This window comes from Janthinobacterium sp. GW458P, from assembly GCF_002127585.1.
GTDB lineage: Bacteria > Pseudomonadota > Gammaproteobacteria > Burkholderiales > Burkholderiaceae_D > Janthinobacterium.
The window spans coordinates 1-42,265 of record NZ_NEGZ01000049.1; the positions used below are offsets into that span (position 1 = coordinate 1).

At 63.6% G+C, this 42,265-nt stretch carries 41 protein-coding genes, 1 pseudogene and 1 riboswitch; of the genes and pseudogenes, 16 read left to right on the plus strand and 26 right to left on the minus strand.

The window, feature by feature from the left end; translation table 11 throughout:
- The 11 genes from CBW50_RS21665 to CBW50_RS21715 form a co-directional block, all read right to left on the minus strand.
- On the minus strand, window positions 1-238 hold a 238-nt coding region (locus tag CBW50_RS21665), incomplete at its 3' end, for a sigma-E factor negative regulatory protein (protein ID WP_139842591.1).
- A gap of 72 nt (window positions 239-310) precedes the next feature.
- Window positions 311-913: an RNA polymerase sigma factor RpoE gene (rpoE, locus tag CBW50_RS21670; protein WP_086147494.1), complete on the minus strand. Its 603-nt coding sequence runs from the start codon at window positions 911-913 to the stop codon at window positions 311-313.
- An 87-nt stretch (window positions 914-1,000) separates the two neighbouring features.
- Window positions 1,001-1,519, minus strand: coding sequence for a hypothetical protein (locus CBW50_RS21675; RefSeq protein ID WP_086147471.1), 519 nt, complete (start codon window positions 1,517-1,519; stop codon window positions 1,001-1,003).
- Between the two features lie 120 nt (window positions 1,520-1,639).
- A complete protein-coding gene (fabF, locus tag CBW50_RS21680; protein WP_086147472.1) occupies window positions 1,640-2,890 on the minus strand; it encodes a beta-ketoacyl-ACP synthase II in 1,251 nt (416 codons plus the stop codon).
- A gap of 29 nt (window positions 2,891-2,919) precedes the next feature.
- Window positions 2,920-3,159: an acyl carrier protein gene (gene acpP, locus CBW50_RS21685; protein ID WP_008449912.1), complete on the minus strand. Its 240-nt coding sequence runs from the start codon at window positions 3,157-3,159 to the stop codon at window positions 2,920-2,922.
- Between the two features lie 178 nt (window positions 3,160-3,337).
- Window positions 3,338-4,081, minus strand: a complete 744-nt coding sequence (gene fabG, locus CBW50_RS21690) for a 3-oxoacyl-ACP reductase FabG (protein WP_086147473.1) — start codon at window positions 4,079-4,081, stop codon at window positions 3,338-3,340.
- 53 nt (window positions 4,082-4,134) lie between these two features.
- Window positions 4,135-5,076 carry an ACP S-malonyltransferase gene (gene fabD, locus CBW50_RS21695; protein WP_086147474.1) on the minus strand — a complete coding sequence of 314 codons (942 nt, stop codon included), beginning with the start codon at window positions 5,074-5,076 and terminating at the stop codon, window positions 4,135-4,137.
- A gap of 32 nt (window positions 5,077-5,108) precedes the next feature.
- On the minus strand, window positions 5,109-6,107 hold the full coding sequence (locus CBW50_RS21700; RefSeq protein ID WP_086147475.1) for a beta-ketoacyl-ACP synthase III: 999 nt from the start codon (window positions 6,105-6,107) through the stop codon (window positions 5,109-5,111).
- A 15-nt stretch (window positions 6,108-6,122) separates the two neighbouring features.
- Window positions 6,123-7,190 carry a phosphate acyltransferase PlsX gene (plsX, locus tag CBW50_RS21705; protein ID WP_086147476.1) on the minus strand — a complete coding sequence of 356 codons (1,068 nt, stop codon included), beginning with the start codon at window positions 7,188-7,190 and terminating at the stop codon, window positions 6,123-6,125.
- 210 nt (window positions 7,191-7,400) lie between these two features.
- Window positions 7,401-7,583 carry a 50S ribosomal protein L32 gene (rpmF, locus tag CBW50_RS21710; RefSeq protein WP_034749653.1) on the minus strand — a complete coding sequence of 61 codons (183 nt, stop codon included), beginning with the start codon at window positions 7,581-7,583 and terminating at the stop codon, window positions 7,401-7,403.
- Between the two features lie 312 nt (window positions 7,584-7,895).
- Complete coding sequence (locus CBW50_RS21715; protein WP_086147477.1) at window positions 7,896-8,393, minus strand: DUF177 domain-containing protein; 498 nt, start codon at window positions 8,391-8,393, stop codon at window positions 7,896-7,898.
- A gap of 223 nt (window positions 8,394-8,616) precedes the next feature.
- On the opposite strand from CBW50_RS21715, the gene CBW50_RS21720 reads away from it, so the two are divergent.
- Window positions 8,617-9,225 carry a Maf-like protein gene (locus tag CBW50_RS21720; protein ID WP_086147495.1) on the plus strand — a complete coding sequence of 203 codons (609 nt, stop codon included), beginning with the start codon at window positions 8,617-8,619 and terminating at the stop codon, window positions 9,223-9,225.
- A gap of 94 nt (window positions 9,226-9,319) precedes the next feature.
- Window positions 9,320-10,069, plus strand: a complete 750-nt coding sequence (locus tag CBW50_RS21725; RefSeq protein ID WP_086147478.1) for an SAM-dependent methyltransferase — start codon at window positions 9,320-9,322, stop codon at window positions 10,067-10,069.
- A gap of 81 nt (window positions 10,070-10,150) precedes the next feature.
- Here CBW50_RS21725 and CBW50_RS21730 read toward each other — a convergent pair whose 3' ends face one another.
- Window positions 10,151-11,068 carry a 23S rRNA (adenine(2030)-N(6))-methyltransferase RlmJ gene (locus CBW50_RS21730; RefSeq protein WP_086147479.1) on the minus strand — a complete coding sequence of 306 codons (918 nt, stop codon included), beginning with the start codon at window positions 11,066-11,068 and terminating at the stop codon, window positions 10,151-10,153.
- 278 nt (window positions 11,069-11,346) lie between these two features.
- On the opposite strand from CBW50_RS21730, the gene CBW50_RS21735 reads away from it, so the two are divergent.
- Window positions 11,347-11,775, plus strand: coding sequence for a thioredoxin family protein (locus CBW50_RS21735; protein ID WP_086147480.1), 429 nt, complete (start codon window positions 11,347-11,349; stop codon window positions 11,773-11,775).
- 145 nt (window positions 11,776-11,920) lie between these two features.
- Here the strand turns inward: CBW50_RS21735 and CBW50_RS21740 are convergent, their stop codons facing one another.
- The gene (locus CBW50_RS21740) at window positions 11,921-14,194 is read right to left on the minus strand and encodes a xanthine dehydrogenase family protein molybdopterin-binding subunit (protein ID WP_172404851.1); all 2,274 of its coding nucleotides are present in this window, start codon (window positions 14,192-14,194) and stop codon (window positions 11,921-11,923) included.
- A gap of 18 nt (window positions 14,195-14,212) precedes the next feature.
- Entirely contained in the window at window positions 14,213-17,329 is a 3,117-nt protein-coding gene (locus CBW50_RS21745) for an EAL domain-containing protein (protein ID WP_086147481.1), read from the minus strand.
- Window positions 17,330-17,591: 262 nt separating this feature from the next.
- Here CBW50_RS21745 and CBW50_RS21750 point away from each other — a divergent pair, with 262 nt between their 5' ends.
- Entirely contained in the window at window positions 17,592-18,098 is a 507-nt protein-coding gene (locus tag CBW50_RS21750; protein WP_034779265.1) for a DUF1993 family protein, read from the plus strand.
- A gap of 156 nt (window positions 18,099-18,254) precedes the next feature.
- Here CBW50_RS21750 and CBW50_RS21755 read toward each other — a convergent pair whose 3' ends face one another.
- Together CBW50_RS21755 and CBW50_RS21760 are read right to left on the minus strand one after the other, a co-directional pair.
- Window positions 18,255-18,449 carry a DUF1289 domain-containing protein gene (locus CBW50_RS21755; protein ID WP_077406743.1) on the minus strand — a complete coding sequence of 65 codons (195 nt, stop codon included), beginning with the start codon at window positions 18,447-18,449 and terminating at the stop codon, window positions 18,255-18,257.
- Window positions 18,449-19,021, minus strand: a complete 573-nt coding sequence (locus CBW50_RS21760) for a DUF1415 domain-containing protein (RefSeq protein ID WP_086147482.1) — start codon at window positions 19,019-19,021, stop codon at window positions 18,449-18,451. The genes CBW50_RS21755 and CBW50_RS21760 overlap by 1 nt, the downstream gene beginning before the upstream one ends.
- Window positions 19,022-19,361: 340 nt before the next feature.
- Between CBW50_RS21760 and CBW50_RS21765 the strand changes: the two genes are divergently transcribed.
- The 3 genes from CBW50_RS21765 (at window position 19,362) to CBW50_RS21775 (ending at window position 23,703) form a co-directional block, all read left to right on the plus strand.
- The gene (locus CBW50_RS21765) at window positions 19,362-20,774 is read left to right on the plus strand and encodes a transglycosylase SLT domain-containing protein (RefSeq protein WP_086147483.1); all 1,413 of its coding nucleotides are present in this window, start codon (window positions 19,362-19,364) and stop codon (window positions 20,772-20,774) included.
- A gap of 239 nt (window positions 20,775-21,013) precedes the next feature.
- Window positions 21,014-21,802, plus strand: coding sequence for an enoyl-ACP reductase FabI (gene fabI, locus CBW50_RS21770; protein WP_086147484.1), 789 nt, complete (start codon window positions 21,014-21,016; stop codon window positions 21,800-21,802).
- Between the two features lie 494 nt (window positions 21,803-22,296).
- Complete coding sequence (locus CBW50_RS21775; protein ID WP_071322891.1) at window positions 22,297-23,703, plus strand: DEAD/DEAH box helicase; 1,407 nt, start codon at window positions 22,297-22,299, stop codon at window positions 23,701-23,703.
- Window positions 23,704-23,788: 85 nt separating this feature from the next.
- Here CBW50_RS21775 and CBW50_RS21780 read toward each other — a convergent pair whose 3' ends face one another.
- The 4 genes from CBW50_RS21780 to CBW50_RS29480 form a co-directional block, all read right to left on the minus strand.
- On the minus strand, window positions 23,789-24,247 hold the full coding sequence (locus tag CBW50_RS21780) for an acyl-CoA thioesterase (protein WP_086147498.1): 459 nt from the start codon (window positions 24,245-24,247) through the stop codon (window positions 23,789-23,791).
- Between the two features lie 83 nt (window positions 24,248-24,330).
- Window positions 24,331-24,699 carry a hypothetical protein gene (locus CBW50_RS21785; protein ID WP_086147485.1) on the minus strand — a complete coding sequence of 123 codons (369 nt, stop codon included), beginning with the start codon at window positions 24,697-24,699 and terminating at the stop codon, window positions 24,331-24,333.
- Window positions 24,700-24,828: 129 nt separating this feature from the next.
- Complete coding sequence (locus CBW50_RS29475) at window positions 24,829-24,966, minus strand: hypothetical protein (protein WP_157792289.1); 138 nt, start codon at window positions 24,964-24,966, stop codon at window positions 24,829-24,831.
- Between the two features lie 235 nt (window positions 24,967-25,201).
- Entirely contained in the window at window positions 25,202-25,375 is a 174-nt protein-coding gene (locus tag CBW50_RS29480; protein ID WP_172404852.1) for a hypothetical protein, read from the minus strand.
- A gap of 172 nt (window positions 25,376-25,547) precedes the next feature.
- Between CBW50_RS29480 and CBW50_RS21790 the strand changes: the two genes are divergently transcribed.
- The 3 genes from CBW50_RS21790 (at window position 25,548) to CBW50_RS21800 (ending at window position 29,070) form a co-directional block, all read left to right on the plus strand.
- Entirely contained in the window at window positions 25,548-26,732 is a 1,185-nt protein-coding gene (locus CBW50_RS21790) for a glycosyltransferase (protein ID WP_226935867.1), read from the plus strand.
- A gap of 189 nt (window positions 26,733-26,921) precedes the next feature.
- Window positions 26,922-27,902, plus strand: coding sequence for an EDSAP-1 family PEP-CTERM protein (locus CBW50_RS21795; RefSeq protein WP_086147500.1), 981 nt, complete (start codon window positions 26,922-26,924; stop codon window positions 27,900-27,902).
- 106 nt (window positions 27,903-28,008) lie between these two features.
- Window positions 28,009-29,070, plus strand: coding sequence for an EDSAP-1 family PEP-CTERM protein (locus CBW50_RS21800; protein WP_193068879.1), 1,062 nt, complete (start codon window positions 28,009-28,011; stop codon window positions 29,068-29,070).
- Here the strand turns inward: CBW50_RS21800 and CBW50_RS21805 are convergent.
- The 5 genes from CBW50_RS21805 to CBW50_RS21825 all read right to left on the minus strand — a co-directional run bounded on the left by CBW50_RS21805 (window position 29,032) and on the right by CBW50_RS21825 (window position 35,992).
- Window positions 29,032-30,141, minus strand: a complete 1,110-nt coding sequence (locus CBW50_RS21805) for a nitroreductase family protein (protein ID WP_086147486.1) — start codon at window positions 30,139-30,141, stop codon at window positions 29,032-29,034. The two genes, CBW50_RS21800 and CBW50_RS21805, sit on opposite strands and share 39 nt — an antisense overlap.
- A complete protein-coding gene (locus CBW50_RS21810) occupies window positions 30,142-31,011 on the minus strand; it encodes a ThiF family adenylyltransferase (RefSeq protein WP_086147487.1) in 870 nt (289 codons plus the stop codon).
- A gap of 112 nt (window positions 31,012-31,123) precedes the next feature.
- Window positions 31,124-32,701 carry a methyl-accepting chemotaxis protein gene (locus CBW50_RS21815; RefSeq protein ID WP_086147488.1) on the minus strand — a complete coding sequence of 526 codons (1,578 nt, stop codon included), beginning with the start codon at window positions 32,699-32,701 and terminating at the stop codon, window positions 31,124-31,126.
- A gap of 143 nt (window positions 32,702-32,844) precedes the next feature.
- Window positions 32,845-33,042, minus strand: a complete 198-nt coding sequence (locus tag CBW50_RS21820) for a hypothetical protein (RefSeq protein WP_010399555.1) — start codon at window positions 33,040-33,042, stop codon at window positions 32,845-32,847.
- A 106-nt stretch (window positions 33,043-33,148) separates the two neighbouring features.
- Complete coding sequence (locus CBW50_RS21825) at window positions 33,149-35,992, minus strand: insulinase family protein (RefSeq protein ID WP_086147489.1); 2,844 nt, start codon at window positions 35,990-35,992, stop codon at window positions 33,149-33,151.
- 185 nt (window positions 35,993-36,177) lie between these two features.
- A riboswitch (FMN riboswitch) is annotated at window positions 36,178-36,328 on the plus strand.
- A gap of 94 nt (window positions 36,329-36,422) precedes the next feature.
- Here CBW50_RS21825 and ribB point away from each other — a divergent pair.
- A complete protein-coding gene (gene ribB, locus CBW50_RS21830; RefSeq protein ID WP_086147490.1) occupies window positions 36,423-37,070 on the plus strand; it encodes a 3,4-dihydroxy-2-butanone-4-phosphate synthase in 648 nt (215 codons plus the stop codon).
- Window positions 37,071-37,085: 15 nt separating this feature from the next.
- Here ribB and CBW50_RS21835 read toward each other — a convergent pair whose 3' ends face one another.
- A complete protein-coding gene (locus CBW50_RS21835; RefSeq protein WP_086147491.1) occupies window positions 37,086-38,459 on the minus strand; it encodes an MFS transporter in 1,374 nt (457 codons plus the stop codon).
- A gap of 129 nt (window positions 38,460-38,588) precedes the next feature.
- Between CBW50_RS21835 and CBW50_RS21840 the strand changes: the two genes are divergently transcribed.
- The 5 genes and pseudogenes from CBW50_RS21840 to CBW50_RS21860 form a co-directional block, all read left to right on the plus strand.
- A complete protein-coding gene (locus tag CBW50_RS21840; RefSeq protein ID WP_086147492.1) occupies window positions 38,589-39,461 on the plus strand; it encodes a LysR family transcriptional regulator in 873 nt (290 codons plus the stop codon).
- Between the two features lie 118 nt (window positions 39,462-39,579).
- Window positions 39,580-39,903 carry a hypothetical protein gene (locus tag CBW50_RS21845; RefSeq protein WP_086147493.1) on the plus strand — a complete coding sequence of 108 codons (324 nt, stop codon included), beginning with the start codon at window positions 39,580-39,582 and terminating at the stop codon, window positions 39,901-39,903.
- 51 nt (window positions 39,904-39,954) lie between these two features.
- Window positions 39,955-40,770 carry an ABC transporter permease gene (locus tag CBW50_RS21850; RefSeq protein ID WP_086147501.1) on the plus strand — a complete coding sequence of 272 codons (816 nt, stop codon included), beginning with the start codon at window positions 39,955-39,957 and terminating at the stop codon, window positions 40,768-40,770.
- 52 nt (window positions 40,771-40,822) lie between these two features.
- Window positions 40,823-41,848 (plus strand): MlaD family protein, encoded by a 1,026-nt coding sequence (locus CBW50_RS21855; protein WP_226935865.1) that lies wholly within the window; start codon window positions 40,823-40,825, stop codon window positions 41,846-41,848.
- Window positions 41,845-42,265 (plus strand): annotated as a pseudogene (locus CBW50_RS21860) (hypothetical protein); the annotation flags it as partial. The gene CBW50_RS21855 and the pseudogene CBW50_RS21860, both read left to right, overlap by 4 nt.

A 42,265-nucleotide genomic window follows, 5' to 3' on the forward strand; every position in this document is an offset into this window, starting at 1 on the left:
CGCGCGCGGGCGCCGCCTCGCCGGCCAGCCGGCCCGCCAGGCGCGCCGCGAATTGAGGGCTCAGCTCGTGACCGCACAGGTCCGAACGCAAAACATCGCCGATGCGGCGATACGCTTCCCAGGCCTGGCGGCCCGTTTCCGTGTCGAGGGCGGCAAAGGCCAGTTCGAGTTCGCTGGCCGCCAGCTCGCCATCGGCCAGGGCGGAAATGTTCTCGTGTAATTGGGTGTGCGTGTCCATGATAGGCCCTGCCATTTCAAGAGTAGCTGTGCGGAAACCGAGCGCAGCCATGCCAACTCCATACTCATCACATTACCAGCGCTTGTCAATCGGCATGTCCAACAAAGGCTTCAATTTTTCCGCGATCACTTCGCGCGCGCGGAAAATGCGGCTGCGCACGGTGCCGATGGGACAGGACATGATCTCCGCTATCTCTTCATAGCTGAGCCCCTCGATTTCGCGCAGCACGATGGCCGTGCGCAGCTCGATGGGCAGCACATCCATGGCCGCGTTGACGGTCGCCGCAATCTGCTTGCTGGCCAGCACCGATTCGGGCGTATTGTTGTCGCGCAATTTATTGCCGTCATCGAAGGACTCCGCCTGCTCGGCATCGGTGTCGCTGGACGTGGCCGCACGACGGCCCTGGGTGACAAGGTGATTCTTGGCCGTGTTGATGCCGATGCGGTACAACCATGTATAGAAGGCGGCGTCGCCGCGAAAATGCCGCAGCGCCCGGTACGCCTTGATAAAGGTTTCCTGCACCACATCTTCGGCCTCCGCCGGGTCATGCACGAGGCGCGACACCAGGCGCATCAAGCGACGCTGATACTTCGATACCAGGACGTCAAATGCCCGTTTGTCGCCAGCCTGCACCCGCTCGACCAGTAACTGATCATACTCGCGCTCTGTCCTCACGCCGCGTATCCCCATTGGCATGCAGCGTGGGCGCCTGTATGGATATAGAGTTGGCCCGCTGCAAGAAGTTCAGTGTTCGCCCCACTTTTATTCTTCCCTTTCCCGCGCCGCGATAGCCCGGCACGCCACGGCCAGCTGGCGAAACGCGGGACAAGCACGCCCCCGCTGCGCCAGCACGGCGCTGCGCCTGCCGTCGCCATCGGCCAGGCGCAGCACCAGCAGCGACGGCCACAAGGTGGAGCCCGGCAACAGCCGCCGCGGTGACGCCGCCGCCCTGCCCGGCGCCACCGCCGCGGCGGCATCCGCCGGCGCCGCGCCATGCTCCAGATATACCGCCAGCCGCAACTGGCCGACCGGCGAAATATCAAGCCTGTGCGGCTTTCTGCGCCAGCGCAGGGCAAGCAGTAAAAAACTGCCGCCAAGCGCACTGAGCACGGCACCAGGCCAGCCCAGCGCATAACCGTCCACGAGCACGCCGGGTCCGGACACGCCGCGCCACGCGCCCGACAAGGGCCAGGCAGCCGTCAGCGCAGCCACGCCAAGGGCCGCTTGCAGCCAGCACAAACAGACGGGCGTGCGAATAAGCAGCGATATGGCGATTGACATACAACAAGGGAAAGAAAGGCGCGCCAGCAACATGCCGGGCAAATTCAGGCGCCAACGAACGTTGGCGCCGAATCAGCGCTCACTACGGTTGGACCGCAGCGAGCGCTTGAAAGTTCCTGCTTATTTCGCTTTACCGAAAATCAGCGTGCCATTCGTACCGCCGAAGCCGAACGAATTCTTCACTGCATAATCGATCTTCATATCCCGCGCCGTGTTGGCACAGAAATCGAGATCGCAAGCCGGATCCTGGTTGAAGATGTTGATGGTCGGCGGCGACACCTGATGGTGCAATGCCAGGACCGTAAACACCGCTTCCAGACCGCCCGCGCCGCCCAGCAAATGGCCCGTCATCGACTTGGTCGAGTTGACAACCAGATTCTTGGCATGCTCGCCGAAGGTGCGTTTGATGCCCATCACTTCCGCCACGTCGCCTTGCGGGGTCGACGTGCCGTGCGCGTTCAGGTATTGAATCTGATCCGCGTTCAAGCCGGCGTTGTTGAGGGCCGCGATCACCGATTTGCTGCCGCCGCTGCCATCTTCCAGCGGCGAGGTCATGTGATAAGCATCTGCGCTCATCCCGAAACCATGCACTTCGGCATAGATCTTGGCGCCACGGGCCACCGCGTGCTCGTAGTCTTCCAGCACCATCACGCCAGCGCCCTCGCCCAGCACGAAACCGTCGCGGTCGGCATCCCACGGACGCGATGCCGTTGCCGGATCGTCGTTGCGGGTCGACAAGGCGCGTGCCGAGGCGAAACCGCCCAGGCCCAGCGGCGACACGGTCGACTCGGCGCCGCCGGCGATCATGACGTCGGCATCGCCGTACTCGATCATGCGCGCTGCCGCGCCGATGCTGTGCAGACCGGTGGTACACGCCGTCACGATCGCCAGGTTCGGACCCTTCAGACCATATTTGATCGAAAGGTTGCCAGAAATCATGTTAATGATCGAGGCAGGCACGAAAAATGGCGAGATACGGCGCGGACCGCGCTTTTCGTACTCGGACTTGGTTTCCTCGATCAGCGGCAAGCCGCCGATACCGGAACCGATGATCACGCCGATGCGCTCGGCGTTTTCCTCGGTCACTTCCAGGCCGGAGTCCTGCATCGCCTGGATGCCTGCAGCCATGCCGTAATGGATAAAGGTATCCATATGGCGGGCTTCTTTACCGGAGATGTAATCTTCGATATTGAAGCCTTTGACTTCACCGGCAAAATGCGTGGTGAATGGCTGTGCATCGAATTTGGTAATCGTGGCAATGCCGGATTTACCTTCGACGATTGCGCCCCACGCCTCGGCAATAGTATTGCCGACAGGTGAAACGCAGCCCAGGCCGGTGACAACAACACGACGGTTTTTAGAACGGCTCAAGCGATTCTCCTGAAGTCGGTCAGACAGGCTTAGGCCTTGACGTGTGCAGTGGCGTAGTCGATCGCCTGTTGCACGGTGGTGATTTTTTCAGCTTGTTCGTCAGGGATTTCCATTTCGAATTCGTCTTCCAGGGCCATGACCAGTTCCACGGTGTCCAGGGAATCGGCGCCGAGATCGTCGACGAAGGAGGATTCGATTTTGATGTCTGCTTCTGCAACGCCCAGTTGCTCAGCGACGATTTTCTTAACGCGTTGTTCGATATCCGACATGTTATGGCTCCAAAGTGTGTGTTACGGAAAGTGCGCGCATTTTATCAGGTTTGCGCGTCCGAATACTAATTTCGGTGTCTGCTGCTAATTCGACCGAAGCTGCTGCTAAAAGATGCGATTATAGACAAAAACGACCGTTGAATCATGCCACAAACGCCCGTTCCGTCTACCGTTCACATCAATTCATATACATTCCGCCGTTCACGTGCAGGGTCGTGCCCGTGATATAGGCCGCTTGCGGCGAGGCCAGAAAGGCCACGGCCGCCGCCACATCTTCCGGCTTGCCCAGGCGGGACAGGGGAATTTGCGTCAACAGGGCCGCGTGCTGCTCTTCGCTCAGCGCCTTGGTCATGTCGGTATCGATGAAACCGGGGGCGATGCAGTTCACGGTAATGTTGCGGCTGCCGATCTCACGCGCCAGCGCGCGGCTCATGCCTTCCACGCCGGCCTTGGCCGCCGCGTAATTCATCTGTCCCGGATTGCCCGACGAGGCCACTACGGACGTGATATTAATGATACGCCCAGTTTTGGCTTTCATCATGCCGCGCAGTACGGCGCGCGACAGGCGGCCCACGGCCGACAGATTCGTCGAAATCACGCTGTCCCACTCTTCATCCTTCATGCGCATGGCCAGCTGGTCTTGCGTGATGCCCGCATTGTTGACGAGGATGGACAGGCTGCCGTAGGCTTTCTGCACTTCGTCGACGACGGCCGCGCAACGCGCCGCATCGGTCACGTTCAGGACCAGGCCCTTGCCGGCCACGCCTTCGGCGGCCAGGTAATCGGTGATCGCTTGCGCGCCGCTTTCCGAGGTGGCGGTGCCAACCACGGTGGCGCCCTGCTTGCCCAGTTCGGTGGCGATGGCGCGGCCGATGCCGCGCGAGGCGCCCGTGACCAGCACGACTTGATTTGCTAAATTCATGAGTATCCTTAAAGATGGCTGACGGCAGCCACAGCTGCACTGCCGTTTGCTGTTTATTTGAGCTGCGTCAAAATGCGTTCCAGCGAGGCCTGGTCGACGATGGCGTCGCCCACCAGCACGGGATCGATGCGCTTGGCCAGGCCCATCAGGACCTTGCCCGGACCGCATTCGATCACTTGCGTGATGCCATCCGCGGCGACCTTCTGCATGGTTTCCACCCAGCGCACGGGGCTGGCTGCCTGGCGCACGAGGGCGTCCTTGATGCCGGCGACATCGTTGACGATGGCCACGTCGACGTTGTTGATCAGGGCGATCTGCGGCGCCGAGAAGCTCAAGCCGGCCATGTACTCGCGCAAGCGGTCCGATGCGGGTTTGAGCAGCGACGAGTGGAATGGCGCCGAGACAGGCAGCTTCATGGCGCGCTTGGAGCCCTTGGCCTTGGCCAGTTCGCAGGCGCGCTCGACGGCAGCCGTGTGGCCGGCGATGACGACTTGCGCCGGCGCATTGAAATTGACGGGCTCGACCACCAGGGCCGGGTTTTCCGCCGCCGCTTCCGCACAGGCGGCGCGCACGTCGTCATCCGACAGGCCCAGCACGACAGCCATCGTGCCCTGCCCGACCGGCACGGCTTCCTGCATCGCTTGCGCGCGGAAGCGCACGAGCGGCACGGCATCCTTGAACGAGATCACGCCGGCGGCAACCAGCGCCGAGTATTCGCCGAGACTGTGACCGGCGACGACCGTCGGCACGGGGCCGCCCGCCGCCAGCCAGGCGCGGTAGAAGGCCACGGCCGCCGTCAGCATCACGGGCTGCGTGTTGGTGGTCAGGTCCAGCTCTTCCTTCGGACCTTCGGCGATCAGCTTGCCCAGGTCGCATTGCAGGGCGTCCGACGCTTCGGCGACGGTCTGCGCCACCACGGGGTTGCCGGCAAAGCCGTCGAGCATCGCAATCGCTTGCGAGCCTTGGCCTGGGAAAACAAATGCAAATTGTGTCATGTCGACTCCGTTCTTTTAATAGTGTTGCGGGATTACATGCGCGCCAGCACGGCGCCCCAGGTAAAGCCGCCGCCCACGCCTTCCATCATGACGTTGTCGCCCTTCCTGACGCGGCCATCGCGCACGGCGATGTCGAGCGCCAGCGGGATCGAGGCGGCCGAGGTGTTGCCATGCTGGTCGACGGTGACGACCATCTTGTCCAGCGGCAAGCCGAGCTTCTTGGCCGTGCTGTTCATGATGCGGATATTCGCCTGGTGCGGAATCAGCCAGTCGATCTGGTCCGAGGTCATGTTGGCGTGCTCCAGGGCTTCGTGCGCGACCTTTTCCAGCACGGACACGGCCAGCTTGAAGACGGCCGGGCCATCCATGTACAGGAAGGCGCTGCCGGCCAGCGCGCCGCCGGCCAGGCTGCCCGGCACGCTGAGGATGTCCGAGTGGCGGCCGTCCGCGTGCAGCTTGGTGGCCAGGATGCCCGGCTCTTTCGACGCCGTCATGACGATGGCGCCGGCGCCGTCGCCGAACAGCACGCAGGTGCCGCGGTCGTCGAAATTGAGGATGCGCGAAAACACTTCGGCGCCGATCACCAGCACGTTTTTATGCATGCCCGATTGAATGAAGCTATCGGCAGTTGCCACGGCATAGACAAAGCCGCTGCAGACGGCTTGCACGTCGACGGCGGCGCAGTTGTTCGTGATGCCCAGCTTGTTTTGCACGATGCAGGCGGTGCTGGGGAAGCTGCCGAAGAAATCGGGGGTCGAGCTGGCGACGATGATCAGGTCCAGGTCGTTGCCGTTCAGGCCGGCCATGTCCAGGGCCTTTTTGGCCGCTTCCACGCCCAGGTCCGAGGAATTTTGCGTCGGCGCCGCGTAATGGCGCGCCGAGATGCCGCTGCGCGAGACGATCCATTCATCCGAGGTCTCGATGCCCTTGGCGGCGAGCTGTTCGGTCAGATCCTGGTTGGTGACGCGCTTCTCCGGCAAATAGCTGCCGGTGCCGATAATTTTGCTGTAAGTTTTGCTAAAAACAGTCATGCAAGTACCCGTCCACTAAATGGTAGAGCTTGTTGATGTAGGTTCATCCGGAACTGGCGTGCGCGGCATCAGTTCGGCGATCAGGCTGGCCAGGTGCGCTTGCACGTCATTTTTTGCCGCATCAAAGGCGCGGCGCAAGGCCCATTCAAACGAATAGGCGTCGGCGCTGCCGTGGCTCTTAAAGACGAGGCCACGCAAGCCCAGCAGGCTGGCGCCGTTGTAGCGCGAGGGATTCAGGCGGTTGCCGATGGCTTTCAGGGCGCCGCGGGCGATCAGCGCGCCCAGCATGGTGACCGGATTGCGCTTGAATTCGGACGTGAGCACATCCTTCATCAGGCGCGCCAGGCCTTCGATGGCTTTCAGGGTGACGTTGCCGACAAAACCGTCGCAGACGACGATATCGGTCGTGCCCTTGAAGATATCGTTGCCTTCTACGTTGCCGTAGAAGTTCAGCGCGCCACGTTCGTGGTCGGCCTGCAGCAGCTTCGAAGTCAGCTTCACCACTTCATTGCCCTTGATATCTTCCGTGCCCACGTTCAGCAAGCCGATCGTCGGACGGGCTATGCCTTCCATGGCGGAAACGAGCACGGAACCCATGATGGCGAACTGGTGCAAGTGATGCGGTTCGCAATCGACGTTGGCGCCCAGGTCCAGCATGTAGGTCGGGCCGTTCTTTTGATTCGGCAAGATGCTGCAGATGGCCGGACGGTCGACGCCGGACATGGTTTTCAATACATAGCGCGACACGGCCATCAGGGCTGCCGTATTACCGGCGGAAACGGAGGCTTGCGCCACGCCGCTCTTGACCTGTTCGATGGCCACGCGCATGGAGGAATCCTTCTTGCGGCGCAGCGCCACTTCCAGGGGATCGTCCATGGTAACTTGTTCGGAGGCGTGCAGCACCGACAGGCGCGGATGCGTGTCAGCTTTATGTTTCTTCAGTTCGGCACGGATCACGTCTTCCAATCCAACAAGGATCAGTTCGGCTTCAGGCTCATGTTTTACGAAGGAAATTGCTGCGGGGATAGTGACTGAGGGACCATGATCTCCGCCCATGCAGTCGATAGAAATTTTGATTGTCATTTGTGTTGATTCAGTACCGCTGCGGGCGTGCGGCAAGATGTGAATCGGACTGGAGCATATGCAGGGCGCAACATATCATGCACAGACCTGGACAGCGTGATTCAAAATGACGGGTGTGCAAGATGAATTGCAGCCGATAAAAAAGAAGAAGCGGCGCCACGCCGAATAACCACGCAACACCGCTTTCATCTTACCCAACAAAAACGTCGATTACTCGTCGTTTTTGGTCTTCAACACTTTACGGCCACGATAGAAGCCGTTAGGGCTGATATGGTGACGCATGTGTGTTTCGCCGGTAACTGGCTCGACGCTCAATTGCGGCGCGACCAGGAAGTCGTGCGAACGGTGCATGCCGCGCTTGGAAGGGGTTTTCTTGTTCTGTTGAACTGCCATGATGACTCCTAATACATAAGTTCTAAAATTTTAGCACATTCGATTAGCAAATACATGCGAATCGAGTATCCCAGCGGCAAAGACTACCCGAAAACAGTCCGTACCGACATCGTTTGTTACAATTACATTTCACTACACTTGCCATACTCGATTACTACACGCGTTTGACACGTTCTTTACAGGAAGCATAAAAAACCTGCTGCGCTTCCCGCTATCGCCTCGGCGGCGCTCAGTACATTCGTACGCTTGCGCTACTCAAGACGATATCGGGCCGCTCGCTACGGTTTTTTAAGGCTTCCTTTCTTACACTACTTATTCTGGCTTCAAGTCTTTCAGTGCCGCGAACGGCGACTTCTTTTCAGTCTTGAGAGCATCGAGCTGCGCCGTATCGGGGCAGACGTCGTGTTTGGCTACCTGCGGCAGGGCCAGCAAGGCTTCATCTTCGATCAGGGCCGCGGCATCCATGGTGCGGCTGCCAACGATCACGTCGATCGTTTCATCGTTGATGATTTCTTCGATCTCGTCCGCGTGCTCGTCATCCTTGCCCAGCATCAAAACAGTCGAAGAATCAATCGCATACGCATACGGAGTCAGGCAGCGCTGGCATACCAGCTGAACGGTGCCGTTGACCGACAAGGTCAGTTGCGGGTAGCCCAGCTTGCTGGTGCCGCCGACGATCTTCCAGGCGATGTCGCCGGAAGCATCTGCACAATCCTTGGTCAACCGGGTCATTTCAGCGACAGGAGTTACACCCTCGCGGCTCCCGCTGATACGACAAAAATCAAAGGCGTCGATCACAAAAGCATTCATTGGTAGAAAATTTCCCCGGAAAACCTGCGATAATAACAGGGTTTTAAGCGCCGAGTCAAAGGCCTGCCATCTTTTTTGACGTACTTATTGAATATTCATCAACGCCGCCATGCCGCCTGGAGCCTCATAGACGGACTCCACGCCCCGGGGTTCCGGTGGAAACGCCATGGCACAGACCATTACACATACAATCGCGGCCATGCCGGCCGCCATCCGCTACCGAATGATACCAACTTCCGCCCCATTGCGCTTGATTCTTGCATCGAGTTCAACCTACCGCAAGGAATTGCTGCAACGCCTGCGCCTGCCTTTCGAGGTGGCCGTGCCCGATCTCGATGAAAGCCCCCTGCCAGGCGAAAGCCCCAGCGCCACGGCCCTGCGCCTGGCCCAGGCGAAGGCGCAGGCCGTGCTCGAGCGCCATCCTGGCAGTCTCGTCATCGGCTCCGACCAGGTCGCCACCCTGGACGGCGCGCAGATCGGCAAGCCCGGCAACCATGGCAACGCCCTGCGCCAGCTGCAGGCCATGCGCGGGCGCCAGACCGTGTTCCACACGGCACTGTGCCTGCTCGACGGGCGCAAGTCGCCCGCCGTGGCGCAAGTGGAAGATGTGCAGACTGTCGTCACCGTGCGCGACGTGCCCGATGCCGAACTGGACGCCTACCTGCGCATCGAGCAGCCGTATGACTGCGCCGGCAGCGCCAAGAACGAGGGCCTGGGCATCGCCCTGCTCGAAGGCATCGCCACCACCGACCCGACCGCCCTTACCGGCCTGCCCTTGATCGCCTTGACGGGCATGCTGCGCAAGGCCGGCGTGGCGTTTTTTACATTTTAATCACGCGGGGGACAGTCCCGACGGGGGAGCGTGCTCCAATGGAGCACATTCCGATCGTGGCGGGACCGACCCCGGCCAATACAAAGCTAATAATATGACCGGCACCCTGTACCTGATCCCCAACCACCTCGGCCTGTCCGACGGCGCCATCGACCCGCTGGCCCGCATCATTCCCGAGCAGGTGCGGCACCTCACCTCGCAACTCGATTATTTCGTCGCGGAAAATGCCAAGACGGCGCGCGCTTTTTTGAAATTGATCGGCAACCAGCATCCGCTGGCCAGGCCGCTGCAGGAAATCACGATTTCGGAACTCAACGTCAATACCCCGGCGCAAGCGCTGGCCGGCTTGCTGGCGCCGCTGCTGGCGGGGCGCGATGCGGGCCTGATATCGGAAGCGGGCGTGCCGGCCGTGGCCGACCCCGGCGCCGACCTGGTCCGCCTGGCGCACCAGGTCGGCATCAAGGTGCGCCCGCTGGTGGGGCCGTCGTCGATCTTGCTGGCCGTGATGGCCAGCGGCTTGAACGGCCAGAGCTTCGCCTTCAACGGCTACCTGCCCACGGATGCGGCCCTGCGCGCCAAGCGCCTCAAGGAACTGGAGAGCCGGTCACGCAATGAAAAGCAGACCCAGCTGTTCATCGAGACGCCGTACCGCAACGCCGCCATGCTCGAAGCGCTGGTGGCGCAATGCGCGCCATCGACCCTGATCTGCGTCGCCACCGACCTGAGCCTTGACACGGAAAGCGTGCAGACGTGGAATGGCGGACAGTGGAAGAAACAATTGGCCGCCGGCAAGGCGCCGGACTTCCACAAGAAACCCACCGTGTTCTTGCTGCTGGGACAGTAATTCCTCGCCAGCCAATAAAAAACGCCACGGTCGACTGCACCGTGGCGTTTTTTTATTGCCGCACTACCAAGCCGAGCATGACTACACTCTTCTGGTGCCCGTATTTTTCTGTCCGCCCTTGCCTGTTTCCAACACAAACTTGGCGCCATCGTCGCGGCCCAGCACCTTCACCAGGTAAGGCATGACTTCGCGCAACATCGGCTCCAGCGTGTACGGCGGGTTCAAGATGAACATGCCGCTGCTGTGCAAGCCGAAACCGTCCGGCGACGGGGTGTTGACGGTCAGGGTCACGTGCAACCAGTCCGAGCTGGGCAGTTGCTTGAGCTTGTCGGCGAACTGGCGCGATTCCATGCGCTGCAGCACCGGGTACCAGACGGCGTACATGCCGGACGGGAAGCGCACGAGGGCGTCGGCCAGGGTGTCCTTGACCTTGCGGTAATCCATCTTGTCTTCATACGGCGGATCGATCAGCACCAGCGCGCGGCGCGATGGCGGCGGCAGCAGGGCTTTCAGGCTCTGGAAGCCGTCGGCCTTGGTGATGATGACGCGCTTGCCGCGCACGGTGGGACGCTCGCCCTGGGCCAGCGCATGCGCCTCGACCTTGCGGAAGTTGTCAGCCAGAATCTTGGCGTCGGCAGGATGCAGCTCGAACAGGCGCAAACGGTCTTGCTCGCGGCTGACCTTGTCGGCGCAGTACGGCGAACCCGGGTAGTAGCGCATCTTGCCGCTCGGATTCATTTCCTTGATCAGCTTCATGTACTCGGCCAGCGAAGCGGGCCAGTCCGTGCGGTCCCACAGGGGCGCGATGCCCGTTTCGTACTCGGCATTTTTCGACGCATAACCGCCGTCGAGCGCATACACGCCCGCGCCGGAATGGGTATCGATATAACTATAGGCGGTATCTTTTTGATTCAGGTACTGCAACAACTGAATCTGCACATAATGCTTCAACACATCGGCGTGATTACCCGCGTGAAAGGCGTGGCGGTAACTCAACATAAACTGGCTAATTCCATAATAAAATATAAACAAAGGCGGGAGCGCTGACACCGGGCAGGGCGTGAAAACAGACTGGAGGAGTCAGGCTGCGGGGCCAGGAAGCAGCAGGGACCAGCGTAATCAGCGCGCAATTACCAGCATTATCCACCAGAAAGGTGAGTTACATCAAAAAACACGGTCAAACAAGCTCATGCATTGTCGGGACTGCGCTGGCCGGGCGCGGTAGAATACGCGCATCGGGCGCCCCGCGCCCATCGGCCCTACAGATATGAACAACCATGCACAGCCTGACCCTCACGACCGATAACCGCGCCGATGTCGCGGCAGCCCTGGCCGGGCCCCGCTGGACCGTGGCCTGCCTGTGCGCGCTGTGGTGCGGCACCTGCGGCAGCTACCGCGCCACGTTCGAGGAACTGGCCGCGCGCCACCCGGACACGCTGTTCGTCTGGATCGACATCGAAGACCAGGCCGACGTGGTGGGCGACCTCGACATCGACAACTTCCCCACCCTGCTGATCCAGCGCGACGACAACGTGGCCTTCTTCGGCACCGTGCTGCCCGACGGCGGCCTGGCGCACCGCATGGTGCAGGCGCAGCAGGCGCTCAGCGGGGCCGAACTGGCGGCGCAGGCCGCCAGCACGCAGGAACGGCGCGACTGGCAGCGCGACTGCAATCTGCGCAACCTGCTGGCCGCCACCCTGGCCTAGAACACCCGACAAAACCTACTGCGCGTCGCGGGTCGCGGCCTCCGATGCTCACTGACTCGGCGCTCCCGTGCATCCGCACAGCTCCGCTTCTCAGCCACAACTCACTGCCGCTCGCTACGGTTTTGTTAGGTGTTCTTAATAAACTTTACCCCAGGCGCAGCGGCAGGCTGCGCAGGCGTTTTCCCGTCAGCCTGAAGACGGCGTTGGCCACGGCCGGCGCGATCGGCGGCGTGCCCGGCTCGCCCACGCCTTCCGGGTGTTCCGCGCTGGCGATGACGATGGTTTCCACCTCGGGCGTTTGCCCCATGCGCAGCACGGGATAGTCGTGGAAGTTGCTCTGCTCGACTTTGCCATCCTTGAACGTGATCTCGCCGGCCAGCGCCGCCGACAGGCCGAACAGCACGGCCGACTCCATCTGCTGGGCGATGATGTTCGGATTGACGGCGATGCCGCAATCGATGGCGCACACGACGCGCTGCACGCGGATTTCGCCGTTTTCCACGGACACCTGCGCCACTTGCGCCACGATGCTGCCGAACGACTGGTGCAGGGCCACGCCGTGCGCGTGGCCGGGCGGCGCGCTGCCGGCCCTGGCTACCGCCGCATCGAGCACGGCCAGGTGGCGCGGGTGCTGCGCCAGCATGGCGCGGCGGAAGGCGATGCCGTCCTGCCCCGCCGCGTGGGCCAGCTCATCGATAAAACTTTCCTTGAAGAATGCATTGTGCGAGTGCCCGACCGAGCGCCAGTAACCGACGGGCACGGCACTGTCGGCAATCACGTGGGCGATGCGCTGGTTGGCGATTTCATACGGCATGTCGAATTCGCCTTCGGCCGTGGTCTTGTCCGGCCCCGCGCCGGGCAAGCCGAAATTACGCCGCAAAAACTGGTGCGTGATGGAAGCGCTGACGGATTTGTTGTCCCAGGACGCGATGCGCCCATGCTCGTCGAGGCGGGCCGCGAAGCGGGCCAGCGCGGCCGGGCGGTACATATCGTGCTGCGTGTCCTGCTCGCGCGTCCACACCAGCTGCACGGGCGCGCCATGGCACTGCAGCGCGATGGCCACGGCTTGCGCAATCATGTCCACTTCCAGGCGGCGGCCGAAACCGCCGCCCAGCAGCAGCACCTCGATGGCCACGTCCTGCGCGGCGACGCCGGCGATTTTCGCCGCCACGTCGACGGCGATGCCGGGCGCCTGCGTGGAGACCCACAGCATCACCTTGCCATCTTTTACCTGCGCGGTGCAGTTGACGGGTTCCATGGCCGCGTGGGCGAGGAAAGGCGCGCGGTACTCGGCCTTGACGCTGCGCAAGGCCTGCGCCGCCTTGCCTTCGACCTCGCCGCGGGAATAATAGGCAAAACCGGCGTCGCCATCGAGCAGGCGGGAAAATTCGGCATACACGGCGTCGCTGGACAAGCCCGCCTGCGGTCCCGCCGTCCACTGCACGGCCAGGGCGGCGGCGGCCGTCTTCGCGCGCCAGTACGTGTCGGCCACGACGGCCACGCAGGAGACACCGCGCTGGCCCAGCGCCGGCGTCAGGTCCGCCACCTTCTTCACGCCGGGCAGCGCCAGCACGCTCGCCGCGTCGAACGAAGCAACGGTATCGCCGAGACGCGGCGGCAGCTGCAGGGCCGCGTACAGCATGCCGGGCGGGCGCGCATCGATGCCGAAACGCGCGCTGCCATTCACCTTGGACGGCGTATCGCGGCGCGGCGCCGGCTGGCCGATCAGTTTGAAGTCACCGGGCTGCTTCAGCACGGGCGCGCCGGGATCGATGGCGGCGGCGCGCTGCGCCAGGCTGGCGTAGCTGGCGCGCCGCCCGTCCGGGTGAATGACTTCGCCATTCTGCGTGCGGCATTGCGCGGCCGGCACCTGCCACTGCGCGGCGGCGGCTTGCAGCAGCATGGCGCGCGCGCAGGCGCCCGCCTCGCGCATCGGGCCCCAGCCATCCTTCACGCTCGACGAGCCGCCCGTGACGATCACGCCCAGCTCGCGCGCGGCCTTGGCCACCGTCCACTGCGCCAGCGCCTTGACGCGGCCCTGGTCGTCCGGATGGAAGGGCAGGCTGTCCTTGAGCATGGCGACATTGCCGAAGATCTTGTCCATGGGCGCCTGGATCAGTTTGACGCTGCTCAAAGCCACGTCGAGTTCCTCGGCCACCAGCATGGGCAGGGCCGTGTGCACGCCCTGCCCCATCTCGCTGCGCGGCATGGCCAGCAGCACCGTGCCGTCGGCCTGGATGGCCAGCCAGCCGTTCAGGGCCACGGCGCCGCCGGGCACGGCCAGCGGCGCGCTGCCGTGCAGGCGCTGGCGCGGCGGCAGCACGCCCCAGCCCAGCACCAGGGCACCCACGCCGGCCACGCCGAGACCGAGGCCGCCAAGCAGGAAACGGCGGCGCGACGTGGTTTTCTCTGCGCTCATGGGAACTCCCTTATTTAATTAGTCATCGATCCAGCGCTCCAGCATATCCTGTGCCAGCACCGGACGGCTATAAAAATAACCTTGCGCCAGCTTGCAGCCGTGGCGCAGCAGGAAGGCCGCCTGCTCTTCCGTCTCCACGCCTTCGGCGATGACGGACAATTGCATGCTCTTGCCCAGCTGAATGATGGCAATCGCAATCGCTTCGTCGTTGACGTCCGTCGAGATATCCTTGATGAAGGAGCGGTCGATCTTCAGCGTCTGCACGGGCAGCTGCTTCAAATAGGCCAGCGAGGAATAACCGGTGCCGAAGTCGTCGATGGCCAGGCCCACGCCGATGGCGTGCAAGTCGTTGATGAAACCGAGGGCGTCGCCCGTGTTCATGATCACGGACTCCGTCACTTCCAGCTGCAGCCGCTGCGGCTCCAGGCCCGTCTCCTTCAGAATGTCGGCCACCATGCCGGCGATGCTGCCCCGCTCGAACTGCTTTACCGACAGATTCACGGCCATCTTCGGCACGCGCAAGCCCTGCGCCTGCCAGCGCATCATCTGGCGGCACGCCTCGTCGAGCACCCATTTGCCGAGCTGGTTGATGAAGCCGCTGTCCTCGGCCAGCGGAATGAAGCGGGCCGGCGGGACCAGGCCCAGCTCCGGATGGTTCCAGCGCACCAGCGCCTCGACGCCCACCAGGCGGCCCGTGTCGATCTCCACCTGCGGCTGGTAATTGAGGAACATCTCGTTCTTTTCCAGCGAGCGGCGCAAAAAGGTTTCCAGGCGCAGGCGCTCGACGCCCTCGCCCGTCATCGACGGCGCATAGAAGCGGTAGCCGTTGCGCCCGCGCGCCTTGGCCTGGTACATGGCCACGTCGGCATTGCGGATCAGCATGTTCAAGTCCAGCGCATCGTCCGGATACAGGCTGATGCCCACGCTGCAGGTGACGAACAATTCGTGGCCGGCCACCGTGAACGGCTGGTCGAACATGGTCATCAGCTTTTCCGCCACCTGCGTGGCGCCATACTCGCCGTCTATGCCTTCGAGCAGCACGATGAATTCATCGCCGCCCAGGCGCGCCAGGGTGTCGCCTTCGCGCAGGCGCGCCGCCAGCTGGCCGGCCACCTTTTGCAGCAATTCGTCGCCGACATGGTGGCCCAGGGTGTCGTTGACGTTCTTGAAGCGGTCCAGGTCGATGAACAGCACGGCCAGCTGCTCCTGGTCGCGCGCGGCGCGCAGCAGCGCGTGCTGCAGGCGGTCGTGGAACAGCAGGCGGTTCGGCAGCGCCGTCAGCGGATCGTGATGGGCCATGTGGTCGAGCTTTTCCTGCGACTCCTTGATCAGGGTGATGTCGCTGAACACGCCTACGTAATGGGTGGTGACGGCGCGCGTGTCGCGCACGGCGCTGATGGTCAGCCACTCGAGGTAGATTTCACCGTTCTTGCGCTGGTGCCAGACTTCGCCGCGCCAGAAGCCGCTGGCGATCAGCTCGTCCCACAGCGCCTGGTAGAAGGCCGCGTCGTGGCGCGCCGAGCGGTTCAGCGACGAATGCCGGCCCAGCGCCTCCGCTTCGCTGTAGCCGGTGATCTGCGTAAACGCCGGGTTGACGGTGACGATGATGCCGTTCGCGTCGACCACCATCACGCCGTCGGCGATGTGTTCGAGCACGGTGGCCGACAGGCGCAGCTTTTCCTCCGCTTCCTTGCGCGCCGTGATGTCTGCGTACACCCAGATGCTGCCTTCGTTGGCGCGCTGCGGGTCGAGCGCGCAGCCGCTCACCAGCGCCCAGAACAGGCTGCCGTCGCGGCGCTGGTACTGGCGCTCTTCGCTGAAGTCGCCCCCCAGGCCCAGGGCCGGGTACTGGCGCTCGCCCGCCTCCTCGAAATCATACGAGGAAGTGAAGACGATGGCGGTCGACTTGCCCATCATTTGACCTGGATCATAGCCGAACAGCTCCTCGCAGCGGCGGTTCACGGAAATGATGCGGCGGTGGCGCACGAACATCACGCCGAACATGACATTATCGAGAATCGCGCTCTGCTCGGTCAGCAGCGCCTCGATGCGCATTTCGTGGTGCTTGCGCTGGCTGATGTCGGCGATGATGCCGTCGACCCAGGTCACGCCCTGCTCGCCGGCCTGCGGCTGGCCGTTCTCGGCCACCCAGCGCTCGGTGCCGAAGGCGTCGACGATGCGGTACTCCAGCGCATACGGCTGCACCTCAAGCACGGCCTGCTTGACGGCGCGGCGGTGCGCGCGGCGGTCTTCCGGGCAGATCAGGTCGGCCCACGCATGCGTGGTGCCGCGCATGAACTGGCGCGCCGAATAACCGGCGATCTCCTCGATCGCATCGCTGACGAAGTCGATGGGCCCATCGGGCCGGTAGCGGAAGACGGCGCCCGGCACCTGCGTGACGATGGTGCGGAAGCGCTCCTCGCGCTGGCCCACGTCCTCGAACAGCTGGCGGATAGCCGCGCGCATCTGCTCCAGCTGCGCCGCCAGGCGGCCCAGCTCGTCATTGCTGCCCGAGTCCAGGCGCGTATCGAAGTCGCCGTGCGACAGGCGGTCGGAAAAGCGCATCAGGCGGCGCAGCGGCTTGAGCAGCCGGCGGTTCAGGAACAGCACGATCAGCGCCATCGACACGGCCAGTTGCGCGCCCAGCACGAAAATATAGGCGACCTGCTTTTCGCGCAGCTCCTGCTGGCTGCGCGCATCGTCCATCTCGACCACCACATGGCCGATGCGCTCGCCGCGCACGAGGATGTCGCGGCCGGCGCGGTACAGATTGCCCACGGGCCGCTGCGGCGCCCGCAGGCTGATGAATTCGGTATCGCCCTGCCCCAGCACCCTCACCAGCAGCACGGCGCGGTCGCGCATCACCGACTCGACCAGCGAATGGGCCGATTCCGCATTCATGTTCCACAGCGACTCCTGCATGCCCAGCGCGAGGATGTCGGCATTGCGCTGCAAGGCCTCGTTCAGGCTGGTGCGCGCCGACTGGCGTTCGTGCACGCCCACCAGCAGGTAGCTGCCGATGATGGAGGGAATGACCAGGCCGCCGAATACCACCAGCAGCAGCGCGCCATAGATCGACGAGCCGTACAGGGCGCGCAGGCTGGAGCGCAGGCGTCGGTAGGCAGAATTAGACATGCAGGAACAGGGCAACAGGGATCAGGCGCGCGATCATCGAACTTTACAGGGGAGTCTGGGTGGAAGTGGCGGGATGAAACTTTTTCAAGAGCAATTATGCATGCAAAAAGCCCGAAAAGTCACCAATAAACACATCGTGCGGGCCGCCGCATGCCATATGGACAGGCCGGAAAAACCACAGCTGCGACAGCGCCGCCCGCGGCCGCCAGCAGAAAACCGCGCGACTTGCTATCATCGCGCCACTTCACCTAGAGGAACCATCATGACCTTCTCCATCTATTCCGCATCGATCCCCGTCTTCAAACAGATCCTGGGCAGCCTGGCCGCCATCCTCGACAAGGCGGAAACCCACGCGCAAGACAAGAAAATCGACCCGAACGCCCTGCTGCAGTTCCGTTTGTTCCCGGACATGCTGCCCTTCGTGCGCCAGATCCAGATCGCCACCGACTTCGCCAAGGGCTGCGGCGCGCGCCTGGCCGGCGTTGCCGTGCCGCCATATGAAGACAGCGAACAGAGCTTTGCAGAACTGAAGGCGCGCATCGTGAAAACCATCGCCTTCCTGGAAAGCCTGCCGCAAGCGGACATCGACGGCAGCGAAACGCGCGCCATCACCACCGGCAGCGGCGAAAAGACCAAGCACTTCACGGGCCAGACCTATCTGTTCCACTACGCGCTGCCGCACTTCTTCTTCCACGCGACGACGGCGTATGACATCCTGCGCCACAATGGCATTGAAGTGGGCAAGAAAGACTTTATCGGCAGTTACTGAAACGCATAGGCAAATCTACTGCGCGGCGCGCTTTGCGGCCTGCGATGCTCGCCGTACTTGAGTACGGCTGCGCTTCTTAGCCACAAATCATCGCCGCTCGCTACGATTTGCTTAAGCGTCGACGCAATAGGGGGATACTGCTCTATTGCGTCGCTATTAAGTATTCCGGCGCGGATACCCTTGCGAAAGAATCCGCACCCACACCACTTCCTTCTCTTCATCCGTCATCGACACCCAGTGGGCCACTTCCACGACGCTGCGGCCGCAGCCGCGGCAGATTTCATCGAAGGTCGTCGAGCACACGGCCACGCAGGGCGTGTCTGGACGCAATGGCAATTCCTTGTCAGCCATCAGGAAACCTTCGGCACGCCGAGCTTTTTCCAGCCTTCGATGCCCAGCGCTTCCAGGGTGGCGATATTCTTGTCGAAAATTTCGGACGCTTCCGGGAACGCTTCCACGGCGCGCTCGATGCTGTCTTCGCGCAGCAGGTGCAGGGTCGGATACGGCGAACGGTTGGTGTAGTTGCTGATGTCGTCCTCGAACGTCTCGGCAAACTGGTAATTCGGGTGGAAACTGGCCACTTGCAGCTCGCCGGCCAGGTGCATGTCTTCCACGGCGGCGTCAGCCACGTCGAGAAACTCGTTATAGTCGAGGAAATCGTTCAGCGTGTACGGGTGGATCAGCAGGGTCGTGTCGATCTGCCCGGGGTCCGTGTCGGCCAGCGTTTGCAGCTCGTCCATCAGCATTGCCAGCAAATCTTCGGGATTGCTGGAATCGCACACCACGTAGCGGATCTGCTTCTTGACGTGCACGGCCTTGGCGAACGGGCACAGGTTCAGGCCGATGACGGCCTTTTCCATCCAGTCAACGGTATTGGCGATGATGACGGCGTGGTCGTCGTCGTGGCGCGGCGGGGTGTTCATCATTGATGCTCTCTATCGGTAACATGGCCGGCGCGCGAATGGCCGGCCCAAAGCCAAATTGTACGCACTCTTTGCGCAGTCTCATACCCGGCGTGCGCCAGCCTTGCGCCAGAGACGGCGCCATGTATGCTATAACAGCGGCCGAAACACGCATTGGGCAAATTAAATTTGCAATAATGACAGCATCAGCGCGGGGAAACTCAGCCGTTTCTGATCTATTGCCGCTTATTTCCTGTCATCATGCTGACATAATTCTTGACTCCGGCATGTGGATATACGTACACTCGCTGCTTGATCATGGGTCTGTCCGATGTTTCTCCGACGACAACAATGGAACACTATGCACGAAAACTCCTTTAAATCTACCGTCCTGGCGGCGTTGGCCCTGGCGCTCGCGCCCGCCCTCAGCCAGGCGTACGAAGCCGGTGTTGAGAGCGATAACGCGCCAGTCGCCGCCACAGCACCTGCCCTGATCCCGATGGCCGCCCAGGTCACGGCGAAACTCCCCACCCTCGACAACCGCCTGCAAAAGACCGACCGCCTGCTGAAAAACCTCAGCGACAGTTCCGATCCGCTGCGCGAAGCCGACGTCTGGGGCCGCATCCGCAGCGGCTATGCGATTCCCGACATTAACAACCAGCTCGTCACCAACCACGTCAACTGGTACGCCACCCGCCCCGACTACATCGCCCGCACCACGGCGCGCGCCTCGCGCTACATCTTCCACGTGGTGCAGGAACTGGAAAAGCGCGGCATGCCGACGGAACTGGCCTTGCTGCCCTTCATCGAGTCCGCCTTCAACCCGCAGGCGTTCTCCAGCGCCAATGCGGCCGGCATGTGGCAATTCGTGCCCGCCACGGGGCGCGATTTCAACCTCAAGCAAAACATGTTCAAGGACGAGCGCCGCGGCGTGCTGGCCTCGACCGATGCGGCCCTGACCTATCTGCAGCGCCTGTATGACATGTTTGGCGACTGGCAACTGGCCCTGGCCGCCTACAACTGGGGCGAAGGCTCGGTACAGCGCGCCATCAAGAAAAACCAGGCGCTGGGCAAGCCGACCGACTTTGAAAGCCTGGCCGACCTGATGCCGGCCGAAACGCGCAATTACGTGCCAAAATTGCAAGCCGTCAAGAACATCATCGCCAATCCGGCGCAGTTCGGCCTGACCCTGCCCGTGGTCGACAACCAGCCCTACTTCACGGCCATCGACAAGACCAGCGACATCGACATCACGGTCGCCGCCCAGCTGGCCGAGCTGTCGATGGATGAATTCAAGGCCCTGAACCCGCAATTCAACCGCCCTGTCATCATCGGCGGCGAAAAGACCAAGATTCTGTTGCCGCAGGAAAACGCCGCCAAGTTCACCACCAACCTAGCGCAATGGGGCCATGCCTTGTCGAGCTGGACCACGCACAAGATCACCAACGCGCGCGAACGCATCGAAACCCTGGCGTCGAAATTCGGCACCACGCCCGACGTGCTGCGCCAGGCGAACAACATTCCGCAGCGCACCAGCCTGCGCGCCGGCTCCACCATCCTCGTGCCGAAGACTTCGGCCACGATGAACAAGGACATCACCCAGGAAATCGCCGACAGCGCCACCATGCTGCTGGAAGCGGACCGTCCGGAACGGGCCGCCAAGGCGTTGCGCCGCGCCGCCAAGGGCGGCAAGGCGCAAACGGCGCCAATTTCCCTGGTGAAGCCGCGCATCCAGCGCGGCGGCGGCAACAACCGGGCAAAAGCGCGCCATTGAGTACACCTGACATAAGCTACTGCGCGTCGTGATTTGCAGCCTGCGATGCTCACCGTACTAAAAGTACGGTTGCGCTTCTCAGGCCAACGGGGGCGCCGAGCCTCACTTCCGCTCGCTACGGTTCTGTCAGGCGTTGTTAGGCGTTGCAAACCACCCGACATCTGATTTCCACCGGCCGCCACAGCTTTGCTGTCGCGGCCGGTTGCACATCCGACCTACCCACCCAGACAGGAGTCATCATGGCTTTCTTGCAAGGCAAAAAAATCCTCATCACGGGCTTGCTGTCGAACCGCTCCATCGCCTATGGCATCGCCAAGGCTTGCCACCGCGAAGGCGCGACGCTGGCCTTCACGTATGTGGGCGAACGCTTCAAGGAGCGCATCACGGAATTCGCGGCGGAATTCAACAGCGAACTGGTGTTCGACTGCGACGTCGGCAACGACGAGCAGATCGCGGCCGCCTTCCGCGACCTGGCGCAGCACTGGGAACACCTCGATGGCCTCGTGCACGCCATCGGCTTCGCCCCGCGCGAAGCGATCGCGGGCGACTTCCTTGACGGCCTGTCGCGCGAGAGCTTCCGCATCGCCCACGACATCTCCGCCTACAGCTTTCCCGCCATGACCAAGGCCGCCCTGCCCCTGCTGCGTCCGGGCGCCTCGGTGCTGACCCTGACCTACCTGGGCGCCGTGCGCGCCGTGCCCTATTACAACACCATGGGCCTGGCCAAAGCGTCGCTGGAAGCGTCCGTGCGCTACCTGGCCGAATCGCTGGGCCCGCGCGGCATCCGCGCCAACGGCATCTCGGCCGGCCCCATAAAGACCCTGGCCGCCTCCGGCATCAAGGATTTCAGTAAACTCCTCGGTTTTGTCGCCGAACACGCCCCGCTGCGGCGCAACGTCACCATCGAGGAAGTGGGCAACACGGCCGCCTTCCTGCTGTCGGACCTGGCCTCGGGCATCACGGGCGAGATTACCTACGTCGATGGCGGCTTTTCGCAAGTGATGGCCGTCAATCCCGAAGTGGAATAATGCGGTGACGTGTACCGATCTGGCGGCATGCCAAGGGAAAGTATCAGCTGGAGCCCGGCCTGCACGACAGACGCCGCCGCTGCCCGCCGACATCGTGGCCATGCTCAATTAAGCGCGCAAAATCTACGTATTTCTACTGATTTCACATAGAAAACAGCATCAAAACGTGGTAGGACGCGCGTTTCTTCCCATTTAGGCAGTGCAAAACGGCGGCAAATACGGTATAGTGTCGTTGTGCGCTGCAATATGTTCCCTTGAAGCGATGGCAACACCGCAGTTATATGCACTACAAACTTAGCAGCTTCGCAAGCCTTAGCGCATCCACAGGATGCCGCTTATAAAGCCCTCCCGCCTTGTGTGTCGCACCTGACACCGTCCCGGCGCAAAGCTTTTGTGCCGAAATTTCTTTCTAGTTGAGTCATTTCGTTTTGGTTGGCGTTGCTATTTTGCGTTCTGCTTTTTGCAAGAACGCTGATTTTTACGAAAGAAAAAGAATGACATTTGAATCCTTAGGCCTGCATCCGTCCATCCTCGCCGCTCTGACCGAATCGGGCTACACCGCGCCAACCGCGGTACAGTCGCAAGCGATTCCAGCCGCGATCGAAGGCCGTGACCTGCTGGTCTCGTCGCAGACCGGTTCGGGCAAGACGGCAGCTTTCATGCTGCCATCGCTGCACAAACTGGCCAGCGCCGAACAAAGCGCCGCCGGCAAGACGCCGAACCAGGAAATGCAGGCATCGCGCGCCCGCGGCGAGCGTCCACGCTTCAAGGCTGCCCAGCCAAAAATGCTGGTGCTGACGCCGACGCGCGAGCTGGCCCTGCAAGTGACCACCAATACCGACAAGTACAGCACCGGCATCCGCCGCATCAAGGCTGTGTCGATCCTGGGCGGCATGCCTTACCCTAAACAGATGCAATTGCTGGCCAAGAATCCCGAGATTCTGGTCGCTACCCCAGGCCGTCTGATCGACCACATGGATTCGGGCAAGATCGACTTCTCGCAACTGGAAATCCTGGTGCTGGACGAAGCCGACCGCATGCTGGACATGGGTTTCATCGACGACATCGAAAAGATCGTCGAAGCGACGCCGGAAGGCCGCCAGACCATGCTGTTCTCGGCAACCCTGGACGGTGTCGTCGGCAACATGGCGCGCCGCATCACGAAAAACCCGCTGGTCATCCAGGTGGCGAGTTCGAGCAACAAGCATGAAAACATCACGCAGCGCGTCCACTTCGTCGACGACCTGTCGCACAAGAACCGCCTGCTGGACCACCTGCTGCGCGACGAAACGCTGGACCAGGCTGTTGTGTTTACCGCCACCAAGCGTGACGCCGACACCATCGCCGACCGTCTGAACATCGCCGGCTTCTCGGCTGCCGCCCTGCACGGCGACATGCATCAGGGCGCGCGCAACCGCACCCTGGACGGCATGCGCCGCGGCCAGGTCAAGGTGCTGGTCGCCACCGACGTTGCCGCCCGCGGCATCGACGTGCCGACGATCACCCACGTGTTCAACTACGATCTGCCGAAGTTCCCGGAAGACTACGTCCACCGCATCGGCCGTACCGGCCGCGCTGGCCGCAATGGCCTGGCCATCTCGCTGGTGAACCACGCTGAAGGCATGAACGTCAAGCGCATCGAACGCTTCACCAAGCAATTGATCCCGGTCAATGTCATCGAAGGTTTCGAGCCGAAGAAAACAGCATCGGCGCCACGTTCGAGCGCCCGTCCAGGCGGCTGGAAACCAGGCGACAACCGTGGCGGCGCGAAGCCGGGCCAACGCACGTTCAGCAAGCCGGGCGCACCACGCAAGGACGGCGCGCCGAGCACCGGCGGCGGCTACAAGGGTTCCAACCCGCGCAGCACCGACGGCGCGCGCCGCAGCTACGGCGACCGTTAATCACGGTTTGCCATTGCCTCTAGGCATGCAATAAAAAACGGCCGCCAGATCGCTCTGGCGGCCGTTTTTTTATGTCCGCAACGCTTTATTTCTTCGACACCTTCTGGCGCGACAGCTTGCGCAGCTTGGCCTGCTCGAAGCGCAGCTGCTGCTCCGGCGTTTCCAGCGCCAGCGGCGGCACGGCCACGGGCTTGCGGTTGGCGTCCACGGCCACCATGGTGAAATAGCAGCTGTTGGCGTGGCGCACCAGGCGCTGCTGGATGTTTTCCGTCACCACGCGGATGCCCACCTCCATCGAGGTCGTGCCCGTGTAATTGATCGAGGCGAGGAACGTCACCAGCTCGCCCACGTGGATGGGCTGCAGGAACATCACCTGGTCCACCGACAAGGTCACCACATAGCTGCCCGAATAGCGGCTGGCGCAGGCGTAGGCGACGCTGTCGAGGTATTTCAGGATGGTGCCGCCGTGCACGTTGCCGGAAAAGTTGGCCATATCGGGCGTCATCAGGACCGTCATCGTCAGTTCGTGGGCCGACCAGTTCATCGCGCTGTCCAAAGTATTCTCCAAGGGGAAATAATAGGGGGATGTGAAAACCGGCCCCAGGGGCCGGCGTCAGGGACAGGCTGTTACAGTCCCAGGGTGTCGATGTCGGCCAGCGATTCGCGGCCCTTGTCGGAAATGTCGTGGCCCTCGCCCTCGGCGCGCGCCACGATGTGGGCTTTCTTGCCCAGGAAGTAAGCCACGTCCGTGTCCAGCTTGGTCAGCGGATCGCTTGCCACGGCGCGCAAGCCCATGATGCAGCGGCGCAGGAACAGCAGTTGCTGCGCCTTCTCGGTGATGGACAGACGGCCATCGCGGGCGTAGCTGAGCAGCTTCAGGCCGGACAGGCGCTTGGCATTGCGGGCAACGCAAGCGCTGGGGCGCTCGGTCTTGATGCCGCGTGCAACCTGCTCCAGCGCGTCATATTCATCGGTTGTTAATTTCTCGTTCTTCATTACTTTTCCATAAAAGGCCAGGTGTTCGGCCCCCATGGTACGCGCCCCGCTGCGCATCGGCAACAGGCAACGCAAATCTGGCGCCGCCCGCCGTGCGGCCGGGCGGCTGAAACACGGGCGTGAGCGCCCTTATTTGTAGGTGCGCAGCAGCAGCCATGCCAGGCCGCAGCCTGCCACGGCGCCGGCCAGCGCCAGCGCCACGAGGTGTTTGCTGCTCATCACAGGACGCCGTCCCAGGTAGATTTTGTTATGCAAGGAATTGCCCATGATGGTCTCCTGTACAAGAATTTTTATGATGTCTCATTATAAGAACAGAATCGTGACGGCCGCATGACACACAGCAGTTAGAGCTTGATTTGTATCCACTCGGCAACGTTTATTGGCATTTTTGTTGTTTAATTGGCGTGGCAATCCAGCCGCCCGCGCAATCCATTTCCGACTAGAAATAGGCAGCGCGGCGGCGCATGGCCGGCCGCCCAGGCGGGCGGCGGGAGCCTTGCGGTCAAGCCATCCTAACGGGCGGCGGCGGCGGCGTCGGTTCCTCGACGGGCACGGGGTCCGTATGCGGCGGCTTTTCCGGCGGCGGCTTGAGCGGATCGCCTTCGGGCGGCGGCGGGATATCCGGTTCGGGCGTGCTGTGCGCACGCAGCGTGGCGTGACGGGATAGTGGCTGCATGGTGATCTCCTTTGCCCCCACTGTAGCCGATGGTGCAAATCCCCGTCGCCCGCCTGTGGCAGGCGCCGGGGAACCAAACGGCGCGGCGCCACTCCAACCTTGCACGCATGAGCGTTACCTCGCGGGAAAGCTGGCAAGACGGCAAGCAATGGCGCGCAAAAAAATTCTTTTCATGGCCGAGGCAGTAACCCTGGCCCATGTCGGCCGCCCTCTGAGCCTGGCTCAAGGCCTGGCCGAGGATGACTACGAGGTGCATTTTGCCTGTACCGACGGCTACGACTTCTGCTTCAAGCAGGCGTCCTTCCGGCGCTGGCATATCGACAGCATTTCCTCTCAGCAATTTCTGCAGGCGTTGGCCAGCGGCAAGCCTGTCTACACGGAAAGTACGCTGCTGCGCTACGTGGAAGACGACCTGCGCCTGCTGCAAGCCGTCCAGCCCGACCTCGTGATCGGCGACTTCCGCCTGTCGCTGTCCGTCAGCGCCCGCCAGCAGCATATTCCCTACCTTGCCGTCAGCAACGCCTACTGGAGCCCTTACGTGCGCCAGCATTACACGGTGCCCAGCCTGCCCCTGACGGGCATGCTGCCCATCTGGCTGGCCGATCCCCTGTTCCGCCTGGTACGCCCGCTGGCCTTCGCCTCGCACGCCGTGCCGCTGAACCGCGTGCGGCGGCGCCACGGCCTGCCGTCCCTGGGCGGCGACCTGCGCCGCACCTACACGGATGCGGACCGCACCCTGTATGCGGATATTGCGCAACTGTTCCCGCCCCATGCCATGCCGCCCACGCACGACTACCTGGGCGCCGTCATCTGGGCGCCGCCGCTCGAACTGCCGGACTGGTGGCAGCGCCCTGAACTGAGCAGCGGACGCCCCATCATCTATGTCACCCTGGGCAGTTCCGGCCAGGGCCAGCTGCTGCCGCGCGTGCTGCGCGCGCTGGCGCCCCTGCCCGTCACCGTGCTGGCGGCCACGGCCGGCACCGTCCGCCTCGACGCCGTGCCGCCGAACGCCTTCGTCGCGCCCTTCCTGCCCGGCGACGCGGCCGCCCGGCGCGCCAGCCTGGTCATTTGCAACGGCGGCAGTCCCACCAGCCAGCAGGCGCTGACGGCGGGCGTGCCCGTGATCGGCATCGCCGGCAACCTCGACCAGTTCCTCAACATGCATGGCGTCGCCGGCGCCGGCGCCGGCCTGCTGCTGCGCGCCGACCGCTTCCAGGAAACGGCCCTGCGCCATGCCGCCACGCGCCTGCTCGACGACGCCCCCACCCGGCTGGCCGCGCGGCAACTGGCGAACGCCTTCCGGGCTTGCCTGCCGGGACCGCGCCTGCTCACGCATATGCGAGCGCTGCTGCAGTGACGGCCCGGCGTCGGCTTTTTTTACAGCACGCCTGACAACACCTGCATTACGTCAACAAAAGCACGCCAAGTCCTTGATTTCACACGCACCTCATGCCTTGGCATGGAAGTCGCTTAGGTCTGGCCATGAGCACCTGCCCACAGGACTCAGGCAAGACTTCCAGACTCACTCAACCACGAGGTGAACAAAATGAAATTTTCTAAACTGAAACTGCTCCCGGCCGCGGCGGCACTGGCCATGCTGTGCGCCGCCGGTAGCGCACAGGCGGGCGCCTACGGCTATTCCTACAACAACATCTTCGGCCTGCAGATCGCCGCCGCCACGGGCTCCATCACCGCCCTGAACAGCACCACGATCTCGCGCGCCACGGCCACCCTGAATGGCGTGAGCGTCATCAATGGCGGTCCCGGCCTGCTCGACTCGCCCCGCGCCGCCGTCGGCGCCGTCACCAAAGGGGAAAACAATTTCACGCAACAAGGCCCCACGGGCAACTACTCGCGCGGCGACGCGCAGATCGTCAGCACGCAGTTCCCCTCGTTTCCGCCCGGCTCCACCTCCACGCAGGCCGTGAACGTGGCCGAAGCCCACCTGGACGACCCTGCCGGCACTGCCGACGCCTCCGGCCGCAACGGCTCGACCACGGGCTTCTCGGTCAACTTCGTCGTCGGTTCGCCAACGGCAACGCTGAGCTTTGACTTCTTCTCGTCGCCATTCATGCAAGTCTTCCTGCAAAGCACGGTGGGCCAGCTGTCCACGGCGACAGCCAACCTGGTGGTGACCTTCACCATCACGGACTCGACCGGCGCGACCGTCTTCAACTGGACCCCCGATGGCGTCATCGGTTCCGGCATCTTCGGCGGCACGGAATCGGCCGACGCGGCCAACCTGAACACCAGCCTGGCGACCAACTTCCTGACGCGCGGCAACCTGTTCACGTATGACCCCACCGGCTGCGGCACGCCTGGCGGCACGGGAGTGGGCACGGCTTGCGGCGGCAACTTCAGCGCCGTCAGCAATGCCCTGGCGGCCGGCAACTACACCCTGACCTTGAATGCCGTGGAAAGCGTGGACCTGGTGAAGCAAGCTGCGCCCGAGCCCGGCACCCTGGCCCTGCTGGGCCTGGGCCTGGCAGGCCTGGGCTACGCCAGCCGCCGGAAGATCGCAGCCTGAACCATGTAACCGGGGGGCATTCACAGGCGAGGGAAGTCTCCTCGCCTTTTTTATGCCGCGCACTGTCGGCTTTCCTTACAACGTACGCCAGCACATGAGGATTTTCATGATGACTTTTTTCTGTACACGGCTGCCGGCGGCCGTGCTGACCCTGCTCTTGCTAGGAAGCAGCGGCGCTGCCAGGGCGACGGCGTACGGCTATTCGTATATCAACGCCTATGGCCTGACCATCAGCAACCCCAGCGGCTCCATCAGCCTGGTCAGCAATATCGACTTGTCGCGCACCACGGCCAGCCTCAATGGCAGCGGCGTGATACGGGGCGGCAGCAACGAAATCGATGCGCCGCAGGCGGCGCGCGGCGCCGTCAGCAAGGGCCAGAACGATTTTACGCAGCAAGGCATGGGCAATGCCTCGTACGCGCGCGGCGACGCGCAAATCATCAGCTCGCAGATTCCCCCCTTCCCGCCCGGCTCGACCAGCACGCATACGGTGAATGCGGCGGAAGCCTTCCTGACTGGCGCCGGCACCGCCGATGCATCGGGGCGCAACGGTTCCAGCACCGCCCTGGCCATCAACATCGTTGTCGGCGAGCCCGGCGCGACCCTCGCGTTCAATTTCCAGGCCCAGCCCTACATGCAGCTGTTTCTGGACGCCCAGGCCGGCCTGGGCTCGTCCGCCAGCGCGAACGTGGGGCTGACCTTTACCCTCATCGATGAAAATGGCCAGGTCGCCTTCAACTGGGCGCCCGACGGCACGCTCGGCTCCGGCATACTGGGCGGCACCGAACTGGCCGACAGCGCCAACCTGAATACCGGCTACGCGCAGAGCCCGCTCACCAGCGGCAGCCTGTTCACCTACGATCCCACCGGCTGCGGCGCCCCCACGGGCACGGGCAGCGGCACCGATTGCGGCGGCCTGTTCAGCGCCGTCACCGACAACCTGGCGGCTGGCAGCTACACGCTGGTCTTGAACATGATCAACAGCACTGAACTGGCCTACGTGCCGTCGAGCACGCCCATGCCGTCGCCAGGCACGCTGGCCCTGATGGCGGCGGGATGCGCCGCGCTGGCCAGCATGCGGCCAAGATGGCGCGCGCCATGGCGTCAAGCCGGGCCATCGCCAGACGCCCTATTCGCCCGGGCCCGAGGCCACGATCAGATCCCGTAGCGGCCGGCGCAAGGAACGCGCCTGGGCCGCCGGTCCGGCGCCTATGCGCCCGAGAAACACGGCCCGGTCAAACGCCGCCGGCCCCAGCACGGTCTGGCACTGCACGGCCAGCTCCTGCGCCAGCTCCAGCATGCCCTCGGTGCGCGAAAAGGTGCGCCGTTCGCGCACGTAGCGGGCGAAGATCAGCGGCGTCAGTTCCGGCTGCAATTGCAGGCCCAGCCGCGTGGCCGTCAGCCAGAAGCGCTGCATGGCGCGCCCGGCCGCCACGTAATCGTCCGTGTGGCGCGGCGGCGCGGCGGCCAGCAGGGCGAAATGCGCGGCGCACGAGATGCCAGGCAGCAAGTCCATCTGCAGCCGGGGCGCCAGCGTGCCGGCCAGCCAGGTATTGAAGAAATCCACGCGGCGCCAGCTTTGCATGACCCAGCGCATCAGGCGCGCCGTCATCGGGTCCACGCCCAGCGCCTGGTCGGGGATGCGGTCGGCGCTGAAGCGCGCGCCCCATTCGATGACGTCGCGGTGCACCTTGTGCGCCTCGGGCATGGTCAGGCGCAGCTTCGCATTGTCGAACATCAGCCGCGCGCAGGCCAGGCGCGCGCGCCCGCCCTCGTACCACTGCACCGTGTAGCCGGGCGGCAAACAGGCATCGAGCGCGGCCTTTTCGCTGGCCCGCAGCCGGCGCGTGCTGAGCCGCCGCCGCTGCACGCTGCGCCGTGGCAAGAAGGCCGCCAGCGGGTCGGGCGGCATGCCGGGGCTGTCGACCAGCAGCACGTCGAAGGTAGGCAGGGTGTCGGGCATGGCCATGCGCCGCCGCGCCTCCATGCGCAAGCCGTGGCTGCTGGCCGCCAGCGCCAGGCTTTCGAGCAAGGCGCCCAGCGACAGCTGGCTGGGATGGCCGTCGAGGTCGTACACGCAGTGGCTGCGCGTATCGAAGCCATGCACGACGACGTGGCGCGGCTCGACGATTTCAAAGCGCCATGGCTGCGTGTTGTCGCCGCTGGGCGCCCAGCGCGCCTGGTCGAGGATGTTTTCCAGCATAGAATCAATCTGCGCGATCTGCGCTGCCTGCCCCATTTACGCCTCCTGCGCCGCGCGGCGGCGCTTGATGATGGCCATTGCCAGCCGTTGCAGCGGGTGGCGGTTGCCGCCCGGGCGCCAGGTATGCACGAGCTTGTTGCGGTAGGCATCGAAATGCATGCCGTGCGGCGCCGCCAGGACCTTGCCCCTTTTCAATAAAATCTTCAAGGCTTCCGTGGCGGCCGCGCCCGCGCACAGCTGGCAGCCCATGATGGTTGACGGCCCGCGCCGCGCCTTCAGGTTGATGGCGGACGGATCGACCAGATACGGGCCGTGCAGGCCGGCCGGCGCCAGGCCGACGAGAAAACGCAGGGCTTTTTCTTCTTCCGGCAAGTCGCCCCAGCCAAAGTATTCTTCGAACGTCATGCCGCCCGGCAAGAAATTGAGCACCGCCGTGCCCATGCCCAGCGGTGCGGCCGTGATGGCGGGTATGCCCAGGCGCGCGCAGGTGACGAAGGTGGCCTGGCGCGCGGGAAAGGCGAAGAAATCCAGGCCGTCCACGTACAGGTCGACGCCGTCGAAAAACGCCGCCAGGTTGCTCGCGTGTATGCCGTCGGGAAACTGCTTGATGTCAAGCTCGGGATTGATGTCCGCCGCCATGCGCGCCAGCACGTCGGCCTTGGGCTGGCCCAGCGTGGACATCATGGCGCCGGCCTGGCGGTTGAAATTGGCGATATCGAAGGTGTCGAAGTCGGCGATGTGAAAGGCGCCGATGCCCAGCCGGGCCAGGGTCAGCAAGTGCACGCCGCCCACGCCGCCCATGCCGGCGATGGCCACGCGCTTGCCGCGCAAGCTGTCCTGCTCTGCCTGCGTGACCCAGCCCAGGTTGCGGGCGAACGCCGCGTGGTAGGAAAAACCGTCCGTCATGCTCACCTCGTATCGACATCCCCAGGGGACCAAGGAAGGTTCGACAGCCGGCCAGGTGAAAAGTTCCTCCAACGCTGAAGGAACCTGTGCTGCTTCTACAGAGGCGCCAAGGCTAGCGCGGCAAACGGGCCTGCGCCGCCCTGCCGGCCGGACGCGGCGCCGCTGCCGTGGCGCCCACCTTGAACACGCTGACGATCTGCGCCAGGCCGGCCGCCTGCTCGTTCATGGCTTGCGCCGCCGCCGACGCCTGCTCCACCAGCGCCGAGTTTTGCTGCGTCATGTTGTCCATTTCGACGATGGCCTGGTTGATCTGCTCGATGCCGGCGCTCTGCTCGGCGCTGGCCGAGGAAATCTCGGCCACGATATCGGTTACATGCCGCACGCTGGAGACGACCTTTTCCATCGTCTCGCCCGCCAGCGCCACGAGTTTTTCACCGGCGCCCACCTGTTCGGCGGAACTGTCGATCAATTGCTTGATTTCCTTGGCGGCCGCGGCCGAGCGCTGCGCCAGGTTGCGCACTTCCGACGCCACGACGGCAAAGCCACGGCCCTGCTCGCCTGCGCGCGCCGCTTCCACGGCCGCGTTCAAGGCCAGGATATTGGTCTGGAAGGCGATGCCGTCGATGACGGCGATGATGTCGCCGATCTTTTTCGACGAGGCATTGATGGCGCCCATGGTGTCGACCACCTGGCTGACGACGCCGCCCGCCTGGCTCGCCACTTGCGAAGCGGAAATGGCCAGCTGGTTGGCCTGGCGCGCATTGTCCGCATTCTGGCGCACGGTCGAGGTCATCTCTTCCATGGTCGAGGCCGTTTCTTCCAAGGAACCCGCCTGCTGCTCCGTGCGCGCCGACAGGTCGTGGTTGCCCGAGGCGATCTCGCCCGAGGCCGTGGAAATGGCGTCGGCATCGTTGCGTACCTGGCTTACCAGGTGCGCCAGGTTGTCGCGCATGGCCTTGATCGCCATCAACAGACTGGACGTATCGCCGGGGCGCGTGTCGATGTGCGTCGTCAGGTCGCCCTTGGCGATCTGTGCCACGATGGCGGCCGCATAGTCGGGTTCGCCGCCGAGCTGGCCCAGGATGCGGCGCAGCATCAGGGCCGCCAGGGCGCCCACCACCAGCATCAGCGCGCCGCCGATGGCCAGCAGCACGCCCGCCTGGGCCCAGAACTTGTGGTTGATGTCATCGATGTAGGTGCCCGTGCCGACCACCCAGTCCCACGGCGCAAATTTCACCACCGCATACATCTTCGCCACCGGATCCTTCACGCCGGGACGCGTGCCATCCGCCTGCACCATGCCGATGCGGCTGTTGGCCAGGGCCGCGCGGTAGCGGTCGCCCGACTGCTTCATGTTCTTTTGCGGCGTGCCGATACGCGCAGGATTCGGGTGCACGTACAGCAAGTCGGTGCTGAAATCGCGCACGAAGTAATACATCTCGTCCTTGACGAAGCTGCCGATGGCCAGCTTGGCCTGCTGCTGCGCCTGCTCACGCGTGAGTTTGCCCGACTGTTCCAGCGCATACGCCTTTTCCACCGAGGCATTGGCCAGCTCGACCAGCACCGTCAATTGCTCGACGCGCTCGGCCATCATGGTCTGGCGCAGGGAATACAGGGAAAAGGAAGCGATGAGGACGATGCCCAGCAAGGTGCTGAAACACAGGAGGAGAACGCGCGAACGGAGAGTCATGGGAGCCTGGGTAAAGATTAAAATGTGGAATTATAAACAATTTCCACGTGGAAATTTTTTCAGAAAAGCGAAGCGGGCGGCGCTACCAGGCTGATGCCCGGCAGGCACCGCCCGCATATGTTTTGCTGAAGTCTGACTGAAGGTCAGGCCAAGGCTTCCTTGGCCGCCTCTTCGGGCGTCAAGCCATCATAGAACTGGTCGGTAAACCACTCGACCTGCTCTTCGATATGATCCTGCGCCTGCGCCACGGTGGCGCCGCCGGCCACGAGGAAGCCTTCGACTTCGATACACCAGTTGATCAATTCCAGGGTTTCCGGATCGAGTTCTTCTTTCTTAGCCATCGTGCTGTCCTTGCGTATTTACGTTATAAAACTGCGGTATCACATCCATTGCCGACAGTTTAACAGCTTCGCCGCCATGCCGATGCATGCACGTGATCAAGGAACATTACTTTACCGCAACATTCTTGCGCTCGGGATACAAGACCACCTGCACATAGTTGTTCATGTCCAGGTAGCGCTGCGCCGCCAGCTTGACGGCTTGCGGCGTGATGGCCCGCACGCGCTGCTCGTAGCGCAGGATGTGCGCGGGGTCGCGGCCCTGGGTCACGGACGCCAACAGCTGGCTCATCCAGTAGTTGTTTTCCCGCAAGGACTTCTGCTGGCGCGTGATCCAGTTCAGCTTGACCTTTTCCAGGTTCGCCGCCGAGGGTCCGTCCGTCTTCATCTTGCCGATTTCGGCAAAGGCGGCCGCGATCACCTTGTCCACGTTTTCCGGTCCCGTCGGCAAGTTCAGCGCCACCGAATAATAGCCATACGGATGCTGGCCCATGGCCGTCTCGAAGCCGCCGCCATAGATCATGCCCATCTTTTCACGCAGCACTTCGATGACTTTCAGGTTCAGCACCTCGCCCAGCGCCTGCAGGGTCAGTTTCTGCTCGTCCGAATACGCCACCTTGCCATTGAAGGAGATGGAAATCGTGCTCTTCGGCTCGCTGCCCATGTAGACATCCTTCTTGACCACGCCGCTCACGGGGCGCAAGCCCACGTCGCGGTAGGCATGCGGCACGTCGCCCACGGGCAAGGTGCCCAGGTAGCCGGCGATCAGCGGCTTGATCTTGTCGATCTGAAAACTGCCCGCGAAGATGAAAGTCATGTCGCGCGCGCTGGAAAAGCGCTGGCGGAAGATCTCCAGCGAGCGCTCCAGGCCCACCTTGTCGAAATCGGCCGCGCGCGGCACGCCGTCGACGCGGGGACTGTCGCCGAACGTGGCGCGCTGGACGGCATCATAAAACACGGCTTCCGGCTGCGCCATGCTGTTTTTCGCCAGGTCCTGCTGCTTGCCGATGAAGGACTGGTACAGGCCCGCATCCTTGCGCACGTCGTTGAAATACAAATACACCAGCTGCAGCATGGCTTCCACGTCGGCGCTGCTCGAGGACGCGCCAAAGCCTTCGCTCAGCTCGCCCAGCGAGGCGCCTACGTTGACGGTCTTGCCCGCCAACACCTTCTGCAGATCCAGCGGCCCCAGGTCCTTCAAGCCCATGCTGCCGACGACGGCGCTGGCATAGCGGGCGTTATAGATGTCGGCGTCGCCGAACAGCGACTGGCCGCCGAAGCGGGTCGAGCCCATCAGCACCTGGTCGTTCTTGAAGTCCGTCGGTTTCAGCAGCACGCGCACGCCATTGCCCAGGATCAGTTCCGTCACGCCGATGGCGCTGTTGAGCTTTTCCGAAACGATGCTGCCGCCGGCCGGCGGGCCGTCCATCAGCTTGCTCGCCAGCACTTTCTCCGTGCGCGGCTCGATAGTTTGCTGCTCGGCTTTCGCCACGGCATCGAGCAATTGCTGCTGCGTCGGCACGTTCGAGGCCGCATCGCCCGCCTGCGGTTCGGCGCCCATGAAGACCACCAGTTTCTTTTGCTGGTCGGGGATGACCTTGGCCACCGTTTCGTTGATTTCCTGCAAGGTCACCTGCGGCAGGAGCTGCTGCGCGTACAGCAATTCATTGGCGATGCCGGGGATGGCTTCCTGTTCCAGGAAGTTGCGCGAATACTCGGCCACGAAGCCCGAGGAATCGGATTTGTCGCGTTCGCTGTACGCACGCTCGTAGTTGCGCAGCATGTCCTTGCGCGCGCGGTCCAGTTCGTCCTGGCTGAAACCGAAGCGGCGCGCCCGCTCGTCTTCCTGCACCAGCGCATCGATGGCTGGCTGCACGCCGCCCTTGCCCAGCAAGGCGTACGCGCTGAACGATTCATAGCCGCGCACCAGCTTGCCCATGCTGCTGCCGCCCTGGATGAACGGCGGATTGGCTTGCTGCGACAATTCCTGCATGCGCGCGCTGAGCATCTGGCCATACAGGTTCTCGATCATCTGGCGCCGGTAGTCGGCGATGGTGACGGGCTCCTGCGCGGGACGGATGGGGTAGCGGATGAAGACGCTGTCATCGGGCGCTTCCTTGTCCGTGATCACCAGCGCTTCCGTCTGCGCGCGCTGCGGCACTTCCGCATACAGGCGCGGACGCGGCTGCGCGGGATTTTTCAGCTTGCCGAAATGCCGGCGTATCATCGCTTCGGCCTGCTTCGGCTCGACGTCGCCCACCACCATCACGGCCATCAGGTCAGGACGGTACCAATCCTTGTAGAAACGCCTGATGGCTTCGGGCTTGAAGGTTTTCAGCACGGATTCCTTGCCGATCGGCATGCGCTGCGCATAGCGCGAACCGTTCAGCAGCTTCGGATACAGCACCTTGTTCATGCGGTCGCTGGCGCCCTTGCCCAGGCGCGCCTCTTCCAGCACGATGCCGCGTTCGCTGTCGATGTCGGCCGGATTGAATTTCAAGCCGTGCGCCCAGTCTTCCAGCACGAGGAAACCCTTTTCCAGGTTGCCCTTCCTGTTCGTCGGAATCGGCAGCACGTAGACGGTTTCATCAAAGCTCGTGTAGGCGTTCAGGTCGGCGCCGAATTTCACGCCGATCGATTGCAAATAGGAAATCAGCTCATTGCGCTTGAAATGCGTGGAGCCATTGAAAGCCATGTGTTCCGTGAAATGCGCCAGGCCTTGCTGGTCGTCGTCTTCCAGGATGGAACCGGCTTTCACCACCAGGCGCAGTTCGACTTTCTGCGCCGGACGGGCATTTTTTTTGATGTAGTAGGTCAAGCCGTTCGGCAATTTTCCTACGGTAACTTCTGGCGCCAGCGGCAGCGGATCGCTCAAACGGATTTCCGCCTGGGCCATGCAGGCGCACGCCAGCAAGACGGCGCCCGAGATCAGGCGTAATGTACTCAGCTTCATGTATTCTCAACGGTAAAATTCAGTAGGCATACCTTACACTGAAATTCTGTTTCCGCCATTAAAAACAGCTTAGGGAAAACTGCTTTCCCCAGGCAACTTTGCCGAAGAACAAACTCAACAGTGCCCTGCCAGGTTTTTTCAATTGTGCTAAAGTATTGCCGCCGGTCATGTGGACCGGCACAACAATACGTCTTCGGGGCGGGGTGCGATTCCCCACCGGCGGTAAGACCGGCAACGGTCAAGCCCGCGAGCGCTTTCCAGGCACCGCTTGGCGAGGTCAGCAGATCCGGTGTGATTCCGGGGCCGACGGTATAGTCCGGATGAAAGAAGATGTGCAGTAGTGTGATGTCCCGTCGCCACGGCGATGCGGCCAGTTGCGTCTATTCGCTTGCCCTGCAGCGTTTTTCGCCTATGCGAGGAGCGTTTCACCATGTTAGTCAACAGCTATACCCTGCTTTCCAACGACCTGGAAGGTCGCATCCAGTCCGCCCTGGCCGCCATGCGCGCCGGCGTGCCCGTCATCCTGCTCGACGATTTCGACCGTGAAAACGAAGCCGACCTGATTCTGTCTGCCGAGAAAATCACGCATGAAACCATGGCTTTGCTGATCCGCGAATGCAGCGGCATCGTCTGCCTGTGCCTGCCGACGGATGTCGTCAGCGCGCTGGAGTTGCCGCCCATGTCGTCCGACAACGGCAGCCGCTACGGCACGCCGTTTACCGTCTCCATCGAGGCGCGCGACGGCGTCACGACGGGCGTGTCGGCCGCCGACAGGGTCACCACCATCCGCGCCGCCATCGCGCCAAATGCCAAGCCGGCCGACCTGGTGCGCCCCGGCCACGTATTCCCCCTGCGCGCCGCGCCCGGCGGGGTGCTCGAGCGCCGTGGCCACACGGAAGGCTCCGTCGACCTGTCGCGCCTGGCGGGCCTGAACCCGGCCGCCGTGCTGTGCGAGCTGATGAATCCGGACGGCACCATGATGCGCGGCGACGATATCGAACGCTTCGCCGAACTGCACGGCATGCCGATCCTGACCATCGAGGAACTGGTGGAATGGCGCAGCAAGCACGGCCAATAAGCGCGCAGTAAGCGTTCAGGCGGCCGCCGCGGCCTTCGGCAACTGCACGTGTTTGTACACGAGGCCGGCCGCCAGGCCATACGCGGCGGCGATCGTCGCGTAGGCCAGCGGCAGGCGCAGCGACCAGTCCGGCAGCGTGTGCAGGATGCTGCCGATCAGGGCCACGCCCACCAGCGCGCCGATCTGGCGGTTGGCGTTCAGGGCCGCCGCCGCGCTGTTCGCATGCCGCTTGCCCGCCACGCGCATCACGGTGGCCGTCATGGCGGGAATGGCGATGCCGATGGCGATATTCATGACGGCCGTGCCCAGCGCCAGCCAGCCATACGACGTGCCCGGACGCAAGCTCATCAGCAGCAAGGCCATCACGGCCCCCACCAGCAAGCCCGCCAGCATGGGCAGGCGCGTGCCATGACGCGCCGCAATACTTCCCGCCATATAGTTTCCCACGGTATAGGCCGCCATCATGGGCAGCAGGCGCAAGCCCGATTGCAGGGCGTCCGCGCCGCCGGACTGCTGCAGGAACAGGCTCAGCAAGAACAATTGCCCGAACACGCAGAAATTGATCAGGAAACCCACGCCATTGGCCGCGCCAAAGCTGCTGCTGTGAAACAGTTCACGCGGCAACAACGGATGGCTGCCGCTGCGCTCGCGCCGCAGCAGTTGCGCGGCCGACAGTACCGTCAAGGCCCCCGCCGCCAGCACGCCGGCCGACAGCCAGCCCAGCACGGGCCCTTCGATCAGCACGAAACTGAGGCCCGCCAGCGCCGCCACGCCCAGCGCATGGCTGAACAGAGACAGATCGCGCGGCTGGCGCGCCGGCGCCACCAAGAGCAGCTGCGCCATGACGATGGCCAGCAGGCCCAGCGGCACATTCACCCAGAACACGCTGCGCCAGCCGAACTGGTGCACGAGGATGCCGCCGATCAGGGGGCCGGACGCGCCGGCCACGCCCACCAGCGCCGACCAGGCACCGAGCATGCGCGTGCGTTCGCGCTCGTCGTCAAAGCTGTGCGTGAGCAGGCTGAGCGAACTGGGCATGAACAGGGCCGCGCCCGCGCCCTGCAGCAGGCGCGCCGCCGTCAAAAAATGCCCGTCGGGCGCGGCGCCGCACAACACCGAGCCGAGGATGAAGACGCCGAGGCCGCCCTGGTACACGGCTTTCGGCCCGTAGCGGTCGGCCAGTGCGCCGCCGGCCAGCAGCAGCGCGGCAAACGTCAAGGTGTAGCCGTCGACCACCCATACCAGGCCCGTCAGCGGGATGCTCAGGTCCAGCGCGATATCGGACAGCGCCACGTTGACGGCCGTGACGTCGAGCATGGCCATGACGAAGCCGAAGGCCAGGGTCAGCAGGATCAAGCCGCTGGCGCGGCGTGGTGGTGAGGCAGTCATGGTATTCCTTGCAGTAACATGGGCAGCCAGTATGCGAGCATTGCGCGATGCAGTAAACAGGCATAAACTCGGCACCTTGATGCAAAAATGCATCAATATAACGACAGGAAAAAACCATGGATCGGGCTTATGGACTGGGATAACGCGCGCATCTTTCTGGCCATCGGCCGGGCCGGCACCCTGCGCGGCGCGGCTGCCCTGCTGTGCATCGACCAGGCCACCTGCGGGCGCCGCCTGACCGCGCTGGAGGCGTCGCTGGGCGCCACCCTGTTCCTGCGCACGCCATCGGGCTACGTGCCCACGCCGGCCGGCGAGCTGGCCTTGCACGCCGCCGAAGCGATGGAGCGGGCGGCCGACAAGCTGCAGCGCGAGATGCAGGGCGTCGACACCCGTTTAAGCGGCCTGGTGCGCGTGGCCACCACCGACACCATGGCCAGCCATTTCGTCATCCGCGCCATGCAGCGGCTGCACGCGGCCCACCCGGACATCCGCATCGTGCTCAACGTGGCGCCCGCGCTGGCCAGCCTGACGCGGCGCGAAGCGGACCTGGCCGTGCGCGGCGTGCGCCCCACCGACCCGGACCTCATTTCGCGCCACCTCGTCAAGCGCAGCCTGGGCCTGTACGCCTCAAAAAGCTACCTGGCCGAACGGGGCGAACCCGTGCGCGGCACGGCGCTGGCCGGCCACGACATCGTCATCTACCACCAGTCCGTGACGCCGCGCCATGGAGAGAAGATCGCCGGCGAGCCCGTCGCCAATGCCCGGGTCGCCATGGAAGTCAATTCGGCGGCCATGCTGCAGGAAGCCACGCGCGCGGGGCTGGGCGTGGCCGAGCTGGCCACCCACCTGGGCGACATCGACCCGCAGCTGGTGCGCATCTGGCCCGAGCGGGCGGAAAGCTATGACGTGTGGTTGGTCATGCATGCCGACCTGAACCGCTCTGCCCGCGTGCGGGCGGCGGCCGACGCCATCATTGCCAGCGTGGCCGTCCCGCCTGCGTAAGCGCGAATAGTCATTCCTAAAAGAAACTATATTTCTTGTGAATCTGATAAAATTCGCCCCCGCCGCGCGCAGCAGCCGCCACCCGCCGCGGAATCCCTCAATCCCCTGGAGAATTTTTATGCTTATCTGGCAAGGCTTCGGCATACTCGCCCCCGTCATCTGTTTCATCGTCGTCGTAGCCGCGCAAGCGCTGTTCGGCGCCACCCTGGGCGAGGCATACACAACCAGCCACACGTGGCCCCTGGCCCTGGCCTTCCTGCTGGCAGCGGCCGCCAGCTGGTCTGCGGGCGTGCGCCTGAACAGCGCGCCCGGACGCGAACTGATCGACCCGGCCACGCAGGAGCGCGTGATCCTGCGCCAGCGCCACACCCTGTTCTGGATCCCGATGCAATACATCGCCGTGCTGATGGTCGTCATGGCCGGCTTCGCCCTGTTCAAATAGGCGCGCACGCCAGCCGTGGCCGCAAGGCCGGGCTGATGTTAAGATGCCATGATGACCGCATCCGTCTCCCTCATCATCAGCCTGCGCCGCCTGCACCGGGCCACCATCGCCTGGCTGGGCAGCTGGTGGCGCCTGCTGCATTTCGCCATCCTCGTGTTTTCGCTGGCCCTGTCGCCATCGAGCTATAACCGCGACCACCGTCCCATCCTCGCGCACCGCCTGGTGACGAACACGGCGCCCAATCTCGTGTGGTTCAGCGTCGCCTGCGCGCTCGTCAGCCTGGTGCTAATCCGCATCGTCGTCGTCAGCGCGCAAAGCTACGGCCTGTCGCGTTATGCGCTGGAAATGGTGGTGCGCGTGCTGGTGCTGGAACTGATACCGCTGACGGCCGCCCTGTTCGTCGCCCTGCGCCTGACCCTGCCTGACGGCATTGCGTTTGCGCAAATGCGCTCTTCCGGCATGCTCGACACCATGCAGCGCCAGGGCACCGACCTGCTGCGCCGCGAATACTTTCCGCGCGTCATGTCCGGCATCTTCGCCGTGTGGATGCTGGCCATCGTCAGCTGCGTCACCTCGCTGGTCCTCGCCTACCTGACGATCTACGGTTTTACGCCATGGGCGCTGCAAGGCTACACGCGCGTCGTGGGGCAGATATTCAATCCGGCCGTGGCCCTGATCCTGATGCTCAAGGTGGTGTTCTTCAGCTTTGCCGTGGCCCTGATCCCGCTGGCCTCCTCGTACTACCCGGAAGACCCGCGCGGCCGGCGCAACCGCCTGTGGGCGGCGCACGGCCTGTCCGAAATGCTGCGCCTGTTTTCCGTCATCCTGCTGATCGAAGTGGCCTCGCTGATGGGCAATTACTACTGATGCCCGCCCGTTGCCAGCGATCCCGATTTCCCCCATACCAGAGCCCGACGCCATGAGCCAACCCCAAAATCCCGACCAGGTCGACGTCACGGCGCCCGCCGGTCTCACGCAAGATCCCGTCCTGCCCGCGCCGCCGCCCGTGCGCCACGCCGAACTGAAGGCGGCCATCCTGCTCGTCTTCATGTTCGTGCTGGTGGTCGGATCGGTCGTCTACCTGATGTATGCGCGCGGCGCCTTCGAGGCCACGCAAACCCTGGTGCTGACGGCCGACGATTCCGACGGCGTGGGCGTGGGCGCCGACCTGACCTTCTCCGGCTTTCCCATCGGCCGCGTGCGGCGTATCGAACTGGCGCCGGACGGCCGCGCGCGCGTCATCATCGACGTGCCGCGCAAGGATGCGCACTGGCTGCGCAGCAGCTCCATGTTCACGCTGGAGCGCGGCATCGTGGGCGGCGCCAAGCTGCGCGCCTACAGCGGCATCCTGACGGACCCGCCGCTGCCCGACGACGCCACGCGCGACCTGCTGGTCGGCGACATGGCGGCGGAAATCCCGCGCCTGCTGGCCGCCGCGAAAGACCTGCTCAACAATGTGGCCAGCCTGACGAGCGCCGATTCCGCCCTCGACGGCACCCTGCGCAATGTGCAGGCCGTGACGGGCAAGCTGAGCGGCCCGGGCGGCGCCATGGGCTTGCTGACGGGCGACGACAAGCAGTCGCGCCTGCTCGTCGAGCGGGCCAACGCCCTGCTGGTCACGGCCGACCAGCTGGCGCGCCGCACGGATGGCCTGGTGGCCAACGCCGATACGCGCGTGTTCGGCGACAAGGGCGTGATGACGGATGCGCAGGCCACCATCGTGCAATTGAACGCGCTGCTGGCCGATACGCGCGCCAGCCTGAAAAAGGTCGACGCCGTGCTGGTCGAGGCGCAGGCCGTGGGCGCCAACGCCCGCGCGGCGACCGCCGACCTGGGCCCGCTGCGCGCCGACGTGGAAAGCAATCTGCGCAAGGTCGAGCAGCTGGTCAATGAAATCAACCGCAAATGGCCGTTCAAGCGCAATCCGGAGATCAAACTGCCATGAGAAATATCAATATCGTCCTGTCCGCCCTGGCCCCGCTGTTGTGCACCGCGCTCGCCGCCTGCTCCGGCGGCCCGCCCGTGCCCGACTGGAAGATGAATGCGCAAAGCTCGGTCGAGCGCTTCCAGGCCGCCTACCTGGGCGGCAACGCCCTGGTCGAACAGACGGAATTCCGGCGCGCCCGCAGCCAGGTGGCGGGCACGGGCAAGCTCGAACTGGTGGCGCGCATCGAACTGCTGCGCTGCGCCGCGCGCGTGGCCAGCCTGGCCTTCGAGGACTGCGCGGGCTTCGACGCCCTGCAGGCCGACGCGAACGACGCCGACCGCGCGTATGCGGCTTACCTGGCCGGCAAGGCGCAAGCGGCCGAGGTCGCCCTGCTGCCGGAAGCGCAGCGGGCGGCCGCCGGCGCCGCATCCGACA

Coding starts and splice junctions, on each gene's coding strand:
- CBW50_RS21675 (WP_086147471.1), bottom strand. CDS start 1,519: ATGTCAATCGCCATATCGCTGCTTATTCGCACGCCCGTCTGTTTGTGC.
- acpP (WP_008449912.1), bottom strand. CDS start 3,159: ATGTCGGATATCGAACAACGCGTTAAGAAAATCGTCGCTGAGCAACTG.
- fabG (WP_086147473.1), bottom strand. CDS start 4,081: ATGAATTTAGCAAATCAAGTCGTGCTGGTCACGGGCGCCTCGCGCGGC.
- fabD (WP_086147474.1), bottom strand. CDS start 5,076: ATGACACAATTTGCATTTGTTTTCCCAGGCCAAGGCTCGCAAGCGATT.
- CBW50_RS21700 (WP_086147475.1), bottom strand. CDS start 6,107: ATGACTGTTTTTAGCAAAACTTACAGCAAAATTATCGGCACCGGCAGC.
- plsX (WP_086147476.1), bottom strand. CDS start 7,190: ATGACAATCAAAATTTCTATCGACTGCATGGGCGGAGATCATGGTCCC.
- rpmF (WP_034749653.1), bottom strand. CDS start 7,583: ATGGCAGTTCAACAGAACAAGAAAACCCCTTCCAAGCGCGGCATGCAC.
- CBW50_RS21715 (WP_086147477.1), bottom strand. CDS start 8,393: ATGAATGCTTTTGTGATCGACGCCTTTGATTTTTGTCGTATCAGCGGG.
- CBW50_RS21720 (WP_086147495.1), top strand. CDS start 8,617: ATGATACCAACTTCCGCCCCATTGCGCTTGATTCTTGCATCGAGTTCA.
- CBW50_RS21725 (WP_086147478.1), top strand. CDS start 9,320: ATGACCGGCACCCTGTACCTGATCCCCAACCACCTCGGCCTGTCCGAC.
- CBW50_RS21730 (WP_086147479.1), bottom strand. CDS start 11,068: ATGTTGAGTTACCGCCACGCCTTTCACGCGGGTAATCACGCCGATGTG.
- CBW50_RS21735 (WP_086147480.1), top strand. CDS start 11,347: ATGCACAGCCTGACCCTCACGACCGATAACCGCGCCGATGTCGCGGCA.
- CBW50_RS21740 (WP_172404851.1), bottom strand. CDS start 14,194: ATGAGCGCAGAGAAAACCACGTCGCGCCGCCGTTTCCTGCTTGGCGGC.
- CBW50_RS21745 (WP_086147481.1), bottom strand. CDS start 17,329: ATGTCTAATTCTGCCTACCGACGCCTGCGCTCCAGCCTGCGCGCCCTG.
- CBW50_RS21750 (WP_034779265.1), top strand. CDS start 17,592: ATGACCTTCTCCATCTATTCCGCATCGATCCCCGTCTTCAAACAGATC.
- CBW50_RS21755 (WP_077406743.1), bottom strand. CDS start 18,449: ATGGCTGACAAGGAATTGCCATTGCGTCCAGACACGCCCTGCGTGGCC.
- CBW50_RS21760 (WP_086147482.1), bottom strand. CDS start 19,021: ATGAACACCCCGCCGCGCCACGACGACGACCACGCCGTCATCATCGCC.
- CBW50_RS21765 (WP_086147483.1), top strand. CDS start 19,362: ATGCACGAAAACTCCTTTAAATCTACCGTCCTGGCGGCGTTGGCCCTG.
- fabI (WP_086147484.1), top strand. CDS start 21,014: ATGGCTTTCTTGCAAGGCAAAAAAATCCTCATCACGGGCTTGCTGTCG.
- CBW50_RS21775 (WP_071322891.1), top strand. CDS start 22,297: ATGACATTTGAATCCTTAGGCCTGCATCCGTCCATCCTCGCCGCTCTG.
- CBW50_RS21780 (WP_086147498.1), bottom strand. CDS start 24,247: ATGAACTGGTCGGCCCACGAACTGACGATGACGGTCCTGATGACGCCC.
- CBW50_RS21785 (WP_086147485.1), bottom strand. CDS start 24,699: ATGAAGAACGAGAAATTAACAACCGATGAATATGACGCGCTGGAGCAG.
- CBW50_RS29475 (WP_157792289.1), bottom strand. CDS start 24,966: ATGGGCAATTCCTTGCATAACAAAATCTACCTGGGACGGCGTCCTGTG.
- CBW50_RS29480 (WP_172404852.1), bottom strand. CDS start 25,375: ATGCAGCCACTATCCCGTCACGCCACGCTGCGTGCGCACAGCACGCCC.
- CBW50_RS21790 (WP_226935867.1), top strand. CDS start 25,548: ATGGCCGAGGCAGTAACCCTGGCCCATGTCGGCCGCCCTCTGAGCCTG.
- CBW50_RS21795 (WP_086147500.1), top strand. CDS start 26,922: ATGAAATTTTCTAAACTGAAACTGCTCCCGGCCGCGGCGGCACTGGCC.
- CBW50_RS21800 (WP_193068879.1), top strand. CDS start 28,009: ATGATGACTTTTTTCTGTACACGGCTGCCGGCGGCCGTGCTGACCCTG.
- CBW50_RS21805 (WP_086147486.1), bottom strand. CDS start 30,141: ATGGGGCAGGCAGCGCAGATCGCGCAGATTGATTCTATGCTGGAAAAC.
- CBW50_RS21810 (WP_086147487.1), bottom strand. CDS start 31,011: ATGACGGACGGTTTTTCCTACCACGCGGCGTTCGCCCGCAACCTGGGC.
- CBW50_RS21815 (WP_086147488.1), bottom strand. CDS start 32,701: ATGACTCTCCGTTCGCGCGTTCTCCTCCTGTGTTTCAGCACCTTGCTG.
- CBW50_RS21820 (WP_010399555.1), bottom strand. CDS start 33,042: ATGGCTAAGAAAGAAGAACTCGATCCGGAAACCCTGGAATTGATCAAC.
- CBW50_RS21825 (WP_086147489.1), bottom strand. CDS start 35,992: ATGAAGCTGAGTACATTACGCCTGATCTCGGGCGCCGTCTTGCTGGCG.
- ribB (WP_086147490.1), top strand. CDS start 36,423: ATGTTAGTCAACAGCTATACCCTGCTTTCCAACGACCTGGAAGGTCGC.
- CBW50_RS21835 (WP_086147491.1), bottom strand. CDS start 38,459: ATGACTGCCTCACCACCACGCCGCGCCAGCGGCTTGATCCTGCTGACC.
- CBW50_RS21840 (WP_086147492.1), top strand. CDS start 38,589: ATGGACTGGGATAACGCGCGCATCTTTCTGGCCATCGGCCGGGCCGGC.
- CBW50_RS21845 (WP_086147493.1), top strand. CDS start 39,580: ATGCTTATCTGGCAAGGCTTCGGCATACTCGCCCCCGTCATCTGTTTC.
- CBW50_RS21850 (WP_086147501.1), top strand. CDS start 39,955: ATGACCGCATCCGTCTCCCTCATCATCAGCCTGCGCCGCCTGCACCGG.
- CBW50_RS21855 (WP_226935865.1), top strand. CDS start 40,823: ATGAGCCAACCCCAAAATCCCGACCAGGTCGACGTCACGGCGCCCGCC.